Raw genomic sequence first — 55326 nt, 5'->3', positions numbered from 1 at the left:
ATAGAATTGCGCCGCCGCCGCCGCGCCAAACGTCCCGCCGCCCATATAGGCGCGGTCGAGATACATCGAGAGGATTTCCTTCTTGGTGAAATTGGCTTCCAGCCATGTCGCCAGGAAGGCTTCCTTGATCTTGCGCTCGATCGAGCGCTCATTGGTGAGAAACAGGTTCTTGGCCAGCTGCTGGGTCAGCGTCGAGCCGCCCTGCACCACGCCGCCGGCCTGCGCATTGGTGATCATCGCCCGCGTCAGGCCGAAGAAATCGATGCCGTAATGGTCGAAGAAGCGCCGGTCCTCGGTCGCCAGCACCGACTTGACGAAATAGTCCGGCAGCTTGTCGATCGGCACCGAGTTCTGGTGGATGATGCCGCGATGGCCGATCACGGTGCCGTGGCGGTCGAGAAAGGTAACGGCGAAATCGCCGCGATTGCGCCAGTCCTTGGCGGTCTCCTTGAAGGCCGGCTGCGCCAGCGCCAGCAACAGCACGAAGCCGGCGGTACCGAGCGTCATGCCTTCGCCGAGGATTTCGAAGAAGATCCGCTTCCAGCCGCGCGCCCGGAAGCGCCGGAAGAAGATGGTGATGTCTTCCCAGATCTGGCCGGCGCGGAAGCCCGCATTCCACAGCGTCGAGTCGATCCAGGCATCCAGCCTGAGGAAATAATGGCGCTTGAGGCGCCGTTTCTTCTCGGGCTTGTCTGCGTCCTGCACGGGGTCGACCGCTCCTGCTTGAATGACGAAAGGCTTGACGCCGCACGGCCAAAGTCCCAGAGCAACGCCAGGATCCCGGTCGGCACCCCTGATGTATTGGGGCATTTGCTGATAAAGGACAAGGAAAAAGCTGGGATTCGGTTAAGACCGAACCGCTTGGCGCAAGCCCGGGCGGCCATCCGGCAACAGGGCCGCGGGCAAGCGGCCGGCCCCCGCACCCGGCCCCCGCACCGGCAAAGGCACATGGATACGAAGATGATCGACGAACAGCCCTTCTGGAAAACCAAGCGCCTGGACGAGATGGACAATGCCCAGTGGGAAGCGCTGTGCGACGGCTGCGGCCTCTGTTGTCTCAACAAGCTCGAGGACTGGGAGACCGGCGAGGTGGCCTTCACCTCGGTCGCCTGCCGGCTGCTGGACGGCGAGACCTGCGGCTGCAAGGATTATGAAAACCGCCAGGCGACCGTGCCCGACTGCATCCAGTTGTCGATCGAGAAGGTCGACGACATCGCCTGGTTGCCGCCCACCTGCGCCTACCGGCTGGTACGTGACGGCGAGGACCTCTACTGGTGGCACTATCTCGTCTCCGGTGACCGCGACACCGTCCACCAGGCCGGCATTTCCGCAAAGGGCCGCACGGTGTCGGAAGACGACGTCGCGGTGGAAGACTTCGAGGACTATATCGTCGACTGGCCGCTGACGGTGGGAGACGACGCCGCCGCGCAAAAGGCCTGAGGCGTCAATCGCGCCGGGCGACGCCTGGATATCCGACGACGTTCGAAAAGCCATGCCGCTTTGGCCATCACGGATGGATTGCGCAAGCGCTCTTGCGTGGCGGCAATGCGGCTGTCGTTGCAGGCGAACCGGCGGCGCGCCCTTCTATGGGAGGGAGGGGGCGCAAGTATTCACCTTCAAAATTGATCCCAATGCGTAATGTGACTGTTCGAAGGATTGCAATTCCATCGAGACGTGCGGTTTCTATTGCGCCTTTGAAAGATCACGCAAAGTTTATCGGAGGATATCGGACGCGGGTTTGACCGCGGGTGTCGGTGCACATAAGCTACCTTTGGTTGTGTAAATTGATTTGCACAACCTAACCCAAGGAGAACCACGATGCTGAAAGCTGTAACAATTGCTCTGCCATTCGTGTTCGTCGCCGGTCTGGCGTCCGCAGACACGGTCGGCTATGCCTTCCGCGGCACCGCGGAGATCACCACCAACCTGAACGGCCTCAGCTGCACGCTGAAAGGGTCCGGCGCCGGCTCCGTGCCGTCAGGCTGCAATTACTCGATCGGCGTCGATCCGGAGGCTGGCAAGTGGAGCCTCAGCCTGACCGCCGGCAATGATGTCTGCACGCAGTCCCAGACCTCCGATGGCGGCACGGCCTGCCAGTTCAACTAGAGCATTTCCAGGAAAAGTGTTGTCGCGGTTTTCCGTCCGGAAAAGCGTAAAGACAACAGACTGGAGAACGTCAGGTGAACTCGGGTTTACCGGACGTGCTTCAGGCGCGTGATGCGCGGTGACGGGGGTCCTCTCGCCGCCGCGCAAACCCTCTCGGCGCCGACGCGGCACCCCGCGCCGGCGCGTCCGGGTCCCGCCAACGGGGGACGGGCGACCGTCCGGGCTTCGGTCCGCGGCCATGGTTCGGCCGGCGCGGCATGGGCTGACGGGGATGCATGCTCCCTTGCGCCCCTCGCCATTTCCCGGCCTGCGCGCTATGTCCCTGCACGAGCCAATGACACATGGGAGTGCAAGGACATGGGCAAACGGATCATCTTTACCGGCGGCAGCGGCAAGGCGGGGCGCCATGTGGTGCCTTATCTGAGGGACAGGGGCCATCACGTCGCCAATCTCGATCTGGTGCCGCTGGAATGCCCGGGCGTCGAGACGCTGATCACCGACCTGACCGACAGCGGCCAGGTGTTCAATGCGCTCAGCATGCATGCGGATTTTTCCGGACTGGAGACCGGCAAAGGTCCGGCGCCGGTCGATGCGGTGGTGCATTTCGCCGCCATTCCGCGCATCCTGATCAAGCCGGACAACCTGACCTTCTCCACCAATACGGTCTCGACCTATAACGTCATCGAGGCCGCGGTGAAGCTCGGCATCCGCAAGGTGATCATCGCGTCGAGCGAAACGACCTATGGCGTCTGCTTTGCCGAGGGCGACAAGGACTATCACGAATTCCCGCTGACCGAGGACTACGACGTCGACCCGATGGACAGCTATGGCCTGTCGAAGGTGGTCAACGAGAAGACCGCGCGCGCCTTTGCCATGCGCACCGGCGCCGATATATACGCGCTCAGGATCGGCAATGTCATCGAGCCGGACGAATACGGCAAGTTCGAGGATTTTCTCAAGGATCCGCCGAGCCGCAAGCGCAATGCCTGGTCCTATATCGATGCGCGCGATCTCGGCCAGATCGTCGATCTGTGCGTCGAAAAGGACGGGCTCGGCTTCCAGGTGTTCAACGCCGTCAACGACACGATCACCGCCAACGAGCCGACCCGGGAATTTCTGGCGAAATATGCCCCGGATACGCCGATCACCGGCGAAATCGACGGCTATGACGCGCCGCTGTCCAATGCCAAGGCGCGCACAGTGCTCGGTTTCCGCGAGGAGCATGACTGGCGCAAATATGTAGGTGCAGGCGCGCGCGACTGACACCGCCTTACGCATCCCAGATGCTTTGCGACGTCAAAGGGTCCGGCGAGATGCGCAGACAACCCGGAGGAACAGGTGGCGCCCCGCAGTGCCACCTGTTCGCCCTTGCATCACCCTTGAAACCGCAACGGGTCCGCTACTGCCGTCTGTGTCTGGCGGCAGCCATTACGGGTTCAAGAATGTCGGATTCGAGAATGTCTTGATCTGCTGGGCGCCGGATCGCGTGCCATGGCTGCGGCGTGCGGAGACCGGTGACAGCGAAAGCTTTGTCCTGCAAGAAGTCCGGCCAATTGCCCTCGTTGTCCAAAGTGTCGTTCCAGGTTTGCAAATGAAGACATCAATATAAGTATTATGTGCTTTATGTTTTTGATTAGAATCTGATTCTCGGTAGTCTACAAGAGTTATTCGAGGCTTCTAGCATTTCTTCCCGACAGTGTTGCTCCGGCGCGATGCCGGCGCCGCGGGCCGAACCTCCCCGAAGCGACGGGCTCGCAGGAAAGGCAGAGGTGCTGCCTCCCCAAAAAAAATCGCCGCGCCGCAGATCTGCCGGAGAGTGGGACATCCCGGCGGAACGATGCGGCGCGGCTGCCCGACGGGATAGGGGTTAACCGTCGGGATCATGGTGCCGGGCGCGCGCCGGCCGTCGGTGGCGACGGGCGGGCCTCTCCCGGCATAGAGGGTCGGTGGCCGCTGTCAGCTTGCGAGCCCGAGTTCGACCGGATCGAAATCGCCGTCTGCCTCCGTCATTCCCGGCTGCTTGGCCATGGTGAAGGAGAAGGTCGCGTTGTTGAAGATCGGCGAGGAGACGCCCTGGCCGTTGCCGTCCGCGTGCCGGCCGGCCCATACGGATTTGTAGCCGCCGGGATTCTGGCCGTTCAGCTCGATGATGAAATTGCCGTTATCGTCCTCGACCCAACGGCCGACCTGGCGCCCCAGCGCCGAGGCCGTCGCGTCCTGGTTGAAGGTCCAGACGACGGTGCCGCTGTTGGGAACATCGAATTTCCAGGTCGTGGATGCAAGTGAAGACATCGCTCCTCCTTCTCGGCTTCATGCCAAGTGATTGTGAATGAACATCAATTTGCGAAGTTGCGGACCGGTGCCGACGAATCAGACTCTAAATTAGAGACTCTGAAAATGCAACGCTGCCGGGCATCGGCCGATGCCGGTTTGTCAGGGGTGACTTTTGGCAGGTCTGCTGCAAGTTGCAGGACGAGGGATGCGGCCTCAGCCGCCCTTGACCAGCGTGAAGGCGATCAGCGTCATCAGCGCGGCGATCGTGCCGTCGAGCACCCGCCAGGCCAGCGGCCGGGCAAACAGCGGCGTCAGCCGGCGCGCGCCAAAGCCGAGGCTGAAGAAGAAGGCGAAGGACGCGGTGATCGCGCCGAGCGCAAAGGCCAGCCGTTCGCCGGGAAACTGGGTCGAGATCGAGCCCAGAAAGACGACCGTGTCGAGATAGACATGCGGGTTGAGAAAGGTGAGCGCCAGCGTCGTCGCCAGCACCGTCTTCAGCGCGGCCGGCGGCTGGCCATGCACGTCGAGGGCCGCTCCGCCCTTCACCGCCGAGATCAGGTTCTTTACCGCATACCAGAGCAGGAAGGCCGCACCGCCATAGCGCATCACCGGTTCCAGCAAGGGAAGGGCCGCCTTGACCGCGGCCAGCCCCGTGACGCCGAGGGCAATCAGCAGGGCATCCGACAGGGCGCAGGTCAGCACCACCGGCAGCACATGCTCGCGGCGCAGCCCCTGGCGCAGAACGAAGGCGTTCTGGGCGCCGATCGCAACGATCAGGCTCAGCCCCATGGAAAATCCGGTCAATGCGGCAGAAAACGCCATGGTCCGTCCCCGAAACGAGTGGTGTCGGGAGGCTGTAGGCGGCTGTTTGAACTTAGGCCAGTTAAATGATCTGCGATCGGATTAGCAAAACTGATGTCGCCAATGCCAAGAGCGACCGTCACGGCGGTGACGATCGCAAGCGTTCTGCCCGTTATGGCCGCAGGCCTGCCTGATCAGAATTCCTGCCAGGTCTCGCCGCCGCCGTCTTCGCCGGCCGTTGCATTGCCGGCGGCGAACAGCTCTTCCAGCTTCAGGAAGCAGATCATCGTGCCCTGGTGGGCCAGGATGCCCTCGGCGTATTTCGCCGACTGGCCGGCGCTTTGCGGCACCGGCTGCAGGCTTTCGGCCGGCACGGTCAGGATGTCGGAGACACCTTCGACCAGCAGGCCGAGCGTCATGTCGTTGACATCGGTGACGATGATGGCGCTGCGTTCGGAGGCTTCCGTGCTCGGCATGCCGAGCTTGACCGAAAGGTCGATGATCGGGATCACCGTGCCCCGCAGATTGATCACGCCCAGAACCTCGCGCGGCGAATGCGGCACCGGGGTCACCGGCGCCCAGCCGCGGATCTCGCGGATGGAGCGGGTCTTGACGCAGAAGGATTGGTCATTGAGCCGGAAAGCGATGATTTCCAGCGACTCTGTTTGAGTTACGTTCATGTTCACGCGACGATCCTTGCCAGCTTGATTAGCGCACTCTGCTTCTAGTCTCGATAGCTGGCGCCAGGCTGGCTTTTCGGAGCGCTCATAGCGGTGCCACCCGCCGGCGCCACCGGCGCCGCGCTCTGGACCGGTACGACCCGTTAGGGTATCTGAAGTCTCGCGATAAAAATTAGGAAGGCTAAGGCGATGCTCGACTATCAGGCGCTGAAGGCCGTGGCGGCGGTGATCCGTACCGGCAGTTTCGACAAGGCCGCGCGCCTGATCCATGTCACGCCGTCGGCCGTCTCGCAGCGGGTGAAGCAGCTGGAGGAGCGCATGGGCGCGGTCCTTGTCGTGCGCGGCAGTCCCTGCACGGCGACCGAGACCGGCGACTGGCTCTGCCGCCATGTGGAGCAGGTCGAGCTGATGGAGGGCCAGCTGTTCGATGCCTGGCCGGCCCTGTCGCCGGCAGCGGATGGACCGGAGCGGGTGACGCTGTCGATCGCGGTCAATGCCGACAGCCTCGGCACCTGGTTTCTCGAGGCCCTGCAGCGGTTTTCGAAGACCGCCGATTGCCTGTTCGATCTGGCGGTCGACGACCAGGAGCACACGGCCGAGCGTCTGCGGCGGGGGCAGGTGGCCGCCGCCGTCACCAGTCTGGAACAGCCGATCCAGGGCTGCCGCCGGATCTATCTCGGCAGGCTGCGCTATCACGCGACGGCGAGCCCGGATTTCATGGCCCGGCATTTTGCCGGCGGCGTCGATGCGCACAGTCTGGGCCTTGCTCCCGCGCTCACCTTCGACCGCAAGGACCGGCTGCAGCAGATGTGGCTTGCCGCGGCGACGGGCGGCGAACCTGCCATCCCGACCCACTGGCTGCCCTCGACACAAGGCTTCGTCGAAGCCGCCCTTCGCGGACTGGGCTGGGGGATGAATCCGGCCGCGCTGGTGGCCGGCCATCTGGCCGACGGCCGCCTTGTCGAGCTGATACCGGGCAAGGTGATCGATGTGCCGCTCTACTGGCAGATCAGCCGGCTCGCCTCCGCTCCGCTCGCCGGCCTGACGGAGGCGGTGCGCGCGGCGGCAGCCGAGGGGCTGGAGACCGAAGACCGCGGCCAGGGCGGCCGGCAAGGCTAGCGCCCCGGCATCCGGCCGGCACGTTCGTGCGTGCAGGTTGCGGCCGCAGATGAACCTTTTGCCGGGCCCGCGGCACCCAGTCCAGGTCCGGCAAGCCTTGTGTCGGACAAGGTGAACAATGGAAAGGTGCCACATGCCCACGATCAATGGAGTGACATACCCGGACACGGCGGCAGCCCTCAAAAGCTCGGGCAACGCCGCGCTCGTCAAGCTCTTCCACCAGCTTTGCGGTGCGACGCTCACCGCCAGGGACAAGAAGTTTCTCACCGCGGCGAAGACCGCCAAGGCGACCTCGAGCCACGCCGCGTTTGAATTGACCGGCCTGCATCTGGGCAAATGCGCGATTTCGCTGCCGTCGCAGGCGCAGACCGCGATCAAGGGCAAGCTCCACAAGCGCGGTCATCTCGCGATGGATGGCAAGGCCATTCTCAAGCTCGTCGAGGACGCGCAGACCCTTCTCGAGGAGAGTGTCGAGGCCGAGGTGATGGCCGACATCTACGAATTTCCGGCCTTCAAGACCCTGCATCGCAAGATTGTCTACGCCGACGTGCAGCCGAACATGGCGATGGCCACCCGCCTCGGCATCTCCGACGCCAAGGGCCTCAAGGACATCGAGTTCCATATGCGGATGGGCGAGCATGCCTCTGCCGGCAAGCTGATCGACAAGCTGACCGAGATCGAGGCGATGAAGAAAAAGGGTCCGGCGATCGCCAGGAAGCTGATGCAGCAGAACCCGAACTACCGGTAGCGTATCGCCGCGATCGGGCCGGCCCCGGCTTGCCGCCCCGATCGCGGGCCTGAATGTTGCCTCGCAGGCCGGCTTGCCGACCGGCACGGTCCGGCTCAGCCGCCGCTTAAGGCTGCCAGCAGCCGGGCTGCGACATAGACCTCGGTACCGGCAAGCCCGGTCGAGCAGAACAGGGTGATGTCCTCCTCGCTCTCGCGGCGCGGGCTCTCGCCGACCAGGATCCGGTCGAGCTCCATCAGCCTGTCGGCATCGGGCGTGCCGTCGAGAAAGAAGGGTTTGTCATAGGCATGGCACTGCGCCACGCTGTCGGTTGCGATGATCCGGGCCCGGCCGGCAAGGTCGGTGCCGATCTCGCTGGCGCCCGCCATTTTCGGCCCGACGCTGGTCACATGGGTGCCGGGCTTCAACCAGGCGGCCTCCAGCACCGGGCTTGTCGCCGTCGTGCCGCAGATGACGATATCGGCATCGGCCACGGCCTCTTCGGCGCTTTCGGCCGGTTCGGCCGGCAATTCGAACTGTGCGGTCACCTGTTCGGCAAAGCTTTCGCGGTTTTCCGCCGAACGGCTATAGACCTTGACGGCGCTGATCGGCCGCAGATGCTTGGCGGCGGCGATCTGCATGAAGGCCTGCCGCCCGCCGCCGATCACGCCGATGGTCGTGGCATCCTCGCGCGCGAGAAGCTTGATCGCGATGCCGCCGATCGCGCCGGTGCGCAATTCGCCGAGCCGGCGACCGAGCACCAGTCCCTGCAGCGCGCCGGTTTCGGTATGCCAGACGGCGACCACCTGGTCGTGCTTGGCCTGGTCGAAACTGGTATAGGCGCGAAAGCCCGCAAGCCCGTTGTCGCCGCCGGTGCCGCCGATGGTGAGAAACAGGCTGCCCGACGGGGCAAATGGCACGACATGGCGCGGCGGCGCGATCAGCAGCCCCTCCGCCTTGACCCGCAGCGAGGCATCTATCGCCTCGAGTGCGACCCCCATGGCGGTATCATTGTCGAGATCTTCGTCGGTCAGGATGGTCGGCATGTTTCGGGCGCTCCTCGGCTGCGGGTCGATCGACTGGGTCGCCGCGCACTGAACGCGCAACGGCCGTCCCGGTCAATGGGAGGAGAAGGCGCGACAGCCGGAAGGGTTCCGGCGGCCACGTCCTTCGATCGCCGGCCGCCGCGGCACGCAGGTCGAAAGGCCCGATCCCCGCATCGCGTCGTCGCTGGCACGGCCCGTGCCAATGGCCGGGCGTCAGGTCGCAGCGGCTTTCGGCAACACGCCGAAACGCTGGAACTGCTTGATCAGCTCCGGCAGCCTCTCGGGGATCAGGCTGTCGTCCGGCTGGATATCAAGGATGAAGTCGAGGTGCCGTTTGGCGGCGTCACCGTCGCCGGCCAGATGACTGTCGATCAGGCGTTTGGTCATCTCGATGGCCTTGCTGTCTTGGCTCCGGTCCTGGCCGAACCGGTAGCCGCACAGGATCAGCCGCTTCTTGTCGACCCGCACATTTACTGTCGCCGCCTGCTTCGTCGTCCTGTCCTTCAGCATGGCGTGGAGCCTGGCGGCCATGCCGCGCTTCAGCACCGCGTGCCGCTTGTGGAAGTGTTCGGAACGGAAGAACTTGTCGATATGATCCTGCTTGATCATGCTCTCGATGGCGACCATGGCGGCTTTGTAGATGCCCGGCCAATCCTTGTTCTCCCAGTCGCTTTTGTCCGCAAGCCCCTTGGCCTTATTGCGCAAGGCGCTGGAGATGTTGATATGGTAGGGGGCCGTCTCATGCAGATACATGGTGTAGAGCATGTTGGGAATCGAAGCGTTCTCGTTCTGCAGGAACTTGTAGCTCTCTGTCGCCTGGACGGAATCCAGATAGTCGCGGAACGCCGGGCCTATGGTCTTGCTCTGCAGCATCGTGATGACCCCGTCGGGATATGTGACGCCGTCGATTTTTTTGGTCATTCGCAGTCTTCCCTTTGCTGGCGGGCGCTCGTTTGAGCAGGCCCTGGCTGCGGGACAGGACCGGCCGGGCGCGGTCGCTGTTCCCCGTAAGACTGAGTGCGCCTCTGCGGCAAAAAGGTTCGCTCCGCGACCCGTTTGCCGGCGCCCCGGCCAGGCGCCGGCCAGGCCGCCCGCCACAATCTTGCCTTTATGGGAACCTCTGCCACGGCCTGCGGTTTACGTTCCGAGCGATAAAAATGTCCCGGAGGGAATGGATGAAGCTGGAATTTGCGCGCGGGCGCGATGCCGAACGGCCGGGGGAGATCCCGGCGCATGGCCTGATCGATGTCGCGTGGCGGGTGTGGAACGAGATTTCAGACGACCGCATCACGCTGATTGCCGCGGGTGTCACCTATTATGCGCTGCTGGCGATCTTTCCGGCGCTGTCCATGTTCGTCTCCGTCTATGGCCTGCTTGCCGATCCGACCTCGATCGTCGAGCATGCCCGTGCGGTGACCTCCTTCCTGCCGGCCGATACCGTCGGCATCTTCATCGACCAGCTGCAGGCGCTGGCAAGCCAGAAGGCCTCGACGCTGAGCTTCGGGGTGGCTGCGAGCCTGATCTTCGCGCTTTGGTCGGCGCATAACGGCATCCTGTCGATCTTCTCGGCGCTGAATGCGGTCTATGGCGAGAAAGAACAGCGCGGCATCCTCAGGCTCAACGGCATGGCCATGCTGTTCACCCTCGGCACGATCCTCGCCGCGATCGTGGTGATCTTTGCGATTGCCGCCGTGCCGATCATCCTGCGCACGATCTGGCTTGGCAGCCTGACCGCCACCCTGACCCTGATCGGCCGCTGGCCATTGCTGGCGATCCTTGCCATTCTCGGCTCGGCCATGCTCTACCGCTTCGGCCCGAGCCGCGAGCCGGCGCAGTTCAAATGGCTCTCCTGGGGCAGCGTCTTTACCGGTCTCGGCTGGTGCGCGGTCTCGGCCGGCTACTCGCTCTATCTCGACCATTTCGCCAATTACCAGGCAACCTATGGCACGCTCGGCGCGCTGATCGGTTTCATGGTCTGGGTCTGGCTGTCGGTGATCGTGCTGCTGGTCGGTGCCGAGATCAATGCCGAGCTCGAGCACCAGACCGAAATCGACACGACCACGGGTGCACCGCTGCCGATGGGCCAGCGCGGCGCCTATGTCGCCGACACGGTCGGCGAGGCAATCATGTAAGCTGGCCGGGCAGGGCGGCTGCCTCCAACGGCGCCGCCGCTCAAAGGCCGAAGGGGTTTTCGAAGCGGTAGTAGAAAAAGGTGCCGGCGGCGAGGGCGATCAGCACCACGGCGACAAAGGCCGCCTCGAAGCCGGCGGTGGCCACGATCAGCAGCCGCAGCAGGGCCGGGATGACGCAGAGCAGGCCGAGGGCTGTGATGCCGGCGCCGACAAGCGACAGCACCGACCACCACGAGCCGGCCCCGAGCCATGTCGCCAGATGCAGCCAGGTGCCGATATCGGCCGACGACCAGGCGGTGACGAGCCCCTGGCCTTCGCCGGCCATCAGCTTGGCCCCGATCGCGATCCCCACGCCGAGCACTGTCTGCAGCCCGAAAATGGCGCAGTCGAGCAGCGCCTGCCGCACGTCGCGGCGCTTCTGCTCGGGGCTGCGCGCCTTCCACAGGCGGGCCTTCAGCCGGCCGAAGGCCGAGGAGGCGGGCGCCGGCGCGCCGGACGGGCCGGCAGCAGCCTTGGCCGCCGCGGTCCGCTTGGCCTTCGGTCGGGTTGCCGGTTTCGCCGCCGCGCTCTTGGCCGCAGCCGGGTTTGGCGCTGCCGATGGTCTTGCAGATTTCGCCACCTTTGCCATCGTTCCTTCCGCTATCGGGATTGGTCTCGTTCGGGAGCGGACCGTAATGGCCATGGGCGGCAAATGGTAGGTCCGTCGGCACCGTCGGGCCGGCCATACCGGCAATGGATCGCCAGGTGTTGCCTTCCGACACCAGCAGCCCGGCGTGGCGACGGGCCGCCGGCCGCAACGCCCGGACCGGCCCGCCTTGCCGGACAAGGCCATCTTGCCGGTCCGCCCGCATGAGGGGGCAAAGCGCGCCCAAGGGGCGGCGGACGCGCCGCGCAATGCGGGGACCTGTTAGTCATTTCCCGGCCGGGCGCGACCGAATTGCCACTACATTCCCGAAGCCGTTCCAGATATATAAGGGTCTATCGGCGGCAAATCAGCATGGACCAGAGGCGTGCGTTTTATTCCATTTTTCGGTTGGTGGCGTGGCGGATCGGTGGGCGTGCGGGCGTTCATGATCGGGCTTGCCCTGATCACCACTCTTCCCCTTGCCCTGTTCTCGGTGCTGATCGTCGGCGAGCTGCGCGAGACCGAAATCGGCACGCTGCACCAGCGCGCCACGCAGCAGGCCGACACCTTTGCCCGCATCGTCGACCGGCAGTTGCATGACATGATCACCACGCTGCTGGTGCTGGAAACCTCGCCGGAGCTGGCCAGCGGCGATTTCGCCAGTTTCCATGCGCGCGCCAATGCCGCCCTTGCCCGCAGCGGCTGGTACATGCTGATCGTCAACCGCGAAGGCCAGCAGCTGCTCAACACCCGTGTCGCCTTCGGCCGGCCGCTCGGCAAGACCTCCAACATGGAGGCGCTGAACGAGACGATCAGGACCGGCCGCCCGGTGATCTCCGACGTGTTTTTCGGCCGCACCAGCGGACAGGTCGTCTATAATGTGATGAAGACGGTGGAACAGCCGGGCGTCAAGCCGGGCGAGGTCAACCTGATCCTCACCCAGAACGTCTCGGATGTCGAACGGCTGATCGGCGACCCGCAGCTGCCGCCCGGCTGGCATTATGCGCTGCTCGATGCGGCCAATGCTGTCGTCGCCTCCAACACCGATGCCGCGGTCGGCGACACCTTCCCGGCCGACCGGCTGGAGCGGGCCAAGCAGATGCAATACGGCCCCGAGACGATGTCGGAGCCGTCCGAGACCATGGGCTATTCGCGCGTCGGCATGACCGACTGGCGGATCGTCGTCTGGGGCCCGACCGACACGGCCGTCGCCTCGATCGGCTCGATCTGGCATAGCCTGATCCTGGCCGGCATCGGCTTTTTCGCGCTGTCGCTGTTCTGCGCGATGATTGTCGGCTGGAAGCTGCAATCGGCGATCCGCGGCATTGCGCAGCGCGCCGGCGGCGTCGGGCGCGGCGAGATCGTGTCGCCGCTCAGCACCGGCATCCACGAGATCGACCAGGTGTCGCGCTCGCTGTCGGAGGCCTCCTTCGACCGCAACCAGGCCGAGGAGCGGCTGCAGGTGGTGCTGCGCGAAATGGCCCACCGGACGAAGAACGTCATTCTCGTGGCGCAGTCACTGGTGCGCCAGACCGCCCGCCATAGCGACGACAAGCAGGCCTTCGTCGCCGCCATCACCGGCCGCATGGGCTCGTTTGCCCGCTCGCTCGAACTGCTGATGTCGGAACAGGAGACGGCGCCGAGCTTTGCCTCGCTGGTCACCGTGCAGCTGGAAAGCTTCATCGAGCCCGGCAACCGGCTGACGGTCGAGGGCCAGGATTTCCTGCTGGCCCGGGAAGCGGTCAAGGAAGTCGGCATGCTGGTGCATGAACTCGGCACCAATGCGATGAAATACGGCGCGCTGTCGGTGCCGGAAGGCCATCTCGACATCCGTTGGCAGGAGATCGACGAGGGCGGCCGCAAGGCGATCGAGATCACCTGGACCGAGCGCGGCGGCCCGATGCCGACCGAACCGACGCAAAAGGGCTTCGGCTCCACCCTGATCCAGGCCACCGCCCAGACCCTGCAGGGCACCGCGCGCTGCGACTACAAGCTCGAAGGCATCACCTGGACCATCCGCATCCCGGTCGCGACCCTGGTGAACGCGGCGTAGGGGGCGGGGGCGCCCGGGTGGCGAGACGGCAGCGCTGGGCCTCAATACCGGTCACCGGGCGTTTTCTGTCCTTGCCCTTAAGTCAGCAGTGAAGCGATCCTGTGCGAACGAATGTCTGCTCCAAAACGGGTTATGCAAGTCCTGTACGGTCCGAAACGTAACGGCCGGGCCGCAGGCCCAGCACCTTCTTGAAAGCAGAGCTGAAGGCACTCTCCGATTCGTATCCGACCTCGTGCGCAATTTCTGCGGATGCCAATTCTCCCTTTTCCAGCAAATTACAGGCGACCTGCATCCGCCAGTACAGCAAGTATTCCTTCGGAGCGGCGCCGACATATTTCTTGAAGTTCTGGGCAAACCCGGCGCGAGACATGCCAGATATGGCGGCCAGCGAAGCGACGGTCCACTTGCGTCCGCAATCGGCATGCATTGCTTCAATCGCCTTGGAAAGCTTTGGGTGAGATAGGGCTATCAGCCAACTTTCCTTTGCTGGCGTGAGGCGCGCATAGACCCGCAATGTCTGGAGCAGAATGATTGGGGCTAGATTGCCCATCATCAATGCTCGCCCTGCCGCAGTCCCGCGAAACTCTGCGCCAAAACGTTCCAGGCTCCATCTCAGAACGGCCGCCTGATCAAGATCGGATGGAAGGTGGATCACCGGAGGCAGCGACTTTAGGATCAGCCTGGAGAAGTGGCCCTGAAATTTGAACACGGAGCCGATCGAAAGGATGTCTCCGCCTCCCTCATGGACGATGACGCCATCTTCGTTGCGGCTATGTATCAAGTTCTCGGCGTAGACCGTTTGGTTGTCCGATTTGCGGGTCGAGAGAACGAAGCTGCGGCCATGGCTCACTAGAAAACAATCGCCAGCTCTGAGCCGGTAGCACGTATCGTCGCCCTCCACCGACAACCAGCACTCACCTTGGAGGATGACCTTGAAGCGCAGGGCTTCCGCTCTTGGGAAAACGATCGCCGACTTGCCGCCCACGTCGAAGGCGCAAGTGAGGAAGGAATCGAGTTTCACGCGCGTGAGCACGAGTGAGAGGACGTCCTCGAGAGCGACCGCGCTAGTCCACATGGTTTGGACGATTCAGCATAAATACAAGACAAAGAGGCATTCAGAGGGTCTCCGTAAGGCTCTACATTGTCGCAATGAAGTGGCTGGGACAAGACATCAGGACCTTTCCATTGTGAAGCTAAATTTGTCGGCCCCGGTCACGTAAGCCTATGGAGAGCACATGAAAGCGGCAGTTTACGATACATTCGGTCCGCCTGAAGTCTTGCGTTATGAGACGGTCGACGATCCGGTCTGTCAGCCGGACGGCGTCGTGATCCGTGTGGAGGCGATCGCAGTCGAAGGTGGCGACCTCTTTGCACGGAACACCATTTCACCTCCGTCCTCAGACCATGTCGGCGGATACGCGGCCGCCGGAGCCATCATCCAACTCGGCTCGAACGTCCATGACTGGTCCGTCGGCGATCGAGTGGCGACGATCGCGGTGGGTGGCTCGCATGCAGAGTTGCGTGCGGTTCCGGCTCGTACCTGCTTCCGCGTGCCAGATGGTCTTGACATGGCACGGGCAGCGGCAGTGCCAGTGCCATTTCTAACAGCGCACCACGCATTGTTTCGCGTCATTCGGTTGCGTCCAGAAGACACGCTTGTCGTGCAGGGCGCTGCGGGAAGTGTCGGCCTTGCTGCAATTCAGCTTGCGGCCGGCAAGGGATCGACGGTGCTCGCGATCCAGTCGGGGACGAAGCGGATGGATTATCTGCGTGCGCTCGGTGCGACTGACGTGATGGATCGACATGCGCAGGATACCGCAGAGTTCGTTCGACAATCCACGGAAGGTCGGATGGCCTCGGTTGTGCTGGAAACGGTCGGGGGCGCGACGCTGGACACATCGATTGCCGTCACACGACCTTTCGGTCAGATACTATTGATCGGCAATGCGAGCCAGGCAGCGATGCGGCCCGATCTCTGGCCGGCCATGACAAACAACATTTCCCTGTTGGGGGTCAGCCTGCGCGCGAGCTTCGCCGCCCCGAGCACCAGGGGAGATATCGAAGACATGCTCAGGCAGGTGGAGCGCGGCAAGCTGGCTGTTGCATTGGACCGGACCTTCTCGCTGCAGGAGGCGGCAGCGGCACACAGGTATATCGAGGAAAACTCGGTGTTGGGTCGGGTGATCCTTCGGCCGTGAAACACGACTTGCGTGCGGCTCTTGCATGAGAGAAATCTATATATCTCAGCGATAGGCTACTTCATCTCCAATGTTAGAGAATAGCCGCTTCCGCCCAACAGCGATCCCTGGTGGCTGTTGGGCGGGTCGTCTTCGTTTGTTGTGTTATTGGCTGACCTTCCGTTTGCGCTGCGGAAATTGCGCCGTATCCGGCGGCATCCTCCAGAGCCCCACGCCTACACCCCTTCCTCCGCCTCCAGCCCCGCCCAGAACCGCGTCAGCGCCTCGGCCACCGGCGCGGGCGTCTCCTCCGGCCACCAGTGGCCGACGCCTTGCAGAGGCGCGATCGTCGCGCCGGATTGGCGGGCGGCCCATTGGTGTTGTTCCACGGTGCCGCTGGCGCGGCCGAAATCGTCAAGGGCGATAAGGGCAAGGCCCGGGCGTCTTGCGGCCCTCTGCAGGGATTGTCCGGCATTCGACATCGCCGGCTGGCGGGAGGCGCGGAGCAGCTTGAGGACGGTCGCGCCCATTTCAGGGTCCATGCCGGCCGCCACCCGTTCCGCCATCCGCCCGGTCATGCCGAGACTTGCGGCCACCGCCAGCCGCTGCTCAAGGTCGCCGCCCCAGATCTCCTGCACCGAGGCTTCGCCGACGCCCTCCTGCTGCCAGGCTTGGGCCCGCGCATGCCAGGCATAGTCGGGCGCAAAGACGCCGAGCGCGTCCGAGGCCCAGCTGCGGATCAGGTCCGGACGGTGCATCGCCAGCAGCGCGACATGGATGCCGCCCCAGTCGTGCCCGACCAGGTCGACCGGCGTGGCGAACAGTTCCAGCTGGCCCGCAAGCCAGTCCAGATAGGCCTGCATCGACGGCGCGAAGCCGGCCGGGGCGGGGACGCCGAAGCCGGGCGGCGACAGGGCAACGGCGTCCGCCCGGCCGAGTGCGCCGATCAGCGGGCCCCAGACGGCCGCTGTTTCGGGATTGCCGTGGACGAGGACAAGGGGCGTGTGCGGCATGGATTCACCTCTAAAATACTTGTTGATTGACACGCAAGTATCACGGCCGGATAAAAATGCAAGTGTCGCCGCGGCTTTCCCCCGTATCTGCGCGGTCCGGAAAGCGTGCCTGCCGGTGCGCCCGTTTCCCCCGTTGGCTTGCACGCCGGTCCGCGCGGCGGCACATCTGCTTGGCCGCCGACCCGTTCTGCCGCGCATCCGGTCGGCCAACGGCCTGCCCGCTTGCTTGCAAGCGTTCCGCAGCCCGTGGTATCGACGGGGCGAGCGCCACCTTCGATGGACGAGGTTCGTCGACCCGATGACTGAATAGCCCCGATGCCTGACCAGCCTCCCGCGCGCCGCACGCAGCAAGAGCGGCGCGAGCAGACCGAACGCAAGGTGATTGCCGCCGCGACGGCGCTGATTGCGGCGCGCGGGTCGCGCGCGCTCACCCTGGCGGAGGTCGGCAAGGCCGCCGGCTACAGCCGCGGCATCGTCACCCATCATTTCGGCAACCGGGAAAATCTGCTGCGCGCGGTGATGCGCGATGCGCAGATCTTCGCGCTCCCGGATCCCGGCGCGCGCGCCGCAGACTGGCTGGCGCAGACCGTGCGCGCCTATCTGGAGAATGTCGGCCGGCAAAGGCCGGCCACCCGCGCCTTCCTGCAGATGTGGGGGGAGGCAATTGCCACCGACCCGGTGCTGATGCCGCTGTTTGCCGAGCAGGATGCCCGCTTCCGGCGGATACTCGCCGACAAGGTCAGCGCCGGCATCCGCGACGGCTCCGTGCGGGCGGATGCCGACCCTCAGGCCATGGGCGTCTTCCTGCTCGGCCTGTTGCGCGGCATCGCCCTGCAGTTGATCTCGACCCCGCCGCCATCTCCGATCGACGCGATCATCGACGAGGCCGAACGCGCCACCCGACAGGCGCTGCGCCCGTAATCGGGCATGCCTTTGCCGCGGACGACCATCCCCACCGCAGGCCCTCGACCGCGACAAAGGGGCCCGCGACACAGGGGGCCGCGCAACGGGCTGCATCATCCGCGCGTTCCATGCCCCGCGCATCCGATCGCTGGCCCGCGATCGAGGCGAGCCGGTTTTGCCGGTGGTTTTAGGGCGACGTGGCTTTCGCGCCGTGCGCGATCCCGGGAGGGCACGAAGCGGGGAGGACGGCACGCTGGCCGCGCCGCGTTCCGGGCAATGCCTTCCGGCCGCAGTCGCCAAAGCCGGGCCGTCCGGGCGAGAAGCACGGGCGCCGAAGCGCCCGCTGCCGGTTGGTTCTGTTATTCGGCCGCGAGTTCGCCGCGGGCATTGCTTGCCTTCAATGCGGCGTCCTCCGGTTCCCCGCCGTCTTCGGCGTCGCGGAGCTTGTCGGCAAAGGACAGGATGGTGGCTTGTGCGTCGGCGGCGGTGTTCGGGTCGGCATCGCCGTCCCCGTCCTCATCCGCATTGGCTTCGCCGGCCGGTTCGCCGGCAATGACGCCGATATCGGCCAGTTCGGCCAGCAGTTCCATTACCTTGTCCAGCTTCAGCGGTCTTGCCAGCAGGAAGCCCTGCACCTCGGTGCACTGGTCCATGGTCAGCACCGCCAGCTGTTCGTTGGTCTCGACGCCCTCGGCGGTGACCGACAGGCCGAGCGCCTTGCCGAGGCCGAGGATCGCCTGGACGATGGCGCGGGCATTCTCCCGCGTGTCGAGATCCATGATGAAGGAGCGGTCGATCTTGATCACGTCGAAGGGGAAATTGCGCAGATAGCTGAGCGACGAATAGCCGGTGCCGAAATCGTCCATGGCAAGCTTGATGCCGAGCGTTTTCAGTTCGGCCAGCACCTGGATCGCCCGTTCGGCATCCTCCAGCAGCACGCCCTCGGTGATCTCCAGTTCGAGCAGGTGGCCCGGCAGGCCGGAGCTTTGCAGCGCCTCGCGCACCTTGTCGACCAGATTGCCGTCGCGGAACTGCACCGGCGAGACATTGACCGAGACACCGATGCCGTCCCAGGCGGTCGCCGCCTGGCAGGCGGTGCGCAGGATCCAGTCGCCGAGCGGCACGATCAGGCCGTTCTGTTCGGCCAGCGGAATGAATTCCGCCGGGCTGACGCGGCCGCTTTCCGGATGCGCCCAGCGCACCAGCGCCTCCAGGCTGCGGATGCGCCGCATCCTCGTGTCGAAGCGCGGCTGGTATTCGAGGTAGAAGTCGCCGGCCGCCAGGCCGTGGCGCAGGTCCTCGGTCATCTTGCGCTGCGCCATGATCCGGTCGTTCATCTCGGTGGCGTAGAAATGATACTGCCCGCGGCCGCTTTCCTTCGACCGGTAGAGGGCGGCGTCGGCAGACCGCAGCAATTCGTCCGGCGTCGTGCCGTCGGCCGGCGAGATGGCAATCCCCATCGACATGCTGACGGTGATGTCGCCGCTCTCGTGGCGGATCGGCAGGCTGATGCTGTCGAACAGCCGCTTGCAGAAGCGGTCGATCGCCTCGGCCGGCATGGCGGGTGCGGCAATGACGAATTCGTCGCCGCCGACGCGGGCGACCATCTGGTCGTCGCGCAGGGTGCGGCGCAGCCGGTCGGCGATCTCGCCCAGCACCCGGTCGCCGACATGATGGCCGAAGGTATCGTTGATCGGCTTGAACCGGTCGAGGTCGACATAAAACACGGTCAGCGAGGCGCCGGGACCCGCCAGGGCGCCGTCCATGAAGCTCGACAGCTTGACCCGGTTCGGCAGCGAGGTGGCGGCGTCGTGATGCGCCTGGCGCTTGGCGTCGTCGAAGGCCTGGGCCAGTTCGACATTGGCGCTGACGTCGCTGGCATATTTGATCACCTGCACCGGGCGACCGTTTAGGTCGAGGATCGGGCTGTAGGAGGCCTGCAGCCAGACCTCGCGTCCGTCCTTGCCGATCCGCTTGTACATGCCGGAATGGTGGCGGCCGTCGCGCAGCGCCTGCCAGAAGTCGTGATAGTCCTGCGACGCCGCGACATCGCGCTCGACCAGCATCGCGTGGTGCTTGCCCTGCAGTTCGGCAAGCTGGTAGCCGACCATGTCGAGAAAATTCTGGTTGGCCTCGGTGATCGTGCCGTCGAGATTGAAGGTGACGACGGCCTGGCTCTTGTGGATGGCGTCGATCTGGCCGCGGTAATGGGCCTGGGCCAGCTTGTCGGCGGTGATGTCGCTGGCATATTTGACGATCTTGAACGGCCGGCCGTTGAGGTCGAAGATCGGGTTATAGGTCGCCTGCAGCCAGATCTCGCTGCCGTCCTTGGCCAGTCGCCGGTATTCGCCCGCCTTGTGCTTGCCGGCTGCCAGATCCGCCCAGAACTGCTGGTATTCGGCGCTCAATCCATAGGCATCGTCGACGAACATCCGGTGATGCCGGCCGCGCACCTCGCCGAAACGGTAGCCGGTGGCGGCGAGGAAATTCTCGTTGGCGTCGATCACCGTGCCGTCGAGGTCAAACGAGATCACGCAATGGGCATTGTGGATCGCCGCGATCTGGCCCTGGTATTCGGCCTGCAGCTGGCGCTCGGTGGTGACGATGGCGGCGAACTTGACCACCTTCACCGGTTTGCCGTTGATGTCGAAGATCGGGTTGTAGGTCGCCCGCAGCCAGATCTCGCGGCCGTCCTTGCCGTAGCGCTTGTAGAGGCCGGAGCGATGCCGGCCGGCGGCCAGATCCTGCCAGAACTGCGCATATTGTGCCCCATGCGCATGGGCCGGATCGACGAACATCTTGTGGTGGCAGCCGCGGATCTCGTCGATGCCGTAGCCGCTGGCCTCGAGAAACTTGTCGTTGGCGTCGATGATCGTGCCATACATGTCGAAGGTGACGACGCAGTTGGACTTGTGGATCGCGCTGATCTGCCATTCGTAATCGGCCTGGCGCAGCTTTTCCGCCGTCACGTCGGTGGCATATTTGACCACCTTGAACGGACGTCCGGCATGGTCGAAGATCGGGCTGTAGACCGCCTGCAGCCAGACATCGGACCCGTCCCGGCGGATGCGGCGATATTCGCCCGACTTGTGCTCGCCATTGGCCAGCGCCTGCCAGAAGGCGGCATAGTCCGGGCTCAGCCGATAGGCTTCGTCGACGAAGATGGCGTGATGCCGGCCGGCGATCTCGTCGAGCGGATAGCCCATGGCGTCGAGAAATTGCTGGTTGGCGTCGAGGATCGTGCCGTCGAGGGCGAAATGGATGACGGCCTGGCTCTTGTTGATCGCGGCGATCTGGCCCTGCTCGTCGGCCTCGCGCAACTGCTCATGCGTCGCGTCCGAGACGATCTGGACGACTTCCGAGATCGTCCCGTCCTCGGTGGTGATCGGCACATAGCGCGACCGCAGCCAGAGTTCGCGGCCGTTCCTGGCAACCCACAGCACCAGGTCGGTCTGCGCCTCGCCGGCCAGCACCGCCGCCCACAGCGCGCCGCGCTGGTTGCGGTGATAGGTGCTGGAAATGAACATCGACGTGTCCTGCCCGATCAGGCTGTCGAGCTCATAGCCGATCAGGCGGGTAAACAGCGGATTGGCGCCGATGATCCGGCCATCCGGATCGTAGCGCAAGATCCCAAAAATCTGATTGAGCGCCCTCAGTTCCGAGGGAAGGGCAGGCGCTTCGACAAAAATTTCCGACATACCGATTTTACCGCAACACTGGAGCGACAAGAGCCCGACACCGGCCTGGCCGGCAAAAACCACTTAAATACAGACTGCAGGGAATGACGCAGATCTGCATAAGTTATGGCGATAAAAAGTTTACTACCTTGTTAAGGAAAAGGTTTGGATTCGGGCAAGTTGGTCGGATTTGCGGCAGAGATGGCCGCAGAGCCTGAAAGATCTGGCCAGGCTGGGGATGCTTTGTGCCGGAAGCAGACATTGAGAACCGGCATTACTGCGATAGTCTGTCTGCAAGGGGACCATGGAGGTGGGATTGCATGACGGTGCTGCAGACGGCAAGGCTCAGGCTTCGATCCTGTACTCCGGCAGACCGGGGCGACTTTCTCGCGTTGGAGCTGGATCCGCAGGTGATGCGCTTTCTCCATGGCGGCGCGGTCGATCACGCGACCACGGACCCGGAAAAGGTGACCTTCCTGATGCCAAGGGGCACCGAGCCCGATGTCTGGACGGCCAGGCGGCGCGACGACGACACATTCGTGGGCTGGTTCTGCCTGTCCGTCGAGAGGGACGAGGTGGCCGAAATCGGATACAGGCTGCGCCGGGATGCCTGGGGCAAAGGCTATGCATCCGAGGCCGCATCGGCACTGGTGGACCTGGGGTTCCACAGCACCGGCATAGAGAAAATCGTGGCCTGCACCATGGAGACCAATCTCGGGTCGCGCCGGGTCATGGAAAAGATCGGGATGACCCCTATACGCACGGTGCCTTTCCAGTCCGCCGATTTTCCCGGCACCGATCACAGGGACGTCTGGTACCAGCTGACACGCTCGGAATGGCAGGCGAGGATCCGCTGAAGGGCCGGACGCGTTCGGCGCGATCCGATGGTCTTCGGGCTTGACGAGAACGCCGCCCGGAGCGGGTGCCCGGGGCTGATCCGGCGCGCCGCCCTGTCGAGACCGGACTTGAGGTTCCGGGGAGGGGATCCCGACCGGGATCGACCGGATGCGCATGGCGGGCACACCGGATGCGGCACGCACCCTTGCCGGTGGGGTGCGCCGCCTCTGCACCGCCGGCATCTCGCCCGGGGACCGGCTGAAGCTGATCGCGCCTGCCGACCCCGCCATCGCACGTCTGGAGAGTGTCGCGGCCGCGCCTCTGCGCACCGCGCGGCGGGTTGCCGCCGCCGCGACCGTCACGCCGACACCGCGCCCGGCGACCGGCAGCTGTTGCGCGGGCGGACGCATCGTCCTGCCCGGGGCCTTCGCACCGCAGCTGCCGCAGGCGATCCTCCGGCTGGTCGGCGCGGTCGGCGCCGGTGCCGCAATCGCTCGGCCGGAAACCTGGTGACGATATCCTCTCACTCGCCCCGCGCGCCGGCAGCACGCGCGCATCTGCTCGAGCCCGCCGATCCCGACGACCGTGCAGACCCGAGAGAGAGATTGCCGATCCGCCCGCCATCCTCGCCAAGGCAGGTCCGGCGGCAGGGGCGCAAGTCAGCCCTCGTCTTCCGCCATCCGGCGGCTGTCGTAGCGCTCGCGGTTTTCCGCGATCCTGTCGCGATGCTGGGTTGCCCATTGCGCCAGCTGGCGGGCGGTGTCCGACAGCGAATGGCCAAGCGGCGTCAGGGTGTATTCGACCTGCGGCGGGGTGGTGTCGCGCACGGCGCGCTCCACCATGCCGTCGCGCTCCAGCGTCTTCAGCGTGCGGGTCAGCATCTGCTGCGAAATGCCGTTGACCTCGCGCTTCAACCCGTTGAAGCGGCGGCTGCCCGAACGCAGCGCCACCACCACCTGGATCGTCCACTTGTCGCCGACCCGGCTGAGGATCTCGCTGACGCCCCTGCAGGCCGCTTCGCTATGCGTGGCGGTCACATCCATCTGACCTGCTCCTGAAAATATGCTTTTGACGCTGCGATTTTGGTCTCATAAATGGCCGTGGTCAACAACAGAGACCTGGTCGCGGCCGTGTACCGTCGCACCGGGATCGCAACAGGAAGACCACGATGAAATTCTTCTATTATCCCGCCGCCTGCAGCCTCGCCGACCACATCGCGCTGATCGAGACCGGACTTGCCTATCAGCGCGTCAGCATCGACCGGGACAAGCGCACCACCGACGGTCGCGACTTCCTGGCGCTCAATCCGAAGGGCTATATCCCGGCGCTCGAACTGGACGACGGTGCGGTCCTTACCGAAAATCCGGTGATCCTGCACTATATCGCCGAGACCAGCGGCAAGCTCCTGCCGGCACACGGCCTTGCGCGCTGGCGGGCACTGGAGGCTTTGGCCTTCATGGCGTCCGAAATCCACGGCGCCTACCAGCCGTTCTTCCGGGATTTCCCGGAGCTGGAAAAGGCGCGGGCGCGGGAAAAGCTTGCGCGCCATTTCGCCATCCTCGCCGAGCAGATGGGCGACAGGCCCTTCCTCGTCGGCGACGAGATGACCATTGCCGACTGCTATCTGTTCTGGGTGCTGATGGTGGCGCCGAAGAGCGGCGTCGACCTTCCGGCCCCGCTGCAGGCCTGCTTCGACCGCCTGAAGGCGCGGCCCTCGGTGATCCGGGCGCTGGCCGAAGAAGGCCTCGGCTGATCGCCCGGCACGCCTGACAGGCGGGCGTGACGGGCTGACCTGAAAAGCGGGCCCGAATATAGGGTCCGAATATCGGGTCCGAACGAGGCCTTTCCCATGCGGCGCGGCCCCCGAGGGATTGACCGTCAGACCCGGTGCGCCAGGGCCGGCGTGGCGCCATGTCAGCGCGGGCCGCGTCTGCCGGTATCGGGTGCGCCAGGGCCGGCGTGGCGCCATGTCAGGGCGGGCCTCGTCCGCCGGTATCGGGTGCGCCAAGGCCGGCGTGGCGCCATGTCAGCGCGGGCCGCGTCCGCCGGTATCGGGTGCGAAGGACAGGAGCGGCGGCGACGCTCTCTGCTGCCGGTCATGCCCGCATGGCGTGCCGCCGACGCCGACCCGGATCAGCGCGAGGCTCGCCATGGCCGAAAACTGCCGGGTGACCGGGATCGACCGCGCCATGGTGATGGCCGCCGTCTCCGGGTTGAACGGCCCGGACGCCGCGTCGTCGCAGATATGGCGCGCTTCCGGGTTTTTCGTGCCCCTGGCGCTTGTCGACCCGGGCGCCCGGCGCTGCCCCTGCGCGGTGTCGAGCACGGCGGCCAGGCTGAGCCGCGCCGCCTTGCCGGGGTTGCCCGGGTTGGCCGTTGGCGGGCGCTGCGGTTCGGTCATCATCCGGCAGGCGATCGCATCGCCACAGGCCCGATGCCCGGATTTCGTCTCCCGGTCGTCGGCCGGCGCCGCGGCGATCGGCGCGGCGCTCACGAGCAGGACTGCAGTCATCGACAAGGCACGCATGGCATCCTCCGGCTGGCTGAACCGCAGCTTGGCATCAGGTTTCTGCTAATTCAAGCGCAGAGTGAATTCGAAGCGGCTTGTTCACTCTATGCTTGCTTTTCCCCGCCGATCCGCCGGCCGACATCGCGGCGGATCCGGCCGGTCGGCCCGGCCGCGTGCGTCGGCGCCATGGAACCCATCGGCCATCCGCCGCTTTTCCCCTTGCCGGCGCCGAGACCGGGGATAGACTGCAGATGAACGAGGGCTGTTTTCGTGGATGCTGGATGGGACATGCAATTGGACGGGATCGGCAAGGTTCTCGAGGTCTGGCGCTATCCGGTAAGCTCGCTTGCCGGCGAGCGCTGCGAGACGATCTCGGTCAGCCCGGCCGGCATTGCCGGCGACCGGCGTTTCGGCCTGTTCGACCAGCGCACGGGCCTTTCGGCGGCGCCCGAGCAGGAGCCGCGCTGGCGCCCGGCGCTCTTTCTGTCCGCCACGCTTGGCGAGGAGACCCTGCCGCAGATCTGGTTTCCCGATGAAGGCCCGTTCTGGCTCGACGATTCCACCCTGCAGCAGCGGCTGACCGGCTATTTCGGCTTTCCCGTCGCCGTCGGCGCCTATGGCGGCATGGAGGACCATGCCGACTACCGCTTTCCGGTGATTTCCAACCGCTACACGCCGGAACACCTGCATCTGGTGACCACCACCTCGCTCGCCCATCTGGCGGCGATCGGCGCCTTTGCCGAACTCGACGCCCGCCGCTTCCGCCCCTCGGTGCTGATCGAAACGCAAGGCGAGGGCGAATTCGTCGAAAACGCCTGGATCGGTAAGGATCTGAGGCTCGGCGCGATGCAGGTGACGGTGACCGAACCGACCAAGCGCTGCGGCATGACGCTGGTTGCCCAGCCGGAGATCGGCGAGGAGCCCAATGTGCTGCGCAATATCCTGCGCCACAACAAGCGCAATTTCGGCGCCTATGCGCGGGTGTCCGAGCCCGGCGAGATTGCGGTCGGCGACCGGGTGACGCAGCTGGCAGCGTCGATGCTGACGGCCTAAGCCACGGGGGCATGGGCTTTCCCCCATGCCGCCCGCGACGCCGCCCGCGCGCCATGAAGCCGCCTCCCGGTCCCTGCCTGCACCGGCCGCGACCGGGCTAAGCCCTCCCCCTTGTGGGTCGGGTTTGGGAGGGGACTTTTTCGACACGCTCGGAAGGCGCATTCGAGACGCAGGCAAACATGCCGCCGGCACCGCGACCGGCGTCCTCAAAGTCCCGGGCGCGTTACCCTTGCAGTTCCGCCAGCATGTCCGCGAGCTGATCCAGCTGTTCGGGCATGGGGGCTGCCGAGCCCTGCAGGGCCTCGTCCCGCGCCTGCGATGTCGGATAGAGCTCGTGGAAGGTGACCAGCGTGCGACCGCCCAGGTCCTCGAAGGTCACGGTCGTGATCGCGCCGTCCTCGCCCTCGTCATTGGTCCAGACGATCCGCGCATTCGCCACGACGTCGAGATATCTGCCGTGGAATGCCATGCTGTCGGAGCCTTCGGTGCCGAATTCCAGCCGGTACTTGCCGCCGGTGCGCACATCCATGGCGCAGGACAAGAGCGCGATGCCGGCGACCGATTTGGGTACCCACCACCGCTGAAAAAGCGCAGGTTCGCTCCACGCCCTGTAGACCAGCGCCGGCGGCGCCTCGAAAATCCGGGTCACGACGAGTTCGCGCTCGCCCTTCGGCTCGACCGATGTCGTGTTTTCCCCCTCCAGTGCACGCCTGATGCTGTCACGCATTGCCATCCTCCTCTTTCAACTCGCGAATAATCTCGTCCAGGGCCGCAAAACGGGCTTCGAACAGCCGGCGGTGTTCATCGATCCAGGCAGCCTCCGCCGCAAGGCCGCGGCGGCCAAGCCTGCAGGTGCGCACCCGTCCGACCTTCTGCGTGACCACCAGTCCCGCCCGCTCCAGCACCTGGACATGCTTCTTCATCCCCGTCAGCGTCATCTCGAACCGGTCGGCCAGACTGCTGATCGACGCCTCGCCGCGCCCGAGCTGATCGATCACCCCCCGCCGCGTCGCATCGGCAAGGGCTGCAAAGGAGAGGTCGAGAGAGGCAGAATACTGAACCATTTGGTTCAGTATAGGATGGGAGCCAGTAAAGCGCAAGCGGGTGGGGCGGCGGGCGGTGGCGTTCCGGCGGTGCGGGGTGAAGGGTAGGGGAGCGGCGAACCAGCTTCAAAAGCCGGGTGGCGGGGGCTGACGCTTGCGAACCGGGAGGCCATAGGCGGCGCTCCTGCGCAGCCGTGTTTCGCAGGGAACGATAGGAAGTGTCTTGCTGTGGTTAGGCCATTATCCCGAGCCTAAGTTAAGTCGAGCCACAGTCCTACTACCGATATACCTTTATCGCGCCGCATCTCTCATGGCGATTTCCTAAGAAGGTAAGATCTTGGTGATCGACGCCATCTCTCCCGCCTATGGGGATATCGCGTATTGGACGCATCTTAAGAGAGGCATCCAGGGTGGCTAAAGAGCCGAGCTTGCGGAGATCTGAGAGCCCACCCGCGACGCCCACACCCCATTCCCCCCTTCACGCGCTCAGCAAGATCCCCGTCTTTGCCGTGTCGCCGACATCGTCCAGGATCGCTTCCGCCACTGTTTCGCCTATCTCGGCAGCGCTGGTGATGCCCTGCACGAAGGGCAGTTTGTGCAGCAGGAAGGAGATTGCCGCGCAGTAGAGGTGGTTGGTGAACTGGCCGTCGGTGAAGACGGGGCGGAAGGTCTCGTCGATGTCGATGCCGCCGGTGCGGCGCTGGAGGGGGGCGTGGTCCTCGTCGATCAGGCCATCCTGCGGGGCGGGCGTCATCGCCTTGCGCACGCCGCCTTGCGCGATCAGCGTCGGGAAGGGCAGGTCGGTCGCCGACATCGAATGCTGGCCGGTGGCGTCGATAAAGGCGTCGTACTGGACAGTGTCCCCGTCGCGCCGGACGGTGACGCCGCGCACACCCTCTTGGGTGGTGATCTCGTAGTCCTCGCCAAGGGCCGTCACCGCAAGCTTGCCGGCCCGGTGCAGCGCCAGAAGCCTGGCAATCGAGGTCGGCGGCACGGCGGCATAGTCGTCGACGAAGACCGTCTTGAAATACCGGTGGAAGCGCTTGAGGTCGCGCTCGTCGAGATGCGGCACCACGCGGGCAATCTCCTCGTGCATCCTGAGGATCGCATAGCGCCAGGGCACGGTGTAGCGGACCGTCTTGTTGTGCTCGGTCTCCGCCAGGTTCTTCGCCGCCCAGACGAAGGGGTCGGAAACCAGCCGCTCGGCGAAATAGGCCTCCGCGATCGTCTCGACGGTGAGATCGGCAAGCCCGATCCGGGCGGAATACTCAGGGTCGGCATCGAACATCTCGGCGCGGAACAGTTCGAAGACGTCATCCAGCAGGTCGTGTCGGCCGGTGGCGATCAGCGCGTCGATCGCGTCGGCCGTGCAGATCCGCGGCGGGATATAGGGCAGGGGACAGTAGAAATCCGCCTCCGGCAACAGCCCCTTGCGCGACATCATCGTCGCGTGGAAGGCGTCGGTGTCCGGCGACGGCTGGTACTGCATCTCGCCGGCGGCGTCGAAATAGAAGGCGCCGTGGGCGGTCGCCACCGTCATCAGCGCGTCGATGCCCGACAGCGAGGTGCCGAGAATGCCGACCTTGCAGTTGCGGATGACACTCAGTGCCGTCGCCGGCCAGGGCGAGATGAAATAGCCGGGCTTGGTTTCGGTATGCTCCGGCCAGTTGTGGCCGGTCGCCATCACCACATGGTCGAACACCCAGTCGGAGGCGTCCGGCTCGCCCTCGGCGCGCACGGCAAGGCGGATATCGTCGTGCTGCAGCGCGATGTCGATGACGCGGTGGCGCTCATGCACTTCGATCCGGTGACCGTTCTGGGCGCCGATCTCCAGCAGCGACAGGAATTGCGTGCGAAAATAGTCGCCCAGCACCAGCCGCGGATAGAAGGCGCGGATGTCGATCGCCGCGCGGGCGATCTGCATCTCGGCCAGCCGCGCATCGCTCTGGCGCTCCAGCCACTCGACCAGCGTCTCGGTGATCGGCGGGATTTCGATCGAGGCGATGTTCGACAGCATGGCCGGATCGTTGATGTCTGGATGATAGGGCGTGCCGCGCCCCGGATCGTCGCCCGCCTCGAACACGCTGATGTCGAGCGGCGTGCGCGCATGAACGAGGCCCTTCAGGGTGTAGATGCCGGTGGGGCCGGAGCCGATGATCGCTATTCTGGGAGACATGAAACTGTTTTTACTCCGCGAGCGCCGGAACCCAGGAAGAAGACGACCGGCGGGGAATGAATTCGCAAAGCCGGCTTTCAGTTCCGGCCGAAGCGGCCCTGCCGGTGAAATAAACGGGATTGCCGGCAGGCATGGTGACGGAAGGGGGCGGCTGGCCCGGTCGATGCTGCCCCGCTTCAGAGCGTATTGATGTCGCTTCAGAGCGTATTGATGTCGGGCAGCAGGGTTTCCACCTCGCGGCGGCGGTTCTGGTCGAGCGTCGCGATATGCGTGTTCCAGAAGTCGCTCGCCGCCGCCGGCTCGCCTTCCCAAGTGCGGGTTGTCACGTGGTTGTCGTCGATCTTGACGCGGCGGGTGCCGCCCAGCTTGCGGTATTCCGCAACAAGTCGCGCGGCCTCGGTTTCGCCCTCATGCATTGTCGTTCTCCGGCTTTTCGGTTGCGGATGTTCTCAGGGTGTCGAACCACAACCGGCGGGCGCGCCAGAGGTTCCGGCGAGGGGGCGGGCGGCGTCTGAGGAAAGCCGGCACGCGGCCGGCATCCGCAGGCAGCAGCGTTATTTTTCACGGAACCCGATCCCGGCCTTTCGAGTTGTGACAGCAACCCCGAACGAAAAACACGGCCACACAATCAAGGAGGAATATCTCATGGTATCCGCTGAACAGATCCGCGAGCATATGGAAGTCCGCGCGCTTGATGGCGCCCATGTCGGCACCGTCGATCACATGGAAGGCTCCAGCCGCATCAAGCTGACCCGCACCGATTCGCCCGACGGCCAGCACCACCTGATCCCGCTCGACTGGGTCGATCACGTCGACCAGCACGTGCACCTGTCGAAGCCCCTGGAAGAAGTCCAGATCCAGTGGACCGTGCCCAACTGAGCGTCATCCACTGGCAGATCATCGATCCGCCGGCATCCGGCGGGTGACAGATGTCCCTTGCGGCGCTCTCCCCGGCGCCCTGGGGCTGACGCGGGCAGGACGATTTTTGCAAGAAACCTTCTGATCCGTGATGTCGGGCCGTGGCAGCAATGCCGCGGCCCCACGCCTTTATGGGCTGCCGGACGTCCGGCCCCGCTCTCGTTACGCCGCGACGACTACGCCGCCGCTTGCATCACCTCGACGCGGTTGCGCCCGTGATCCTTGGCCCGGTAGAGGGCGGTATCGGCCAGCTTGAACATTTCATCGAAACTGATGTCGCGCACCGCGCGGGACACGACGCCGATACTGACGGTGACGCCCTGATGGCTGCCATTGCCGTGGTCGGCCAGCAGGCGGGCATGGGCAATGACGCGGCGCAGCCGCTCGGCGGCGGCCTGCGCCCGGTCCTCGCCGATGCCGGGCATTACCAGCACGATCTCCTCGCCGCCGAAACGGGCAATGATGTCGTCGCCGCGGATCTGTGAGCGGATCAGGTCGGCGATCCGCACCAGCACCGTGTCGCCGGCATCATGGCCGAAGACATCGTTGACCCGCTTGAAATGGTCGATATCGACCACCAGCACCGAGGCGCTCTCCTGCCGCTCGCGCAGCCGATCGAAGGCCACCGTCATGCTGCGCTCGAAGCCGCGGCGGTTGAGCAGTCCGGTCAGCGGGTCCAGCGTCGCTTCCGCCACCAGCTCGTTGCGGCGGCGATACTCCGAAAGCGCGCTGTTGAGGATGCGGGCCAGGAGCACGACCGCGACCAGGCTGCCGACGCTGAGCGGACCGATGGCACGCAGGAAGACCTCGGCATTGTTGTCGATCGGAATGGTGAAGATGAACAGCAGCGGCACATTGCAGAGCAGGCCAAGCGCGATCTGCTGGCGAAAGCTGACGCCACGTCCGCGTCCCAGCCATGGCAGCAGGCACATGCCCAGCACGGCGGTGGAAAAGATGTTGGCGACACCGGCGCTGGCGCCCACACCACCCTGCCAATAGCGCATGGCGGCGGTGATCAGGCCCGCCTCGACGGCGCCGATGACGCCGCCGAACGGCCCGGCCAGCACCACCATGGCGGCGCGCACGTCGATCCTGACACCCGGAATGATCTCGATCGAATTGAGCACCGCAAGGCAGGCGCCGATGCCGAAGATCAGCCCGATCGCCACATCGCGCAGCAGCGCATGCTTCACATATCGCAGGATCGCGCCATAGCCCATCGCCAGAAGGGCGAAGTCGCCGATCGTGTTGATGATGCTCAAAAGCAGTTCGGGCTTCAACATCTGGCGGTCGTTCTCTTGCTCGATAGTCTACGCGTCACGGTCAGGGCCGTCGGCAAGCGGCGGCAGGGCGGTCTCATCCGGCCCGGTCTTGACTGGTCTCGCCGCACCCGGCCTTGCCACGCTGCGGGTCTGTGTGATCGCTGCGCCCCGCCGAGCTGATCAGCATTCTGATGATTTGCTGCGAAATCAGTCAACATCATTCAATAGCCCGCCAATCTAAAGCAAAGGTAAAAAGCATACCTATTGTTTGCCCTCCCGAGGCGGCAAAACGGGGGGGAGAAAGCGGGCATGCGGGGCGAGCGATGCCGGGGGTGGCTGCGAGCCGAAAATCGGTCATGTGCCAGTGGAAAGATCGTTTATCCCTTGAAATTCACGCAGATTTCACGGTGCGCCCGGTAGGCGCGACTATAGTTTGTCGCTAATTTGAGATTAACGACAATATTAGAGATCTTGCGCGTCCGTTAAATTCCATTTTGCGGAAAATATAGTGATGTTTTTTTCGCGACGGGGAGGTTTTCGATGAATCTGATCGTATTTTGCGACGGCACCTGGAATACGCCGGACCAGATGGACGGCGATCTTTCGGCGCCCACCAATGTGGTCAAGCTGCGCAATGCGCTGGCGACCCATGATGCCGACGGCGAGGAGCAGAAGGTCTATTACCATCCGGGCGTCGGCACCGATGGCGGCTGGTGGGACCGGATCGCCGGCGGCGGCATGGGCGAGGGGCTCGATCGCAACATCATGAGCGCCTATAATTGGCTGGCCCGCCAATATACCCCCAAGGCGAAGATCTGGCTGTTCGGCTTTTCCCGCGGCGCCTATACCGCGCGCAGCCTTGGCGGCATGATTTCGCGCTGCGGCCTGTTCGATCCGGCAAGCCCCGGCGTTCCTAAGGAAGCCGATATCTGGCGGGCGATCCAGGGCCTGTTCGACAATTACCGCCTGCCGGCCGATCAGGCCGCCCCGATCATCGCCACCGACACGCTGGCCTTTCATGGCGTCGCGACCGGCCAGACGGCGGCCGCCTCGATCCCGATCCATTTCATCGGCGTCTGGGATACGGTGGGCGCGCTCGGCGTGCCGGACGACATGGCGCTGCTGAACCTGATCGACGACCCGAAGAAGCACAGTTTCCACGACACGACGCTGGGGGCAACGGTCGCCCACGCCCGCCATGCGGTGGCCATCGACGAGATGCGGCAGAGCTTCATGCCGACGCTCTGGGATGCGGCCCCTAGCGACCCGCGCGTCAAGCAGGTCTGGTTTCCGGGCGTCCACGGCGATGTCGGCGGCGGCTACGGGCTGTGCGGCCTGTCGAACGCGGCGCTGCTGTGGATGGCGGACGAGGCGGAGGCCAAGGGGCTCGGCCTGCGGGCGGCGGTGCGCGACCAGATGACCTGCGAATGCCGCGACCAGCTGCACGATTCCCTCACCGGCATCTTCAAGACGCTGAAGACCAGGCCGCGGGCGGTGCCCTGCCTCGGTGTCGACAGCGCCGACCTGCACGCCTCCGCCCGCGACCGCCACACCGATCCGCCGCTGCAGCAGGGGGCCTACTGGAAGACGATGCGGCTGGCCGACGGGGAGCAGAAAACCGTCGACATCTATGCCCGAGAGCACTGGAACAGCACCGGTCTCTGGCTCGAGGCGGGCGTGGACTATATCTTTTCCGCCAGCGGCGAATGGCTGGACGGCGGCATGCATTGCGGGCCGGATGGCACGGATGGCGACGGGCAGGTGACGCTTGGCGATGCGGTGCAGATGGCCTCGTCCTTTTTCGGCCGCGGCGAGGCGATCTACAAACGGCTGACCGGCAACCGCAAGGCGGACTTCATCTATACCAAGCGCGAGGAGGATTTCGGCTGGTTCCAGCTCGTCGGCCTGGTGGCCAACGGCGTCGTGCCGGACCATGACGCCCCGGCCGACACCCCGCCGCACGAGGTCTTCGCCATTGGCACGGCTGCCAGCTTCACCCCCGGCAAGAGCGGCTATCTCTACGCCTTCGCCAATGACGCCTGGCAGATGTACGACAACAATGCCGGCAGCGTGCAGTTGACGGTCAGGCGCGGCTGACCGGCGGCCGAGGCGCTCCCGCCGCGAACCTTTACGACCCGCGCGGGTGGTGGCGATCAGGGCCTCGGACCGGTTGGCCGGGCGACTGCGGATCGAAATCCTTGAGCTTTTCACGGTCGCCGTGGCGGACCATTTCGACTGGTCGCGGGCCATGCGAGATCGGCCGTTCGAGACCGGCTTTTCCGATCTTCGTCCGACAAAGGCGCCGGAAAACTCGCCGGCGATCGCGCCCGCTGTTCGCGAATGGTGAGAATACTCTTGAAATCGTCGAAGCCTGCTGGAATGTCTGGCGGCCTATGGTGTTACAAGCATCCGACACGGACTTTCCATAACCGTCACCTTTGCGCTGACCGAAACCGATCTGAAGGACGCGGTCCGGCTTTATATCCGCACGCGTGTGCGTCTGCGGAGGCTCTTGCCGTTGGTGGCGCTTTGCGCCTTCTGGGCCGTTTACGACAAGGTGCAGGATCCGGACCCGGGCACGCTGATCACTCTCATCGCTGCCGCCATTGGCCTCGTGTCGACCCTCATTCTTGTCAAGCGCGTCGTGCTGCCGTTCCGGGGCGCCCGCAACGCCCGCGGTCTCGCAAAAAGCTGCCTCATCGTGGCCGAGCAGCATCTGACGCCCACCGGTGACGGATTTGACATTCGCCTTTCCGACGGTCACCGGCGGTATCTCCGGAGCGATTTTACCGGGCTTGCCGAGGATGAGCGGATGATGCTGCTCTTCCAGGTGGGTAATGTCTATCGACCGCTGCCCAAGCGTGCTTTCAACCCGGAGCAACGCGACAGTTTTCTGGCGGCGGCAAGGGCCCATATCGCCGAGCCGCAGGGCTTTCGCCTGACGCTCTGTCAAAGGGCTTGACGGACGTCCGTGGTCCCCGCAGCCGATAGGCGGGCGCAGGCCCGGCGGGCGGCAAAAGCCACCCGCCGGCGTTTCGTCTCAGACCAGTTCGGCAAGCGACTTCGGATCGAAGTCCTTCAGGCTGTCGGTCTTGTCCGCGCGGATCTTGGCGGCCCATTGCGGGTCGTTGAGGATCGCGCGGCCGACGGCGATCAGGTCGAACTCGTCGCGCGCCATGCGCTCGATCAGGCGGTCGAGGCCGGCCTTTTCCGAGCCCTGTCCGGCAAAGGCGCCGAAGAAGTCGCCGGACAGCCCGACCGAGCCGACGGAGATCGTCGGGACGCCGGTGAGCTTCTTGGCCCAGCCGGCGAAATTGAGGCCGTTCTCGCCGTCTTCGGCGGCAAATTCCGGCTCCCAGAAGCGGCGCTGCGAGCAGTGCAGGATGTCGGCACCCGCATCGACGATCGGCTGCAGCCAGTCGGCCATTTCGGCAGGCGTGTTGGCGAGCCGGGCGGAATAGTCCTGCTGCTTCCACTGGCTGAGGCGGATGATGACCGGGAAATCCGGGCCGACGGCGGCGCGCACGGCCTTGACGACTTCAACGGCGAAACGCGAACGGTCCTTGATCGTCGGGCCGCCCCAGCCGTCGGTGCGGCTATTGGTGCCCTCCCAGAAGAACTGGTCGATCAGGTAGCCATGGGCGCCGTGGATCTCGACGACGTCGAAACCGAGGCGCTTGGCGTCGGCGGCGGCCTTGGCGTAAGCCGCGATGGTCGCGGCGATATCGGCCTCGCTCATCGTCACGCCGCGCGGCGTCTTCGGGTCGAGCAGGCCGGACGGGCTCTCGACCGGGGCCTCCGGTTCCCATTCGCCCGCGCGGGTCGAGCCGGTGTGCCAGATCTGCGGGCCCATGGCGCCGCCGGCGCCGTGCACGGCGTCGATCACGGCCTTCCAGCCGGAGAGCGCCTTGTCGCCATGGAAAAAGGGAATGCCCGGCAAATTGCGCGAGGCCGGGCGATCGATCACCGTACCTTCCGACAGGATCAGGCCGACATCGGCCTCGGCGCGGCGACGGTAATAGGCGGTCTGCGCCTCGCCCGGAATGCCGCCCTCGGCCATGCCGCGGGTCATCGGCGCCATGACGATGCGGTTCTTCAGCGTCAGCGATTTCAGGGTGAAGGGGCGGAACAGAACGTCCTTGCCGGCGGCGGTCGAAGCATCGGACATCGAGGTTTCAGACATTTGGGGTCTCCATTTGCGTGTCGTGGGCATTAGGTATATCTTGGAAACCTAGTGTCAAGAAAGCACTTCGTGTCGCCTAGGTATACTGGAGGAAACTCATGTCCGCTCCGTTCTGCGCCAGCCAGACCTTTTCCGCCGACTGCCCGAGCCGGCTGCTGTTCGACCAGATCGCCGACAAGTGGTCGATGATGGTGCTGAAGGTGCTGGACGACGGGCCGCTCCGGTTCAACACCATCAAGCGCTCGATCGAGGGTATCACCCAGAAGGCGCTGACCCAGTGCCTGCGCCGGCTCGAGCGTAACGGCCTGCTGGAGCGCCGGGTGATCCCGGTCTCGCCGGTGGCCGTCGAATACGAGATCTCGCCGCTGGGCCGCAGCCTGCAGAAGCCGTTTGCCGCGCTCTACGGCTGGACGCTGGAAAACATGGAGGCGGTGGAGACGGCGCGCGAGGCCTTCGATGCCCGGCAGGGCGCGGCGATCGCGGCGGAATGAGCCTCTGACGGTCTTCCGTCGTCTCTTTTGTCCGGGCAAAGGCGCTCTTTGCCGGGCGGTTTGAAAACCTTGAAAAAAATCCGAGATCAGCGGAACCATTCGCAACATTGCACGTTCGATACCGGTAGCTCGTACGGAACAGTCAATGACAGATCATGATGCGGCACGGGATAAAGCCCGCGACGCCGGAGACAGACTTCTCGCATCCCATGTGACGGAGGATCCTTTTGCCGCGGCCTTCAAGGCGACGCGGATGCCGATGATCATCACCGATCCGCGGCAGGACGACAATCCGATCATCTTCTGCAATGCGGCCTTTTGCGAGCTGAGCGGCTATACCCAGGACGAGCTCTACGGCCGCAATTGCCGGCTGATGCAGGGACCGGATACCGATCGCGATGCGGTACGCCAGATCGCGGAGGCGCTCAGAGCCCGTCAGGATATCTCCATCGACATCCTCAACTATCGCAAGGACGGTTCCACCTTCTGGAACGCGCTCTATATCAGCCCGGTGCGCAACGATGCCGGCGAAGTGATCTATTTCTTCGCCTCGCAGGTGGATTTCACCCATGTGAAGCAGCGCGAGCTGGAGCTGTCGCAGGCCCGCCATTCGGCCGAGCAGGAGGCGCACCAGCGCAACCGCGACCTGATCGACGCGCTGGGTGCCAAGACCATGCTGGTGCACGAGGTCGACCATCGGGTGAAGAACAATCTGTCGATGATCGCCTCGATCACCAAGCAGCAGGCCCGCCGCACCGGCGACGAGAGCGCCCGCGGCGCGCTGATGGCGCTGCTCAACCGGGTCGAGGCGCTGTCGACGGTGCACCGCAAGCTGTTTACCGACGATGACGTATCGCGCTTCGATGTCGCCGATTTCGCCCGGGAAATGGTGACCGATCTGGTGGGCGCGCTGAAGCGAGACGATATCCGCCTGACGCTCGACATTTCGCCGGTCTATGTGCCGGCCACCAAGGCCTCGCCGCTGGCGCTGATCGTCAACGAACTGGTCGGCGATGCCGTGCGCCGCGGGCTCGGCACGCTGGGCGGCGACATCCATCTGACGGTCAAGCGGCTGAACGGCCATTTCCTGATCTCGATGCGCGACACGATCGGCCCGGCGTCGACACCGGACGAAACCCCGTGGAACGATGCCGAGGCGGATGCCTTCAGCCGGCTTCTCCTGGATACCTGCGCCCGGCAGGTGTCCGCCCATATCGACCGTCGCACCGAAGACAGGCAGACGGTCGTCGATGTCACTTTGTTGGTCGACGAGACCGCAGGAGCTAAAGCGTGAGAATTGTAATCGTCGAGGACGAGGCCCTGCTGGCGCTGGAGCTTGAATGCGAAGTCGAGGCGGCCGGCCACCAGGTCGTCGGCCAGGCGATGAACAGCAGCGCTGCGATCAGCGTGATCGACACCGAACAGCCGGATTTCGCCTTTGTCGACATCCACCTGCTCGATGGCCCGACCGGCATCGATGTCGGCCGGCACCTGGCAGGCCGGGGCATTCCCTTCGTCTTCGTCACCGGCAATCTGAAGCGGATTCCCAGCGATTTCGTCGGTGCCATCGGGGCCATCGAAAAGCCTTATACTGTCAATGGGCTACAGAACGCTCTTGCATATATTAGCCGTCTGGTCGAAGGTGAGGGCAAAACCGCACCGCCACCAAGCCTGGTGATGGCGTCCGCTTGACTTTAGGGGCGCCGGTGGGAGAAACCATGCGGCACGCCGCCTGCCAGAGATGTTTTACAAGACGGCTTTTTGAGGTGCCACGGCTTGGATTCGCCTGACTTTATCCAACGTTCTCCAGACAGGGGCGCGTTCGCACTGGCCGAGCTCGAGGGAAGACCCGAGTTCGGCGAGATGATCGAACTTGTCTGCCGCACACTGGATTGTCCCGTATCGCTGATCTCCATTCTGCAACGCGATCGCCAGGTCTTCGCCGCCCATGTCGGGCTGCCGGACGAATGGGCCGCGCGCGGGGAAACGCCGCTGACACACTCCTTCTGCCAGCATGTGGTCAGCCAGCGCACCCCGCTGATCGTCGACGATGCCACGGTGCATCAGCTGGTGCAGGACAATCTGGCCATCCGCGACCTCGGTGTCATCGCCTATCTCGGCGTTCCCGTTTCGCTGCCGGACGGCACGGTGATCGGGGCGCTTGCGGCGATCGACGTCAAGAAGCGGCACTGGAGCGAGACGGATATCGAATTGCTCAGCCGCTTCGGCCGGGTCGTCACCACCCAGATCGCCACCTATGTGTCCGAGCACCGCTGGAAAAGCATTGTCGAGGATCTGCAGGAGGGGCTGATTGCCGGTCGCGTGCGCCGCAGCGACGACGGATCGATCGGCAGCATCGCCTATGAGGCGATCAATCCGGCCGGGCGCCGGCTGGCGGCCATGCTGAGCGGCGACGGCGAGGCATGGCGCGCGGATATCGCGACCTGCCTGCAGACCGGCGATCCGGTGCGCTTTACCCGGCAGATCGAGACCGCCTGGTATGCAGGCCATATCCAGTCCGTCGGGCCCGACAGTTTCCTGATCACGCTGATCGACATCAGCGAGCGGATGGCCGCCGAAGAGGCGCTGCGCCACAGCGAGGGACGCCTGCGGCTGCTGTTCGACGGGGCCAAGGATTATGCCATCATCATCATCGCCCCGGACATGTCGATCTCCGGCTGGCTCGGCGGTGCGCCGGAAGTGTTCGGCCGCAGCCACGAGACGATGATCGGCCGGCCATTCGCCGACATCTTCCTGGAGGAGGACCGGCAGGCCGGCGTGCCGGAAAAGGAAATTGCCAATGCAGAACGCTCGGGCGTTGCGCTCGACCGTCGCTGGCACCGGCATTTCGACGGCTCGCCGATCTTTCTCGACGGCACCGTGCGGCCGCTGCCGCGCGAGCCCGGCGCGCCGAGCGCCGGTTACATCAAGATCGCCCGCAACGCGACCTCGGAAAAGCTGGCCGCCGACCGGCAGATGGCCTTCCTCGAGCTCGGTGACCGGATGCGCGATCTGTCCACCGTCGAGGAGGTGACCTTTGCCGCCGCCGAGATCATCGCCCGCACGCTGACCGGCGTCAGCCGCGCCGGCTACGGCGTGGTCGATTCCAAGGCCGAGACGGTGGACGTGGTCTGCGACTGGCGCGCCGAAGGCGTCGCGTCGATGCAGGGGGTTCATAATTTCCGCGATTTCGGGTCCTTCATCGATGACCTGAAGCGCGGCGAAAGCGTCGTCATCCCGGATGTCGTGACCGACAGCCGGACCCGCGATTCCGCCGAGCTGATGCGCGCCAACAGCATTCGCGTGCTGGTCAACATGCCGATCATGGAGCATGGCGCGCTGGTCGGACTGATGTTCGTGCATTACGACAAGCCGCAGCGCTTTACCGGCGAGGAAAGCAATTTCGTCCGCACCATTGCCGACCGTGCCCGCGAGGCGCTGGCCCGCGTGCGGGCCGAGGAGGAGCAGGAGATCCTCAACCGCGAGATCAGTCACCGGTTGAAGAATTCGATGGCCATGGTCCAGGCGATCGCCACCCAGACGCTGCGCAAGATCCCCGACCGCGCCACCGTCGACAGCTTTCACCAGCGGCTGAACGCGTTTTCGCGCGCCCATGAGGTGCTGTTGCAGCGCAACTGGATGCCGGCACCGCTGATCGAGGTGATCAATGCGGTGCTCGGCCAGATTTCGGTGCCGGAGCGCTATGTGATCGACGGACCGCGCGTCCAGCTCGGTGCCCGTACGGCGCTGACCTTTTCATTGATCCTGCACGAACTCGGCACCAACGCGGCGAAATACGGTGCCTGGTCGAATGGCGAGGGCCGGGTGACCGTGCGCTGGCGGATCGAGCGCGAGGCCGACGGTCCTGTCTTGGTGTTCGAATGGTGCGAGGAGGGCGGTCCGCCGGTGACCGCGCCGACGGCCAAGGGCTTCGGTTCGCGCCTGATCCAGACGGGGCTGCTGGGCAATGGCGGCGTCGAGATCGACTACCTGCCCGCGGGCCTGCGCCTCGTCATGCGCGGCAGCCTGGCGCAATTGCGCGAAGCCTAGCCGCGGCGGGCCGGCGGTGGCGGCGCGGATGCCGTCGGAGGCGAAAACCGCATGCCGCCCCTTGACCTTCCCATCATGGGAAGGTCCATCTAGGGTACCGAAAGGTATCCGCCATGCATGAACGTCCTGACCTGAACCTGCCGATTCCACCTGATGCCGACGCTGCCGGCGGCGCTGCCGTTGCCGCGACGCCGGGGCGGGCGGACCGTGTGCGGCTGACCTTGCCGGTCGAGGGGATGAGCTGTGCCTCCTGCGTGCGCCGGGTCGAGACGGCGGCAGCCAGGGTGGCCGGTGTCTCCGATCCCGCCGCCAATTTCGCGACGGGGACGTTGAGCGTATCGGCGGCAAGGGGCCTCGACGCGGACCAGCTGGTCCGGGCGATCGAGGCTGCGGGCTATCAGGTAAAAGCGGATGCGGTGTCGCTTGCGATCACCGAGATGCGCTGTGCCTCCTGTGTCGGGCGTGTCGAAAAGGCGCTGCGATCGGTGCCGGGTGTGCGCCAGGCCTCGGTCAACCTGGCGACCGGGCGGGCCGATCTGCAGGTGCTCGGCGGACGCGCGCGGCTGCCGGCGCTGATCGCGGCGGTGAAGACGGCGGGCTATGGCGCGACGGCGCTTTCCGGCGACGGCGAGGCGGACGCCGGTGGCGCCGGCCACGACGCCGAGGCCGATGCGCTGCGCCGCGACCTGGCCGTGGCGCTGGTTCTGACCCTGCCGGTGGTGCTCGTCGAAATGGGCGGTCATCTGATTCCGCAACTGCATCATGCCGTCAGCCGGATCCTTCAACCCAACCTGTTGAACGGGCTGGAATTCGTCCTTGCAGCCTTCGTGCTGGTCTTTCCCGGACGGCGATTTTTCAGCAAGGGCCTTGCAAGCCTTTTCCGGCTGGCGCCGGAGATGAATTCGCTGGTGGCGCTGGGCGCCGGGGCGGCCTTTGCTTATTCCACCGTCGCCACCTTCCTGCCCGGCCTGCTGCCGGAAGATGCGCGGCATGTCTATTTCGAAGCCGCCATGGTGATCGTCACGCTGATCCTGGCGGGGCGGATGATGGAGGCGCGCGCCAAGGGCCGCACCGGGGCGGCGATCCGGGCGCTTGTCAATCTGCGACCGAAGACGGCCAGGGTCGAGCGCGACGGGGTGACCGCCGAAATTCCGGCCGGCGACGTGATGGTCGGCGATATCGTCATCGTCAGGCCCGGCGAGACCGTGGCCGTCGACGGCCGGGTGATCGGGGGCGAGAGTTTCGTCGACCAGTCGATGATTTCGGGCGAACCGGTGCCGGTGGCCCGCCATGCCGGCGACCCGCTGATCGGCGGCACGGTGAACGGCGCCGGCGTCATGCGCATGCGGGCCGAAAAGGTCGGCGCCGAGACCATGCTGTCGGGCATCATCCGGCTGGTGGGCGAGGCGCAGGGGGCCAAGCTGCCGATCCAGCGGCAGATCGACACCGTCACCGGCTGGTTCGTGCCGGCGGTGATGCTGGCAGCGCTCGTCACCTTCGGCGTCTGGATGCTGGTCGGCCCGGCGCCGGCGATGACCCATGCGCTGGTGGCGGCGGTCGCCGTGCTGATCATCGCCTGCCCCTGCGCCATGGGGCTTGCAACGCCGGTGTCGATCATGGTCGGCACCGGACGGGCGGCAGAACTCGGCCTGTTGATCCGCAAGGGCGAGGCGCTGGAGGCCCTGGCCAAGGTCGATACCGTCGTCCTCGACAAGACCGGCACGATCACTGCCGGCAAGCCGGCGGTCACCGATATCCGGGTGGCCGAGGGCGTCGAGGATCACCGGCTGCTGCAGCTGGCGGCAAGCCTGGAGGCCAATTCCGAACACCCGCTGGCCCGCGCCATCATGGCCGAGGCTGACAGAAGGGGCATCGCCCTGCTGGACGCTGTCGAGGTGACGGCGACCGTCGGCCACGGCGTCAGCGGCCGGGTGGACGGGGTCGCGGTTGCGGTCGGGGCGGCCCGGCAGATGGCCGGGCTCGGGATTGCAACGGATGCTCTTTCGGGCGAGGCGGGGCTGCTGGCGGGCGAGGGCCGGACGCCGGTCTATATTGCCGCCGACGGCCGGCTGCTCGGACTGATTGCGATTGCCGATCCGCTGAAGGACAGCGCGGCGGCTGCCGTCAACGCGCTGAAAGCGCTTGGAATTTCGGTGGTCATGGCAACCGGCGACCTCGAGGCCGCGGCCCGTGCGGTGGCGGACAGGGCCGGCATCGACGCGATTGCCGCGGACCTGCTGCCGGACGGCAAGGTGGCGCTGATCCGCACGCTGCAGGCCAAGGGCCGCAAGGTCGGCTTTGTCGGCGACGGCATCAATGACGGGCCGGCACTGGCGGCGGCCGATATCGGTCTGGCGATCGGCACCGGCACGGATGTCGCGATCGAAAGCGCCGACCTGGTGCTGGTGGCCGGCGACCCGGCGGGGATCGCCACCGCCATCCGGCTGGGCCGCGCGGTGATGCGCAATATCGGCGAAAACCTGGTCTGGGCCTTCGGCTACAACGTGGCGCTGATCCCGGTGGCCGCCGGAGCGCTCTATCCGGCTTTCGGGCTGCAGCTGTCGCCGATGCTGGGGGCCGCGGCGATGGGGCTGTCGAGCGTCTTCGTGCTGGCCAATGCCCTCAGGCTGAAGCGGTTTTCGCCGCCGGCCGGCAACCGACAGGAGGGATGGGGACAATGATGAATATCGGCGAGGCATCGCGTGCCTCCGGCGTGACGGCCAAGATGATCCGCTACTACGAAAGCATCGGGCTGATCCTGCCGGCGGAGCGGACGGAGGCGAACTACCGGCTCTATGACGGCGACGCGGTGCACCGGCTGCGCTTCGTCAAGCGGGCGCGCATGCTGGGCTTTTCGCTGGAGGAGACCGAGCGCTTGCTCAAGCTCTGGGACGACAAGGCGCGGGCGAGCAGCGAGGTGAAACAGCTCGCCAACGCCCATATCGAGACGCTGAACGACAGGATCGCGCAGATGCAGGGCATGGTCGACACGCTGACGACGCTGGTCGACTGCTGCCATGGCGACGCGCGGCCGGACTGTCCGATCCTGAAGGATCTGGCCGGCGAGGAACATGGCTCATGAGCCTGAACACAAACGAAAAAGCGAGAACGGACATGCATGAATTTCTGGTCGAGGACATGAGCTGCGGGCATTGCGAGGCGACGATCCGCAAGGCGCTGACCGCGGCGCTGCCGGACGCTGAGGTCTCGATCGACCTGGCGCAGCACCGGGTGACGGTGACGGGCGACGCGGCCGTGGCGAAGGCGGCGATCGCAGACGCAGGCTATACGCCGGAGCCGGTGCGCTGACGCCGGCTGTGATGCGGCAGGGCCCGGCTGCGGCTTGCATCCGCCAGGCGTTGACCTTTAGACTGAGACTATCCGAACTCTGATGAAAGGAGCTTCGATGAAGGACAGACATGACCCCGATATGTCGTTGTCCGGCCTGCCACCGGAAGACGAGGTCGAAGCCGAAATCCAGGCGATGATCACCTCGGACGCCGACGTACCCGACATGGACGATATCCGCATTGCCGAGGACGATGGCCTGCGCGCGGTCTTTCCGCATCTGGCCGCCCAGCAGGGCGCGCAGGTGCAGGGGCGCCCGCCATCCGATGCGCCTGTGGCCGTACCCGTGGACGCCGATATCGTGGACCGATATCGCGCCGGCGGCGACGGCTGGCAAAGGCGGCTCAACGCCGACCTGCGCAAGATGCTGGGTCCGGACGGCTGACCGGACGCAAGGCCACGAGATCATTTCCCCCTTCATCAATCGGATATAGGAAAAAAGTCCTTGACGGCGTGACGGTGATTTGCTAGGGTTTGGTCATCGTCGAAGAAGTGCGGCTGGAGCGGATGGCTCGCCGGGCAGGCTTTGATGTTTTCAGACAATTTGGTGTGGTGAGAGCGGCAGGGCGGATTGCGTGGTGTCGACGGTCGACGGTCGGCTTTCGATGTTTCGACGTGTGCCGGGGCCTGGTTTGCCCTGTTGCGGTGTTCCAGCCTGGCTCTGATGGAGGATCTCATGCGGGATATTGCGGATTTCGGGGCGGTGCCGGGCGATCCCGGCGCGGTCGATCTTTCGCTGTTCGGCTGCTGGCCGGCGGATGCGCGGTGCGGGCAGCGGGCGTGGAGCGGTGGCACGGTTTCCGCAACCGGCGACCCTTCCGGGACCGGCCGGGCGGCGGCGTTGCAGGCCCGGACCGAACGGGCGGCGCGCCGGGTGGCGCTGGAGCTGAAATCGGCAGACAGCCCGTCGCCGGCCGAGAGCCTGGCGCTGCTGCTGAACCAATTGACGGTGGAGATGCGCGACCAGTTCGCGGTGTTCCGCCGGCTGCGCACCGAGGCGCAGGCGACGCTGGTCAGCGACCGGAGCGACGGGGATGCGGCGGCGGAGGGGCCGGTCGAGAGTGCGGCCGCCAAGCTGGCGCGCGCCGATATCAAGGCGGCCACCGATGCCATGTCGCTGATCGTGCGTACTCTGGAAAAGATCGACGGGCTGCAGCGCCAGGTGGCGCGCGACCGCGCCGAGGCGGCGCATAGGGCCGGCATGGAGGGCGACGATGCCTCCGTCCGCACGCGGCTGGAAGCGCTGATCGAGCGCCGGGTGGCCGAGCGGCTGGCAAAGCGGATCGCGGAGGGTGCGGCGTCCGCCGCAGCGCAGGATCGGGATCGCGCCGGACCGCCCGGGGCGGCACAAGACGGCGCGTCCGAACGGCAGCAGCCGGCGATGACCGGGGCCGGACCGCCGGGGTGACGGTCGGGCAGGTCGGCCGGTGCGTCGGCCGGGGGCATGCGATCCGGCACCGGACCGCGGCGCCCGACGATCCTGGCATGCGGGTTTGGCGGTGACGCCGCGGGTTCCGGCAGGCCTGCCTGCGGATGCCGTGCGGCGCGGATCGTCGATGGTCCTCGCGGCGACGCGGTCTTCGGACTTGCGAAGGATGCGGCGAGGGATCGGCTGACGGCGTGCCGGAGAGTCTGGCCGGCGGGTCGGCAAATCGGCAGGCGTGTCGGCAGGCGTGTCGGCAGGCAGGTCTGCGGGGATGTCGGCGGGCATCGCGGCGGGCAGGGGACCGGGGCAGTTGCCGGTTTCGCGCTTCGCCGGAGGTGATGGGGCTGCCCCCCTGGGTCGGCAGCCCGTCTTGCGGCCGCTTCCCTGACGATTGCCGCATCAAGGGGCCCGGGCCCCCGGGCTGGGGCCGGGCGATGCGATCATCAGGCGGGCGCCTGACATCTGTGCGAAAGGACCGGCATGACAAGGCGGTATGGCGGTCCTACACCTCGTTTCGGCAAGGCTTGGCAGGCCGGGCCGGGATCCGGCAGCCGACAGCGCGCGCGGGCCGGGGTGGCCGCTATCAGACAATTCGAGCGGCAGCTGGCCGGGCATATCGACCGTTTCCAGCGCGGCATCATGCAGTTTTCCAAGACGCGGGACATGGCCCTGCGCGATCTGGGGGGCGGTCGCACCCTGGCCGCGGCCATGGAAACCGGGATGGCCGCAACCGGGGCCGCATCCGGGTTTGAGGACGCGGTGAAGGCGCATGGCGGCGGGCCGGCCGGCGAGGACCCGGCCGGGCGCGCTGCCGCAGACGGTGCCGGTTCACGTGACGGCAACACCGGCGGTGCCGGCGAAGTAACAGCGGGCGTCGACGATCGCGCATCGGCCGACACCGCCGACGCCGCGCCGGGCAATCGAGGCGACGGCGAAGCCCGGGCGCCGGGCGGCGCGGTCGCTGCGCTGACTGCCGGGATGGCCGACGGGGTGGCCAAGGGGATGGCCGACGAGGTGGCCAAGGGTATGGCCGACGGGGTGCCAGGCAGCGCGGCACGGCCGAAAGGCAGGACAATCCATCGCATTCTCGATGAATGGCCGTTTCAGGCCCGCGAGGAGCAGATGCCGCCGAAGGGCGACTGGCGGCATTGGCTGCTGATCGGCGGGCGCGGCTCGGGCAAGACGCGGGCGGGGGCCGAATGGGTGCAGGCGATGGCCTCTAGAGGCGCGCGCTCCGATCTGCGCATCGCGCTGGTAGCGGAAACCCTCGGGGATGCCCGCGAGGTGATGATCGACGGCGTGTCCGGCATCTGCCGGGTGGCCGGGCGGCATGCGCCGGATGTCGAGATCTCGCGCCGGCGGCTGGTCTGGCCGAACGGGGCGATGGCGCAGATGTTTTCCTCCGAAGATCCCGAAAGCCTGCGCGGCCCGCAATTTCACCTGGCCTGGTGCGATGAGATCGCCAAATGGAAATATGCCGAGGACACTTTCGACATGCTGCAGTTCGGGCTGCGGCTCGGCGCGCTGCCCCGCATCGTGGCGACGACCACGCCGCGGCCGGTGCCGCTGCTGAAGCGCCTGCTGGCCGATCCCGCCACGGTGACGACGCGGCTGACGACGCAGTCGAATGCGCAGAACCTGTCGCCCGGCTTCATTGCCGCGATGCAGGCGCGCTACGGCGCGACGCGGCTCGGGCGCCAGGAATTGATGGGCGAACTGATCGAGGACCGCGAGGATGGGCTGTGGCGGCGTGCGCAGCTGGAACATGCGCGGATCAGGGCGCCTGGGCCGATGGGCCGGATCGTCGTCGGCGTCGATCCGCCGGCCGGCGCCGGGGCCGGATCGGTCTGCGGCATCGTGGTGGCGGGGCTGGAGGCGGGCGGGAGGGCCGTGGTGCTCGACGACGCCTCGGTGGCCGGCGCAAGCCCGGCCGAATGGGCGAATGCGGTGATGCGCGCCTACCGGCGGTTCGAGGCCGACCGGGTGGTGGCCGAGGTCAACCAGGGCGGCGAGATGGTGGCAGCGGTGCTGCGCAGCGTCAAGGCCGATCTGCCGCTGACGCTGGTGCGCGCCACGCGGGGCAAATATCTGCGCGCCGAACCGGTGGCCGCCCTCTATGAACAGGGCCGGGTGGCGCATGCCGGCCGGTTTGCAGCGCTCGAGGACCAGATGTGCGATTTCGGCCCCGACGGACTGTCGGGCGGCCGCTCGCCGGATCGGCTGGACGCGCTCTGCTGGGCGCTGACCACGCTGATGCTGGACGCGCGCGGCGAACCGCGGGTGAGGGGTGTGTGAGCGGGCGTGGGAGCGGTAAAGAGACCGGCCGGTCCGCGGGCGTACCCGCGATCGGCCACGAAAAAAGGCGCGCCGCCCTTTCGGGTTTCGGCGCGCCTGCTCCTCCCGGAAAACCGGATGGCGGAAAGCGGAATTACTTGGCGCTGGCCGAGGCCGGGCGGCTGGTGCCCTGGCGGATCTGCCGCCATTCGGATTCCATGCGTTCGATCACATGCGACGGGATCTGCGGGGCCGGGGCCTTGGTCGTGGAGCTGCTCAGCTTCTGCATGGTCGGATCATCCTTCCGTTTAAAACATGGGCTCAAAACGCCGTGTGCAGCGGAAAGTTCCACATCGTTAACCGGCTGTAAATATGGTGTTAATGATATCTAAACGATTAAATTAATTTAAACCGATTTAGCCGACCAGGTATTTTTCAACTTGGTTAAACGCGCGCCATGTCCGCGTCTCAAAACCCCCTCGATATCGGTGGGCATTGCAATCTCGATCCAGGTCAGGAGGCAAGAATGCGCAGGCTGACGTCATCCTTTTTCGATTCCGTGCGGGCCAGCCTGTTTGCCGGACGGCTGTCGCAGCCGCAGGTGGACGGGCTGAACGCGATCGCCGACGGCTATGCCGGACTGTGCGGGGCGGACGATCCCTGCCGGCTCGCCTATGTGCTGGCGACCGCCTTCCACGAGACCGGTGGGCGGATGATGGCGCTGCGCGAAACCGGGGCGTCGAGCGATGCCGAGGCCGTCGCCCGGCTCGACCGTGCCTATGCCGCCGGCCGGCTGCCGCAGGTGTCCTCGCCCTATTGGCGGGCGGACACGAAGGGGCGGTGCTGGTTCGGCCGCGGGCTGGTGCAGATCACGCATGCGGCCAATTATCGAAGGGTCGGGGCGGCGATCGGCGCGGATCTCGCCGGCGATCCGCAACTGGCCCTGCGGACCGACATCGCGGTCCAGGTGCTGGTGATCGGCATGCGCGACGGACTTTTCACCGGCAGGCGGCTGCGGACCTATTTCGATGGGGGCGCGGCCGACTGGGTCGGCGCGCGGCGGATCGTCAACGGCACGGACAGGGCCGAACTGATTGCCGGTTATGGCCGGGCGTTCCGGGCGGCGCTGGACGGGTGACGTCGACCCGGTGATGTCGGACGGGTGACGGGTGACGGGCGCGGCGGCTGCGGGAAGACGACGAGGCGGCGGTCTGTGGACGCGGCCGGCGTTCGTGGCGCGGATCGCCGAAGCGGCCGGGCGGTCGACGGCGGCGCAATGATCAGCAAACAAGGATGAACCGATGCGCAATCCATTCAGGGGACCGGCGGGCGGGCGCAGGACGCGTGCGGCCGTTGACGAGCGGAAGGCCGGCGAGGTGCCGGACGGGCAGGTGCCGGGCGGGCAGAGGCCGGACGGGCGGAAGGGCCTGGGATCGGTCGGGTCGATGGGGCCGATTTCGCTGATTGCCGGCGAAATGCGGGGGCGCCGCACGGCGGCGACCTATCCGGCGCTGGCGCGCGAGGGCTTTCTCGCCAATCCGGTTGCCCATCGCTGCGTGCGGCTGGTGGCCGAGGCGGCGGCCGGGCTGTCCTGGCTCTGCTATCGCGGCAGCGAGGAGCTGCGGATGCATCCGGCGCTCGACCTGGTCAACCGGCCGAACGGACGACAGGGGCAGGGCGATTTCTTCGAGACGCTCTACGGTCACCTGCTGCTGTCGGGCAATGCCTATGTCGAGCCGGTGCGGCTGGGGCGCCGGCTGGCCGAACTGCATCTGCTGCGGCCGGACAGGGTGAGCGTCGTCGAGGGAAAGAACGGCTGGCCGGTCGGCCATGATTACCGGGTCGGCGGCAGCCTCAGGCGGATCGCGGCGGAGGGCGGGACGGCCTTGCTGCATCTGAAGCTCTTCCATCCGCTCGACGACCAGCTGGGCTTTTCGCCGCTCGGCGCGGCGACGGCGGCGCTCGACCTGTCCAACGCGGCGATGCGCTGGAACCGGGCGCTGATCGACAATTCGGCCAGGCCTTCCGGCGCGCTGGTCTACCAGCCGAAAGAGGGCGGCAATCTGTCGGCCGACCAGTATGAGCGGCTGAAGGCGGAACTCGACGAGGGCTATTCCGGCCCGATGCGGGCCGGACGGCCGCTGCTGCTGGAAGGCGGGCTCGACTGGAAGGCGATGGGCATGAGCCCGCGCGACATGGACTTCGAGGCGGCCAAGAACGGCGCTGCGCGCGACATCGCGCTGGCGCTCGGCGTGCCGCCAATGCTGCTCGCCATTCCCGGCGACAATACCTATGCCAATTACCAGGAGGCCAACCGGGCCTTCTTCCGGCTGACCGTGCTGCCGCTGGCTAACCGCATCGCTGGCGGATTTTCCGCTTTCCTGTCAGGTGCTTACGGCGAAACTCTGAAGCTTGTGCCGGATCTCGACCAGGCGGCCGGGCTGACGGCCGAGCGCGATGCGCTGTGGACCCGGGTCGGGCAGGCGGATTTTCTCACCGACGCGGAAAAGCGCGAGGCGGTCGGCTATTGAGGCCGAGCGCCAGGGCCGGCGCGGCGCGGGGATCGGATGCCTCAGGCGTCGGGAAGCTTGCCCGACCGGCGATACCAGGCCACCGTGTCGGCCAGGGTTTCGCGCACCGGACGGAAGGCGACGCCGAGCACGCGTTCGCTTTTGGAATGATCGTAGCCGATGCGGCCAGGCTCGGAGGCCAGAAGCCTGGCGGTGGCGCGCGACAGCAGGACCGGCCGGCCGGTGAACCGGTGCTGCGCCTCGTAGACATAGGAGAGCAGGTTCAGCACCACGAGCGGGATATTGCGGGTGGGCGCCTCGATGCCGGTCACCTCCTGCATCAGCAGCAGCAGGTCGGCCATCGAGACGATGTCGCCGGCGGCCAGATAACGCTCGCCGCTTGCCCCCTTTTCGGCAGCGGCGATCAGATGCAGCGCCACGTCGCGCGCATCGACGACGGAAAATCCGCCGGGGGTGCGGCCGGGGATATTGCGCCGGCAGTAATCGAGGACGAACTGGCCGGACGAGGTCGGGCCGAGATCGCGGGGGCCGAACATCCAGCCGGGCAGGACGAGCGGCACGGTCATGTCAAGATGGGATTCGAGGAAGGCGAGAACCGCGCGGTCGGCGAGGATCTTGCTGCGATAATAATCGTCCGCCTCCGCCTCCGGCCGCAACATGGTCTCGTCGATCGGCCGGTCGGCATGGCCGGTGAGGACGGCCACCGAGGAGGTGTGGACGGCGCGGCGAATGCCAGCATCATAGGCGGCCTGCAAAAGCGCCGTGGTGCCCTGGACATTGGTGCGCTCGAGTTCGTCCCAATGGCTGCCGCCCTTGTAGCTGTCGCGGAAGAAGGCGGCGGTATGGTAGAGCACGTCACAGCCGGCGAGCCTGTCGGAAAAGCCCCGGATATCGGCCATGTCGCCCTCGACGATCTCGACATCGAGGCCGTCGAACTGGCGCTTCGCCTTGGCCCGGGAGCGCGCCAGCGCCCTGACCGTGACGCCGCGTTCGACCAGAAGGCGGACGAGATTGTTGCCGAGCAGTCCGGTGGAGCCGGTGACGAAGGCGGTGGTCATGGCGGGCCTCTCTGGTTGAATGGAAAAACGAATTCGGATACCAGTTGGTATCGAATTACAAATACCAAACGGTATCCGAATATCAAGCGGTATCTGAAGCGAATGGACGGAGCAGGCCGCATGGCGAAGATGAGCCGCGAGGAAAGCCGGGGGCGCACGCGCGAGAAACTGATCGACGCGGCGCGGCAGGCCGTGGCGGAAAACGGCTATGACGGCACCAGCATTGCCGATATCGCGGCGCGGGCGGGCTTCACCAAGGGTGCCTTGTTTTCCAATTTCGCCAGCAAGGAGGAGATCTTCCTGGAGGTGCTGCGAAGGCACAAGGCGGAGGAATTCGCAGCCTTCAGGGCTGTTGTCGACGCGGTGAAGGCCGGCCGGGCGGATGCGGGCGCGATCGACGCCTATCTTGCCGGGCTCGACGGCACGGCCGATCTGGCGCGGCTCGACATCGAGCTTCGCCTGCATGCCGGGCGCAGCGAAACCTTTGCGGCGGCCTTTGCAGCCTTCGACGGCGAGACGCGGCAGACGCTGGCCGGCATCATTGCCGATATCCACCTGCTGGGCGGCAAGCCGGTGCCGGCCGACACCGAGGACCTGGCGCTGCTGTTTCTCGGGCTGATCCACGGGCTGGCGCTGCATGGGGATGCCAATCCCTCGGGCAAGCTGAAACGGGTCATGGATGCGATCCTGAAGACGGCCTGAGGATATGGCTTTCCCTTGCAAAGCGGCGGGGGAGGCGGGGCGGCTTTGCGCTAATCCTAAAGTGATCCGTGAAGGCGCGCGTACACGACATCAACGGAAGTCCGCAAGATACTAATAATACTGCGTATTGCGGCCATCGGCACCCGTCGGCAGGCCCGCCGCGGCGCGACGGTGTCTCGCCGGGGCCGCGCTATAGCAAACGGACGGTTAACAATCAGGAACAGGCAATGACCGATTTTTCCGAAAGCGGCGGGCTTTGGGGTGCGCGCGCCATCGGCGCCGTCTCGGGTGCCGCCATCTCGCTTGCCTATCTGCTGCCGAAGGGCCGGCGCGAAGCGGCGATGCGGTTCTGCACCGGCGTTGCGACCGGCATGATCTTCGGCGGCCCGACGGGCCTCTGGCTGGCCGAGCGGCTCGACCTGTCCCTGCGTCTGGCCGACACCGATGTGATGCTGGCCGGCTCTGCGGCCGCCAGTCTCTCGGCCTGGTGGGGGCTGGGCGTGCTGGCCCGCGTTGCCGGCCGCTGGGGCGAGCGGCGATAGGAGCCGGCGACGGGCTGACAGTGGCAAAGAGGGAGATGCGGGCGCAGAAAATCGTGGCGGGCCGATGAACCAAAGCCGGAAAAGACGGCACTTATCGTCGACATGCAACCGCTGCGGGGACGGGCCTCGTGGCGGTCAGGCGGGGACGCCGTCCGATCTGGGCGTCCTGCAACGGCGACATGCCGCATCGGCGGCGGAAGGAGTGATCATGGCTTCGCCAAACGAGATGGAGTATCCGGACACGATCGACGACGTCCTCGACATGCCGCAGCTGCTGAAGATCATGCGCGGCGCGCTGAGCGGCAACGATAGCAAGATGCTGGAATTCCTGGTGCAACCGGCGCTGGAGCGACAGTATCACACCGATTATTCCAAGCTGGCGAAAGACTTCCCGCTGTCGAACGCCGCGAAGAAGATGGTGTCGTCGCTGATCGAGAAGAAGGACACGGTGTCATGGGACGATCTGACGGCGACGATCGTGAAAGACTTCAGGGACGCGTTCAACAAAACGATCCTGAAGAATTTCTATGCGCAGTCCAAGGAATTCAAGCGCTACCACGAGAAGGAGGTGGAAAAGGCCGCCAACAAGCATTTCGCCTCGTCCAAGAAGATCGCCCAAACGCTGGGGATCGAGGCGAACAATGCCAACATGGCCGCGCTCGATGCTATCCGCAGCAATCTCGTCGAGGGCAATGACAAGGAGGCGAAGGATAAGGCCGACACGTTGATGCGGGCCAACACGGGCAGGATCCGTGCCGTGAAGGTGGACGATCTGCTGAAGGCCGTCAAGACCAACAAGGTGAAGGCAAAGCCCGTCGATGTCAGCTCGCAGAAACTCTCCAAATGCGCCGGCTTCGACGGCTCGAAGAACGACGCCAAGCTGACGGCGCTGGCCAAGCAGATGTGCGAGGCCTATCAGGAGAAGGACATGATCCTGCTGCGCGTCGCCTATGGGAAGATCGAGAAGGCCCTGAAGGCAAAGGGTGGCAAGGTGCCGAGCGAAAAGGAGATGATGCGAAGCTTCGTCAAGAACAAGCTGGTCGAATGACCGCATCACGGCGCGCCGCGGCCTGAGCCGCGCTCGGCCGGGCCGCCTTCCGGCGGGTCCTGTTCCGGCTGGCCGGATCTTTTCCGGCCGATCCGGGCTGGCCCCTTTCCGGCTGGCCGCGTTCTGACACGAGGCCCTTCCGGCGGGACTTCGGACACTGCGCCCGACCGCGCCGGCCCTTTTTTTTCGCATCGTTATCGCCTGTTGACCGCCCCGGGCCCGGCCCGGTGGCGGCGATTGCCGTTGCCTGCACGCAGACGGGCGCCGTGCGGCCGGCGGAAATGACATCCGTGCCGGACGGCAGGCACCGGCCGCAGCCCTGGTATGGCAGGGCCTGATCTTGCCCGGTACAGCGTATCGGGACGCCGCCGGCGGCGGCAGACAGTGCTGCGGGCCGATCCGAGCCGGGCGCCGGCAGAGCCGATCCGATCCACTCCACTTCAATCCAGTTCACTCCAGTCAGGAGACCTCTCATGCAGCCTTTTCGCGGGCGGTTGGCGCTCGAAAAGACCTATGCCGGACTGACGCTGAAGGGCGTCACCGGCGCGGGCGCATTTTCCGGCTATGCCAGCGTGTTCGGCCATGTGGATCTCGGCCGCGACGTGATCGAACCGGGGGCCTTCAGCCGCTCGCTGGCCAAGCGCGGGGCGGGCGGGGTGCGGATGCTCTACCAGCACGACCCGGCCGAGCCGATCGGCGCCTGGGGGACGATCCGCGAGGACGCGCACGGCCTGTTCGTCCAGGGGCATCTGTCGCCGGGGGTCGAGCGGGCGGCCGAAGTGCACGCGCTGCTGAAGAGCGGGGCGCTGGACGGGTTGTCGATCGGCTTCCAGACGGTGCGCGCCAAGGCCGACCGGCACGGGGTGCGCCATATCCTGGAGGCGGATCTCTGGGAGATCTCGGTCGTCACCTTTCCGATGCAGCCGGCGGCCCGCGTCTCCAATGTCAAGAATGCCCGCTTCTTCCGCGATCCCGAGACCGAACTGGTGCGCGGCATGCGCCGGGCGGCACGGCGGATCGCCGCCGGCCATTTTGCCGCCGGATCCCGATTTTCCGAGACCATCAACAAAGGACCCAAGCGATGACGATGCACGACATGGAGCACAGCCTGGACAACACGATGCCGGACGGCGTGCGGGGGCCGGCGAGCGCGCCGGAAATCAAGGCCCGCACCGAGATCAAGGCCTTGCCGGAAACGATGAAGGACGCCTTCGACGAATTCATGACCTCGTTCGAGGCCTTTCGCGAGGCCAATGACGAGCGGCTGGACGAGATCGAGACAAAGCTTTCCAGTGACGTGGTGACCCGCGACAAGGTGGACCGGATCAACCGGGCGCTGGACGAGCAGGGCCGGCGGATGGACGAGCTGCAGCTGAAGGGGCTGCGTCCAGCGCTCGGACGGTCCGGGGCGGCAAGCCTCGACAAGGCCGAGCACAAGGCGGCCTTCGAGGCCTATATCCGCCGCGGCGACGACCAGGGCCTGCGGGCGCTGGAGGCCAAGGCGCTGTCGGCCGGCACGCCGGCGGATGGCGGCTATCTGGTGCCGGAGGAGACCGATGGCGAGATCGGCCGCCGGCTTGCCAATGTCTCGCCGATCCGGGCGCTGTCGACGGTGCGCCAGGTGACCGGCGCGGTGCTGAAAAAGCCGTTCTCGCCGGGCGGCATGGCGGCCGGCTGGGTGTCGGAAACCGCGGCCCGGCCGCAGACGGCGACGCCGGAACTGGCCGAGCTGACCTTTCCGACCATGGAACTCTACGCCATGCCGGCGGCAACGCAAGGGCTGCTCGACGATGCGGCGGTCGACGTGGAAGCGTGGATTTCGGCCGAGGTCGACATGGCCTTTGCCGAGCAGGAGGGGGCAGCCTTCGTCTCGGGCGACGGGGTCAACAAGCCGAAGGGGTTCCTGTCCTATCCGCTGGTCGACGAGGCCGGCTGGAGCTGGGGCAAGATCGGCGTGATCGACACCGGGGTCAGCTCCGGCTTTGCCGCCGACGGGCCGTCCGACGTGCTGGTCGATGCCGTCTATGCGCTGAAGGCCGGGCATCGGCAGAATGCCAGCTTCGTGATGAACCGCAAGACGCAAGGGGAGATCCGCAAGTTCAAGGATGCCGACGGCAATTATCTCTGGCAGCCGCCCGCGACCGCCGGCGGCAAGGCGCAGCTGATCGGCTTTCCGCTGACCGAGGCCGAGGACATGCCCGATATCGGGCTGGATTCGCTGTCGATCGCGTTCGGCGATTTTGCCAGCGGCTATCTGGTGGTCGACCGCACCGGTGTGCGGGTGCTGCGCGACCCCTATTCGGCCAAGCCCTATGTGCTGTTCTATACCACCAAGCGGGTCGGCGGCGGGGTGCAGAATTTCGAGGCGATCAAGCTGATCCGCTTTGCAGCGTAGGGGCCCGGCGGCGAGGCTGCCGCTCATCCGCCCTTCGGGCACCTTCTCCCCACGCGCGGGGAGAGGGGGACTGCGGCAGACCGACGGGGCGCGGTCGTCGCTTACCCCCCTCTGCCCTGCCGGGCATCTCCCCCTCAAGGGGGGAGA

Annotated in this window: 54 protein-coding genes (1 of these 54 only partly in view); 34 read left to right on the top strand and 20 right to left on the bottom strand. The window is 65.7% G+C overall.

The window, feature by feature from the left end; all coding sequences use genetic code 11:
- Window positions 1–705, bottom strand: the 5' portion of a protein-coding gene (locus J2Z17_RS23395) for a transglycosylase domain-containing protein (RefSeq protein WP_342454455.1). Its footprint begins 1464 nt before the window's first position; the window shows 705 of its 2169 coding nt (coding positions 1–705); it begins with the start codon at window positions 703–705; the stop codon falls past the left edge of the window.
- 258 nt (window positions 706–963) lie between these two features.
- Here J2Z17_RS23395 and J2Z17_RS23390 point away from each other — a divergent pair, with 258 nt between their 5' ends.
- From J2Z17_RS23390 to J2Z17_RS23380, 3 genes are all read left to right on the top strand, one after another.
- Window positions 964–1440 (top strand): YcgN family cysteine cluster protein, encoded by a 477-nt coding sequence (locus J2Z17_RS23390; RefSeq protein WP_209949029.1) that lies wholly within the window; start codon window positions 964–966, stop codon window positions 1438–1440.
- 378 nt (window positions 1441–1818) lie between these two features.
- The gene (locus J2Z17_RS23385) at window positions 1819–2106 is read left to right on the top strand and encodes a hypothetical protein (protein ID WP_209948916.1); all 288 of its coding nucleotides are present in this window, start codon (window positions 1819–1821) and stop codon (window positions 2104–2106) included.
- Between the two features lie 357 nt (window positions 2107–2463).
- Window positions 2464–3369, top strand: a complete 906-nt coding sequence (locus J2Z17_RS23380) for an NAD-dependent epimerase/dehydratase family protein (RefSeq protein ID WP_209948914.1) — start codon at window positions 2464–2466, stop codon at window positions 3367–3369.
- 693 nt (window positions 3370–4062) lie between these two features.
- Here the strand turns inward: J2Z17_RS23380 and J2Z17_RS23375 are convergent.
- The 3 genes from J2Z17_RS23375 to J2Z17_RS23365 form a co-directional block, all read right to left on the bottom strand.
- Window positions 4063–4398 carry a hypothetical protein gene (locus tag J2Z17_RS23375; RefSeq protein WP_209948912.1) on the bottom strand — a complete coding sequence of 112 codons (336 nt, stop codon included), beginning with the start codon at window positions 4396–4398 and terminating at the stop codon, window positions 4063–4065.
- 195 nt (window positions 4399–4593) lie between these two features.
- Window positions 4594–5202, bottom strand: coding sequence for a LysE/ArgO family amino acid transporter (locus J2Z17_RS23370; RefSeq protein WP_209948910.1), 609 nt, complete (start codon window positions 5200–5202; stop codon window positions 4594–4596).
- Window positions 5203–5375: 173 nt separating this feature from the next.
- Window positions 5376–5861 (bottom strand): chemotaxis protein CheW, encoded by a 486-nt coding sequence (locus tag J2Z17_RS23365; RefSeq protein WP_209948908.1) that lies wholly within the window; start codon window positions 5859–5861, stop codon window positions 5376–5378.
- A 189-nt stretch (window positions 5862–6050) separates the two neighbouring features.
- Between J2Z17_RS23365 and J2Z17_RS23360 the strand changes: the two genes are divergently transcribed.
- Window positions 6051–6980 (top strand): LysR family transcriptional regulator ArgP, encoded by a 930-nt coding sequence (locus J2Z17_RS23360; RefSeq protein ID WP_209948906.1) that lies wholly within the window; start codon window positions 6051–6053, stop codon window positions 6978–6980.
- A gap of 133 nt (window positions 6981–7113) precedes the next feature.
- Window positions 7114–7728: a hypothetical protein gene (locus J2Z17_RS23355; RefSeq protein ID WP_209948904.1), complete on the top strand. Its 615-nt coding sequence runs from the start codon at window positions 7114–7116 to the stop codon at window positions 7726–7728.
- A gap of 95 nt (window positions 7729–7823) precedes the next feature.
- Here J2Z17_RS23355 and J2Z17_RS23350 read toward each other — a convergent pair whose 3' ends face one another.
- Both J2Z17_RS23350 and J2Z17_RS23345 read right to left on the bottom strand, forming a co-directional pair.
- Window positions 7824–8753 (bottom strand): ornithine cyclodeaminase family protein, encoded by a 930-nt coding sequence (locus J2Z17_RS23350; RefSeq protein WP_209948902.1) that lies wholly within the window; start codon window positions 8751–8753, stop codon window positions 7824–7826.
- 213 nt (window positions 8754–8966) lie between these two features.
- Window positions 8967–9674, bottom strand: a complete 708-nt coding sequence (locus J2Z17_RS23345; protein WP_209948900.1) for a regulator of G-protein signaling domain-containing protein — start codon at window positions 9672–9674, stop codon at window positions 8967–8969.
- Window positions 9675–9928: 254 nt separating this feature from the next.
- Here J2Z17_RS23345 and J2Z17_RS23340 point away from each other — a divergent pair, with 254 nt between their 5' ends.
- Entirely contained in the window at window positions 9929–10885 is a 957-nt protein-coding gene (locus J2Z17_RS23340; protein ID WP_245224311.1) for a YihY/virulence factor BrkB family protein, read from the top strand.
- 40 nt (window positions 10886–10925) lie between these two features.
- On the opposite strand, the gene J2Z17_RS23335 is transcribed toward J2Z17_RS23340, so the two are convergent.
- The gene (locus tag J2Z17_RS23335) at window positions 10926–11513 is read right to left on the bottom strand and encodes a hypothetical protein (RefSeq protein ID WP_209948895.1); all 588 of its coding nucleotides are present in this window, start codon (window positions 11511–11513) and stop codon (window positions 10926–10928) included.
- Between the two features lie 382 nt (window positions 11514–11895).
- Between J2Z17_RS23335 and J2Z17_RS25560 the strand changes: the two genes are divergently transcribed.
- Complete coding sequence (locus tag J2Z17_RS25560) at window positions 11896–13563, top strand: sensor histidine kinase (RefSeq protein WP_209948893.1); 1668 nt, start codon at window positions 11896–11898, stop codon at window positions 13561–13563.
- Between the two features lie 130 nt (window positions 13564–13693).
- Here the strand turns inward: J2Z17_RS25560 and J2Z17_RS23325 are convergent, their stop codons facing one another.
- On the bottom strand, window positions 13694–14638 hold the full coding sequence (locus J2Z17_RS23325) for an AraC family transcriptional regulator (RefSeq protein WP_245224310.1): 945 nt from the start codon (window positions 14636–14638) through the stop codon (window positions 13694–13696).
- Between the two features lie 160 nt (window positions 14639–14798).
- Between J2Z17_RS23325 and J2Z17_RS23320 the strand changes: the two genes are divergently transcribed.
- The gene (locus J2Z17_RS23320; protein WP_209948889.1) at window positions 14799–15761 is read left to right on the top strand and encodes a quinone oxidoreductase family protein; all 963 of its coding nucleotides are present in this window, start codon (window positions 14799–14801) and stop codon (window positions 15759–15761) included.
- A 215-nt stretch (window positions 15762–15976) separates the two neighbouring features.
- Here J2Z17_RS23320 and J2Z17_RS23315 read toward each other — a convergent pair whose 3' ends face one another.
- Window positions 15977–16753 (bottom strand): alpha/beta fold hydrolase, encoded by a 777-nt coding sequence (locus tag J2Z17_RS23315; RefSeq protein WP_209948887.1) that lies wholly within the window; start codon window positions 16751–16753, stop codon window positions 15977–15979.
- A gap of 315 nt (window positions 16754–17068) precedes the next feature.
- On the opposite strand from J2Z17_RS23315, the gene J2Z17_RS23310 reads away from it, so the two are divergent.
- On the top strand, window positions 17069–17674 hold the full coding sequence (locus J2Z17_RS23310) for a TetR/AcrR family transcriptional regulator (protein ID WP_209948885.1): 606 nt from the start codon (window positions 17069–17071) through the stop codon (window positions 17672–17674).
- Window positions 17675–18015: 341 nt separating this feature from the next.
- Here the strand turns inward: J2Z17_RS23310 and J2Z17_RS23305 are convergent, their stop codons facing one another.
- The gene (locus tag J2Z17_RS23305; protein WP_209948883.1) at window positions 18016–21354 is read right to left on the bottom strand and encodes a sensor domain-containing protein; all 3339 of its coding nucleotides are present in this window, start codon (window positions 21352–21354) and stop codon (window positions 18016–18018) included.
- 299 nt (window positions 21355–21653) lie between these two features.
- On the opposite strand from J2Z17_RS23305, the gene J2Z17_RS23300 reads away from it, so the two are divergent.
- Both J2Z17_RS23300 and J2Z17_RS23295 read left to right on the top strand, forming a co-directional pair.
- Window positions 21654–22190: a GNAT family N-acetyltransferase gene (locus J2Z17_RS23300; protein ID WP_209948881.1), complete on the top strand. Its 537-nt coding sequence runs from the start codon at window positions 21654–21656 to the stop codon at window positions 22188–22190.
- A 154-nt stretch (window positions 22191–22344) separates the two neighbouring features.
- Window positions 22345–22683, top strand: a complete 339-nt coding sequence (locus tag J2Z17_RS23295; protein WP_209948879.1) for a hypothetical protein — start codon at window positions 22345–22347, stop codon at window positions 22681–22683.
- 146 nt (window positions 22684–22829) lie between these two features.
- Here the strand turns inward: J2Z17_RS23295 and J2Z17_RS23290 are convergent, their stop codons facing one another.
- Window positions 22830–23213, bottom strand: a complete 384-nt coding sequence (locus J2Z17_RS23290; protein ID WP_209948877.1) for a winged helix-turn-helix transcriptional regulator — start codon at window positions 23211–23213, stop codon at window positions 22830–22832.
- A 125-nt stretch (window positions 23214–23338) separates the two neighbouring features.
- Here J2Z17_RS23290 and J2Z17_RS23285 point away from each other — a divergent pair, with 125 nt between their 5' ends.
- Window positions 23339–23923, top strand: a complete 585-nt coding sequence (locus tag J2Z17_RS23285; RefSeq protein WP_209948875.1) for a glutathione binding-like protein — start codon at window positions 23339–23341, stop codon at window positions 23921–23923.
- Window positions 23924–24196: 273 nt separating this feature from the next.
- On the opposite strand, the gene J2Z17_RS23280 is transcribed toward J2Z17_RS23285, so the two are convergent.
- Window positions 24197–24697 carry a hypothetical protein gene (locus J2Z17_RS23280; protein WP_209948873.1) on the bottom strand — a complete coding sequence of 167 codons (501 nt, stop codon included), beginning with the start codon at window positions 24695–24697 and terminating at the stop codon, window positions 24197–24199.
- Window positions 24698–24967: 270 nt separating this feature from the next.
- Here J2Z17_RS23280 and J2Z17_RS23275 point away from each other — a divergent pair, with 270 nt between their 5' ends.
- Window positions 24968–25732, top strand: coding sequence for an MOSC domain-containing protein (locus tag J2Z17_RS23275; protein ID WP_209948871.1), 765 nt, complete (start codon window positions 24968–24970; stop codon window positions 25730–25732).
- A gap of 223 nt (window positions 25733–25955) precedes the next feature.
- Here the strand turns inward: J2Z17_RS23275 and J2Z17_RS23270 are convergent, their stop codons facing one another.
- The 4 genes from J2Z17_RS23270 to J2Z17_RS23255 form a co-directional block, all read right to left on the bottom strand.
- Window positions 25956–26459: an SRPBCC family protein gene (locus J2Z17_RS23270; protein WP_209948869.1), complete on the bottom strand. Its 504-nt coding sequence runs from the start codon at window positions 26457–26459 to the stop codon at window positions 25956–25958.
- Window positions 26452–26796, bottom strand: a complete 345-nt coding sequence (locus J2Z17_RS23265) for an ArsR/SmtB family transcription factor (protein ID WP_209948867.1) — start codon at window positions 26794–26796, stop codon at window positions 26452–26454. The genes J2Z17_RS23270 and J2Z17_RS23265 overlap by 8 nt, the downstream gene beginning before the upstream one ends.
- A 457-nt stretch (window positions 26797–27253) precedes the next feature.
- The gene (locus J2Z17_RS23260) at window positions 27254–28951 is read right to left on the bottom strand and encodes an FAD/NAD(P)-binding protein (RefSeq protein ID WP_209948865.1); all 1698 of its coding nucleotides are present in this window, start codon (window positions 28949–28951) and stop codon (window positions 27254–27256) included.
- Between the two features lie 197 nt (window positions 28952–29148).
- Complete coding sequence (locus tag J2Z17_RS23255) at window positions 29149–29367, bottom strand: hypothetical protein (protein WP_209948863.1); 219 nt, start codon at window positions 29365–29367, stop codon at window positions 29149–29151.
- A 229-nt stretch (window positions 29368–29596) separates the two neighbouring features.
- On the opposite strand from J2Z17_RS23255, the gene J2Z17_RS23250 reads away from it, so the two are divergent.
- On the top strand, window positions 29597–29830 hold the full coding sequence (locus J2Z17_RS23250) for a DUF2171 domain-containing protein (protein ID WP_209948861.1): 234 nt from the start codon (window positions 29597–29599) through the stop codon (window positions 29828–29830).
- A gap of 215 nt (window positions 29831–30045) precedes the next feature.
- Here J2Z17_RS23250 and J2Z17_RS23245 read toward each other — a convergent pair whose 3' ends face one another.
- A complete protein-coding gene (locus J2Z17_RS23245) occupies window positions 30046–31152 on the bottom strand; it encodes a GGDEF domain-containing protein (RefSeq protein WP_209948859.1) in 1107 nt (368 codons plus the stop codon).
- Window positions 31153–31671: 519 nt separating this feature from the next.
- On the opposite strand from J2Z17_RS23245, the gene J2Z17_RS23240 reads away from it, so the two are divergent.
- From J2Z17_RS23240 to J2Z17_RS23230, 3 genes are all read left to right on the top strand, one after another.
- A complete protein-coding gene (locus tag J2Z17_RS23240; RefSeq protein WP_209948857.1) occupies window positions 31672–33228 on the top strand; it encodes a DUF2235 domain-containing protein in 1557 nt (518 codons plus the stop codon).
- Window positions 33229–33274: 46 nt separating this feature from the next.
- Window positions 33275–33478, top strand: coding sequence for a hypothetical protein (locus tag J2Z17_RS23235; protein WP_209948855.1), 204 nt, complete (start codon window positions 33275–33277; stop codon window positions 33476–33478).
- A gap of 171 nt (window positions 33479–33649) precedes the next feature.
- Complete coding sequence (locus J2Z17_RS23230) at window positions 33650–34093, top strand: YcxB family protein (RefSeq protein WP_209948853.1); 444 nt, start codon at window positions 33650–33652, stop codon at window positions 34091–34093.
- Between the two features lie 78 nt (window positions 34094–34171).
- Here J2Z17_RS23230 and J2Z17_RS23225 read toward each other — a convergent pair whose 3' ends face one another.
- The gene (locus J2Z17_RS23225; RefSeq protein ID WP_209949026.1) at window positions 34172–35299 is read right to left on the bottom strand and encodes an NADH:flavin oxidoreductase; all 1128 of its coding nucleotides are present in this window, start codon (window positions 35297–35299) and stop codon (window positions 34172–34174) included.
- A 113-nt stretch (window positions 35300–35412) separates the two neighbouring features.
- Here J2Z17_RS23225 and J2Z17_RS23220 point away from each other — a divergent pair, with 113 nt between their 5' ends.
- From J2Z17_RS23220 to J2Z17_RS23175, 10 genes are all read left to right on the top strand, one after another.
- Window positions 35413–35805, top strand: coding sequence for a winged helix-turn-helix transcriptional regulator (locus tag J2Z17_RS23220; protein ID WP_209948852.1), 393 nt, complete (start codon window positions 35413–35415; stop codon window positions 35803–35805).
- A 145-nt stretch (window positions 35806–35950) separates the two neighbouring features.
- Window positions 35951–37099, top strand: a complete 1149-nt coding sequence (locus tag J2Z17_RS23215; protein ID WP_209948850.1) for a PAS domain-containing protein — start codon at window positions 35951–35953, stop codon at window positions 37097–37099.
- Window positions 37096–37497: a response regulator gene (locus tag J2Z17_RS23210; RefSeq protein WP_209948848.1), complete on the top strand. Its 402-nt coding sequence runs from the start codon at window positions 37096–37098 to the stop codon at window positions 37495–37497. The genes J2Z17_RS23215 and J2Z17_RS23210 overlap by 4 nt, the downstream gene beginning before the upstream one ends.
- A gap of 171 nt (window positions 37498–37668) precedes the next feature.
- The gene (locus J2Z17_RS23205; protein ID WP_209948845.1) at window positions 37669–39855 is read left to right on the top strand and encodes a GAF domain-containing protein; all 2187 of its coding nucleotides are present in this window, start codon (window positions 37669–37671) and stop codon (window positions 39853–39855) included.
- Window positions 39856–39968: 113 nt separating this feature from the next.
- Window positions 39969–42536 carry a heavy metal translocating P-type ATPase gene (locus J2Z17_RS23200; RefSeq protein ID WP_209948843.1) on the top strand — a complete coding sequence of 856 codons (2568 nt, stop codon included), beginning with the start codon at window positions 39969–39971 and terminating at the stop codon, window positions 42534–42536.
- Window positions 42536–42937, top strand: coding sequence for a Cu(I)-responsive transcriptional regulator (gene cueR / locus J2Z17_RS23195; RefSeq protein WP_209949024.1), 402 nt, complete (start codon window positions 42536–42538; stop codon window positions 42935–42937). Before J2Z17_RS23200 ends, cueR begins: the two co-directional genes overlap by 1 nt.
- Window positions 42934–43164, top strand: coding sequence for a heavy-metal-associated domain-containing protein (locus tag J2Z17_RS23190; RefSeq protein WP_245224309.1), 231 nt, complete (start codon window positions 42934–42936; stop codon window positions 43162–43164). Before cueR ends, J2Z17_RS23190 begins: the two co-directional genes overlap by 4 nt.
- 97 nt (window positions 43165–43261) lie before the next feature.
- Window positions 43262–43588 (top strand): BrnA antitoxin family protein, encoded by a 327-nt coding sequence (locus J2Z17_RS23185; protein ID WP_245224308.1) that lies wholly within the window; start codon window positions 43262–43264, stop codon window positions 43586–43588.
- A 291-nt stretch (window positions 43589–43879) separates the two neighbouring features.
- Window positions 43880–44611 carry a hypothetical protein gene (locus J2Z17_RS23180; protein WP_209948841.1) on the top strand — a complete coding sequence of 244 codons (732 nt, stop codon included), beginning with the start codon at window positions 43880–43882 and terminating at the stop codon, window positions 44609–44611.
- Window positions 44612–45631: 1020 nt separating this feature from the next.
- Window positions 45632–46924 carry a DNA-packaging protein gene (locus J2Z17_RS23175; RefSeq protein ID WP_377300036.1) on the top strand — a complete coding sequence of 431 codons (1293 nt, stop codon included), beginning with the start codon at window positions 45632–45634 and terminating at the stop codon, window positions 46922–46924.
- 133 nt (window positions 46925–47057) lie between these two features.
- Here the strand turns inward: J2Z17_RS23175 and J2Z17_RS25485 are convergent, their stop codons facing one another.
- Window positions 47058–47192 (bottom strand): hypothetical protein, encoded by a 135-nt coding sequence (locus J2Z17_RS25485; protein ID WP_280923401.1) that lies wholly within the window; start codon window positions 47190–47192, stop codon window positions 47058–47060.
- Window positions 47193–47429: 237 nt separating this feature from the next.
- Between J2Z17_RS25485 and J2Z17_RS23170 the strand changes: the two genes are divergently transcribed.
- Both J2Z17_RS23170 and J2Z17_RS23165 read left to right on the top strand, forming a co-directional pair.
- On the top strand, window positions 47430–48041 hold the full coding sequence (locus J2Z17_RS23170; RefSeq protein ID WP_209948839.1) for a glycoside hydrolase family 19 protein: 612 nt from the start codon (window positions 47430–47432) through the stop codon (window positions 48039–48041).
- Between the two features lie 163 nt (window positions 48042–48204).
- A complete protein-coding gene (locus J2Z17_RS23165) occupies window positions 48205–49434 on the top strand; it encodes a phage portal protein (RefSeq protein WP_377300010.1) in 1230 nt (409 codons plus the stop codon).
- 41 nt (window positions 49435–49475) lie between these two features.
- Here J2Z17_RS23165 and J2Z17_RS23160 read toward each other — a convergent pair whose 3' ends face one another.
- Complete coding sequence (locus tag J2Z17_RS23160; RefSeq protein WP_209948837.1) at window positions 49476–50492, bottom strand: SDR family oxidoreductase; 1017 nt, start codon at window positions 50490–50492, stop codon at window positions 49476–49478.
- Between the two features lie 120 nt (window positions 50493–50612).
- Here J2Z17_RS23160 and J2Z17_RS23155 point away from each other — a divergent pair, with 120 nt between their 5' ends.
- The 5 genes from J2Z17_RS23155 (at window position 50613) to J2Z17_RS23135 (ending at window position 55179) form a co-directional block, all read left to right on the top strand.
- Window positions 50613–51194, top strand: coding sequence for a TetR/AcrR family transcriptional regulator (locus J2Z17_RS23155; protein ID WP_209948835.1), 582 nt, complete (start codon window positions 50613–50615; stop codon window positions 51192–51194).
- Between the two features lie 227 nt (window positions 51195–51421).
- The gene (locus J2Z17_RS23150; RefSeq protein ID WP_209948833.1) at window positions 51422–51736 is read left to right on the top strand and encodes a DUF6107 family protein; all 315 of its coding nucleotides are present in this window, start codon (window positions 51422–51424) and stop codon (window positions 51734–51736) included.
- 208 nt (window positions 51737–51944) lie between these two features.
- The gene (locus J2Z17_RS23145) at window positions 51945–52784 is read left to right on the top strand and encodes a hypothetical protein (protein ID WP_209948831.1); all 840 of its coding nucleotides are present in this window, start codon (window positions 51945–51947) and stop codon (window positions 52782–52784) included.
- Window positions 52785–53257: 473 nt separating this feature from the next.
- Window positions 53258–53869: an HK97 family phage prohead protease gene (locus J2Z17_RS23140; protein WP_209948829.1), complete on the top strand. Its 612-nt coding sequence runs from the start codon at window positions 53258–53260 to the stop codon at window positions 53867–53869.
- 35 nt (window positions 53870–53904) lie between these two features.
- Window positions 53905–55179 (top strand): phage major capsid protein, encoded by a 1275-nt coding sequence (locus tag J2Z17_RS23135; protein ID WP_209949012.1) that lies wholly within the window; start codon window positions 53905–53907, stop codon window positions 55177–55179.
- Window positions 55180–55326: the final 147 nt, after the last annotated feature.

Origin of the sequence: Heterorhizobium halophytocola (assembly GCF_017873095.1) — a bacterium.
GTDB lineage: Bacteria > Pseudomonadota > Alphaproteobacteria > Rhizobiales > Rhizobiaceae > Allorhizobium > Allorhizobium halophytocola.
The sequence above is the reverse complement of the archived record's forward strand: the minus strand, read 5'-3'. Positions and strand labels throughout refer to the sequence as shown.

What these genes read in the sequence shown, in the direction of transcription:
- J2Z17_RS23345 (WP_209948900.1), bottom strand. Translation starts at nt 9,674, where the DNA reads ATGACCAAAAAAATCGACGGCGTCACATATCCCGACGGGGTCATCACG.
- J2Z17_RS23150 (WP_209948833.1), top strand. Translation starts at nt 51,422, where the DNA reads ATGACCGATTTTTCCGAAAGCGGCGGGCTTTGGGGTGCGCGCGCCATC.
- J2Z17_RS23380 (WP_209948914.1), top strand. Translation starts at nt 2,464, where the DNA reads ATGGGCAAACGGATCATCTTTACCGGCGGCAGCGGCAAGGCGGGGCGC.
- J2Z17_RS23155 (WP_209948835.1), top strand. Translation starts at nt 50,613, where the DNA reads ATGGCGAAGATGAGCCGCGAGGAAAGCCGGGGGCGCACGCGCGAGAAA.
- J2Z17_RS23340 (WP_245224311.1), top strand. Translation starts at nt 9,929, where the DNA reads ATGAAGCTGGAATTTGCGCGCGGGCGCGATGCCGAACGGCCGGGGGAG.
- J2Z17_RS23260 (WP_209948865.1), bottom strand. Translation starts at nt 28,951, where the DNA reads ATGTCTCCCAGAATAGCGATCATCGGCTCCGGCCCCACCGGCATCTAC.
- J2Z17_RS23270 (WP_209948869.1), bottom strand. Translation starts at nt 26,459, where the DNA reads ATGCGTGACAGCATCAGGCGTGCACTGGAGGGGGAAAACACGACATCG.
- J2Z17_RS23225 (WP_209949026.1), bottom strand. Translation starts at nt 35,299, where the DNA reads ATGTCCGATGCTTCGACCGCCGCCGGCAAGGACGTTCTGTTCCGCCCC.
- J2Z17_RS23385 (WP_209948916.1), top strand. Translation starts at nt 1,819, where the DNA reads ATGCTGAAAGCTGTAACAATTGCTCTGCCATTCGTGTTCGTCGCCGGT.
- J2Z17_RS23315 (WP_209948887.1), bottom strand. Translation starts at nt 16,753, where the DNA reads ATGCCGCACACGCCCCTTGTCCTCGTCCACGGCAATCCCGAAACAGCG.
- J2Z17_RS23355 (WP_209948904.1), top strand. Translation starts at nt 7,114, where the DNA reads ATGCCCACGATCAATGGAGTGACATACCCGGACACGGCGGCAGCCCTC.
- J2Z17_RS25485 (WP_280923401.1), bottom strand. Translation starts at nt 47,192, where the DNA reads ATGCAGAAGCTGAGCAGCTCCACGACCAAGGCCCCGGCCCCGCAGATC.
- J2Z17_RS23250 (WP_209948861.1), top strand. Translation starts at nt 29,597, where the DNA reads ATGGTATCCGCTGAACAGATCCGCGAGCATATGGAAGTCCGCGCGCTT.
- J2Z17_RS23275 (WP_209948871.1), top strand. Translation starts at nt 24,968, where the DNA reads ATGCAATTGGACGGGATCGGCAAGGTTCTCGAGGTCTGGCGCTATCCG.
- J2Z17_RS23320 (WP_209948889.1), top strand. Translation starts at nt 14,799, where the DNA reads ATGAAAGCGGCAGTTTACGATACATTCGGTCCGCCTGAAGTCTTGCGT.
- J2Z17_RS23255 (WP_209948863.1), bottom strand. Translation starts at nt 29,367, where the DNA reads ATGCATGAGGGCGAAACCGAGGCCGCGCGACTTGTTGCGGAATACCGC.
- J2Z17_RS23305 (WP_209948883.1), bottom strand. Translation starts at nt 21,354, where the DNA reads ATGTCGGAAATTTTTGTCGAAGCGCCTGCCCTTCCCTCGGAACTGAGG.
- J2Z17_RS23280 (WP_209948873.1), bottom strand. Translation starts at nt 24,697, where the DNA reads ATGCGTGCCTTGTCGATGACTGCAGTCCTGCTCGTGAGCGCCGCGCCG.
- cueR (WP_209949024.1), top strand. Translation starts at nt 42,536, where the DNA reads ATGAATATCGGCGAGGCATCGCGTGCCTCCGGCGTGACGGCCAAGATG.
- J2Z17_RS23310 (WP_209948885.1), top strand. Translation starts at nt 17,069, where the DNA reads ATGCCTGACCAGCCTCCCGCGCGCCGCACGCAGCAAGAGCGGCGCGAG.
- J2Z17_RS23190 (WP_245224309.1), top strand. Translation starts at nt 42,934, where the DNA reads ATGAGCCTGAACACAAACGAAAAAGCGAGAACGGACATGCATGAATTT.
- J2Z17_RS23170 (WP_209948839.1), top strand. Translation starts at nt 47,430, where the DNA reads ATGCGCAGGCTGACGTCATCCTTTTTCGATTCCGTGCGGGCCAGCCTG.
- J2Z17_RS23185 (WP_245224308.1), top strand. Translation starts at nt 43,262, where the DNA reads ATGAAGGACAGACATGACCCCGATATGTCGTTGTCCGGCCTGCCACCG.
- J2Z17_RS23365 (WP_209948908.1), bottom strand. Translation starts at nt 5,861, where the DNA reads ATGAACGTAACTCAAACAGAGTCGCTGGAAATCATCGCTTTCCGGCTC.
- J2Z17_RS23220 (WP_209948852.1), top strand. Translation starts at nt 35,413, where the DNA reads ATGTCCGCTCCGTTCTGCGCCAGCCAGACCTTTTCCGCCGACTGCCCG.
- J2Z17_RS23335 (WP_209948895.1), bottom strand. Translation starts at nt 11,513, where the DNA reads ATGGCAAAGGTGGCGAAATCTGCAAGACCATCGGCAGCGCCAAACCCG.
- J2Z17_RS23215 (WP_209948850.1), top strand. Translation starts at nt 35,951, where the DNA reads ATGACAGATCATGATGCGGCACGGGATAAAGCCCGCGACGCCGGAGAC.
- J2Z17_RS23360 (WP_209948906.1), top strand. Translation starts at nt 6,051, where the DNA reads ATGCTCGACTATCAGGCGCTGAAGGCCGTGGCGGCGGTGATCCGTACC.
- J2Z17_RS23295 (WP_209948879.1), top strand. Translation starts at nt 22,345, where the DNA reads ATGGCGGGCACACCGGATGCGGCACGCACCCTTGCCGGTGGGGTGCGC.
- J2Z17_RS23145 (WP_209948831.1), top strand. Translation starts at nt 51,945, where the DNA reads ATGGCTTCGCCAAACGAGATGGAGTATCCGGACACGATCGACGACGTC.
- J2Z17_RS23285 (WP_209948875.1), top strand. Translation starts at nt 23,339, where the DNA reads ATGAAATTCTTCTATTATCCCGCCGCCTGCAGCCTCGCCGACCACATC.
- J2Z17_RS23290 (WP_209948877.1), bottom strand. Translation starts at nt 23,213, where the DNA reads ATGGATGTGACCGCCACGCATAGCGAAGCGGCCTGCAGGGGCGTCAGC.
- J2Z17_RS23200 (WP_209948843.1), top strand. Translation starts at nt 39,969, where the DNA reads ATGCATGAACGTCCTGACCTGAACCTGCCGATTCCACCTGATGCCGAC.
- J2Z17_RS23165 (WP_377300010.1), top strand. Translation starts at nt 48,205, where the DNA reads ATGCGCAATCCATTCAGGGGACCGGCGGGCGGGCGCAGGACGCGTGCG.
- J2Z17_RS23240 (WP_209948857.1), top strand. Translation starts at nt 31,672, where the DNA reads ATGAATCTGATCGTATTTTGCGACGGCACCTGGAATACGCCGGACCAG.
- J2Z17_RS23180 (WP_209948841.1), top strand. Translation starts at nt 43,880, where the DNA reads ATGCGGGATATTGCGGATTTCGGGGCGGTGCCGGGCGATCCCGGCGCG.
- J2Z17_RS23300 (WP_209948881.1), top strand. Translation starts at nt 21,654, where the DNA reads ATGACGGTGCTGCAGACGGCAAGGCTCAGGCTTCGATCCTGTACTCCG.
- J2Z17_RS23140 (WP_209948829.1), top strand. Translation starts at nt 53,258, where the DNA reads ATGCAGCCTTTTCGCGGGCGGTTGGCGCTCGAAAAGACCTATGCCGGA.
- J2Z17_RS23135 (WP_209949012.1), top strand. Translation starts at nt 53,905, where the DNA reads ATGCCGGACGGCGTGCGGGGGCCGGCGAGCGCGCCGGAAATCAAGGCC.
- J2Z17_RS23245 (WP_209948859.1), bottom strand. Translation starts at nt 31,152, where the DNA reads ATGTTGAAGCCCGAACTGCTTTTGAGCATCATCAACACGATCGGCGAC.
- J2Z17_RS23160 (WP_209948837.1), bottom strand. Translation starts at nt 50,492, where the DNA reads ATGACCACCGCCTTCGTCACCGGCTCCACCGGACTGCTCGGCAACAAT.
- J2Z17_RS23350 (WP_209948902.1), bottom strand. Translation starts at nt 8,753, where the DNA reads ATGCCGACCATCCTGACCGACGAAGATCTCGACAATGATACCGCCATG.
- J2Z17_RS23370 (WP_209948910.1), bottom strand. Translation starts at nt 5,202, where the DNA reads ATGGCGTTTTCTGCCGCATTGACCGGATTTTCCATGGGGCTGAGCCTG.
- J2Z17_RS23375 (WP_209948912.1), bottom strand. Translation starts at nt 4,398, where the DNA reads ATGTCTTCACTTGCATCCACGACCTGGAAATTCGATGTTCCCAACAGC.
- J2Z17_RS23205 (WP_209948845.1), top strand. Translation starts at nt 37,669, where the DNA reads ATGATCGAACTTGTCTGCCGCACACTGGATTGTCCCGTATCGCTGATC.
- J2Z17_RS23175 (WP_377300036.1), top strand. Translation starts at nt 45,632, where the DNA reads ATGGCCGACGAGGTGGCCAAGGGTATGGCCGACGGGGTGCCAGGCAGC.
- J2Z17_RS23265 (WP_209948867.1), bottom strand. Translation starts at nt 26,796, where the DNA reads ATGGTTCAGTATTCTGCCTCTCTCGACCTCTCCTTTGCAGCCCTTGCC.
- J2Z17_RS23325 (WP_245224310.1), bottom strand. Translation starts at nt 14,638, where the DNA reads ATGTGGACTAGCGCGGTCGCTCTCGAGGACGTCCTCTCACTCGTGCTC.